This is a genomic window from Actinoallomurus sp. NPDC050550 (genome assembly GCF_040655075.1).
Lineage (GTDB): Bacteria > Actinomycetota > Actinomycetes > Streptosporangiales > Streptosporangiaceae > Actinoallomurus.
The window spans coordinates 1-52,317 of sequence record NZ_JBFAJC010000070.1; the positions used below are offsets into that span (position 1 = coordinate 1).

A 52,317-nucleotide genomic window follows, 5' to 3' on the forward strand; every position below is an offset into this window, starting at 1 on the left:
TCTGTTCGATGGCGCTCGCTCCGCGAGCGCGGGAGCGGGCGCCCAACGCGCCGTCTTCCCTCGTCGCTCTGGTCGCTTCGCTCCCGGCGCTCCTCAGTCCAGACGACGCGCGCCCGCTCATGACGCGTCCCCCTCTGTGGAGGCGAGGATCTCGGCGAGGTGGACGACGCGGACGCCGGTGCGCTGGCGGGTGAGCGAGCCGCCGATGTGCATCAGGCAGGAGTTGTCGGCGGCGCACAGCACCTCGGCGCCGGTGTCGAGGACGTTGCGCACCTTGTCGGCGCACATCGCGGCGGACACGGCCGAATTCTTGAGCGAGAACGTGCCGCCGAAGCCGCAGCACTCGTCCGCGCCGCCCAGGGGTACGAGGGTCAGCCCGCGTACCTTCGAGAGCAGGTCCAGGGGCCGGGAGCCGACGCGCAGCGACCGGAGCGAGTGGCAGGTCGGGTGGTACGTCACGGTGTGCGGGAAGTACGCCCCGACATCGGTCACCCCGAGGACGTCGACCAGGAATTCCGACAGCTCATGCACCCCGGCCGGCGGTTTCACGCCGAGGGTGGGGTACCACTCTCGGATCATCGCCGCACACGACCCGGACGGGACCACGACGGCGTCATAGCCGTCGAACACGGCGGCGAAGCGGCGGGCCAGCGGCCGGGCGTCGTCGCGGTACCCCGTGTTGAAGTGCATCTGCCCGCAGCAGGTCTGCTCGAGCGGGAAGTCGACGGTGCAGCCGAGACGCTCCAGCAGCCGGACGGTCGCCTGCCCGGTGCCGGGGAAGAGCGTGTCGTTCACGCAGGTGACGAAGAGCCCGACCCGCATGATCTCAATTTATCCCGTACACGCGGCGGGCGGTCCCGCCGAAGACGGAGTCCCGGTCGCCGTCCGGCACCGCCTCCCGGGCCAGGTCGAGGACCTGCTCGTATGACGCGGCGAGCGTGCAGACCGGCCAGTCGGAGCCGTACATCACGCGGTCGGCGCCGAAGGAGTCCAGCACGTGCCGGGCGTACGGCAGGATGTCGGCCGGTTTCCAGTCGGGGGCGGCCTCGGTGACCAGGCCGGACAGCTTCACCGTGACGTTCGGCAGCGCGGCCAGCGACGTGATCCAGGCGGCCCACGGCTCCCACACCCCGCCGGCGATGTCGGGCTTGCCGGCGTGGTCGAGGACGAAGGAGGTCCCCGGAAGGCGGCGGGCGAGCTCCAGCGCCGCGTCGGCCTGCGGCGGCCGGACCAGCAGGTCGTACACCAGACCCGCGTCCGCGACGGCCTGGACGCCGCGCAGGACGCCCGGGCGCAGCAGCCACTCCGGGTCGGGTTCGTCCTGGGCCCCGTGGCGGATGCCGGCGAGCAGCTGGCCGGACGGGCTCTCCCTCACTTCGGCGATCTGGTCGGCCACGTCGGGCGCGGTGAGGTCCACCCAGCCGACGACGCCGACGATCGGCCCCGGCTCGTCGCCGTGTTCCAGCTCGACCGGGTTGTCCGCGGTGAACAGCAGGTCGTACGTCTCGGCGACGTCCTGCAACGCCTGGACGACGATCGAGTCGCGCACGCCGTACGGCGCGGTCAGCCCGGTGTACCGGGCCGCGTCGAACCTGCCCAGGATGGGGTCGGCCCAGGGGCCGTCCATCCAGGGGTAGTCGCGCAGTCCGGTGTCCCACAGGTGGTGGTGCGCGTCCAGCAGCACCGGCTCGCTCACAGGGCCTCCCACAGCGCCTCGGGGATGTCCGTCTCGAACAACGTCGTATTGTCGTCGACCTCGGCGACGCTACGGCAGCCGACGAGGACGCTCGCGACGGCGGGGTGCCGGAGCGCGAACCGCAGCGCCGCCGCCCGCAGTGGCACCCCGTGCTCGGCGCACACCCGCTCCAGGCCGGCGACGCGGTCGAGCAGCTCCGGCGGGGCGGGTTCGTAGTTGTACGTCGTGCCGCCGGCCAGCAGCCCGGAGTTGTACGCGCCGCCGATGACGACCGAGGTGCCGCGCCGCAGGCAGGCGGGCAGCAGGTCCTCCTCCGCCGACCGGTCGAGCAGGGTGTAGCGTCCGGCGCACAGCACGACGTCCAGGTCGAGCCGCTCGACGAACCGCGTCAGCATCGCCGTCTGGTTCATCCCGGCGCCGATGGCGCGGACGACGCCCTCGTCACGCAGGGCGGCCAGCGCCGGGTACGCCGTCGCGTAGACCTCCTCCTCGTGGTCGTCCGGGTCGTGCAGGTAGAGGATGTCCACGTGGTCGACGCCAAGGCGTTTGAGCGACTCCTCCAGGGACCGGCGGATGCCGTCGGCGCTCCAGTCCCAGACCCGCTTGTACGGCGGCGGGTCGGCGAACCCCTTGTCCTCGGGCGGTTCCCCCGGCTCCAGGGGGACGAGGAGCCGACCGACCTTGGTCGACAGGACGTACTCGCCGGTCAGGGCGGTGCCGAGGAGGTGTTCGCTCCGCCCGGTGCCGTAGTGCGGCGCGGTGTCGAAGTAGCCGATGCCCCGCTCCTGCGCGCGGCGTACGGTCGCCGTGGCCTCGGCCTCGGGTACGGGGGCGTACAGCCCGCCGATCGCGGCGCCACCGAACGCCAGCGTCGTCACCTCGACCGGCGAGTTTCCAAGTCTGCGGAGTTCCATCGCTACGTCGTCACCTCGACCTGCGGGCTTCCAAGCTTGCGGCGTTCCATCGCTACTCCTGTGCCTGGCCTGACGTGATCCGGCTGATGATCAGGGCGACGAGGATGATCGCGCCGTTGAGCGCGCCGATCCACTGCGCCGGGACCCCGGCCAGCGTGAGCACGTTCTGGATCATGTAGAGCAGCAGGATGCCGGTGAAGGCGCCGAAGATCGTGCCCTTGCCGCCGTTGAGCGAGACGCCGCCGATGACCGCTGCCGCGAACACCGTGAAGATCGCGCCGTTGCCCTGGCTGGCGGCCACCGAGGCGAGCCGGCCGGTGAGCAGCAGGCCGCCGAGCGAGGCCAGCAGGCTGGCCACGACGAGGGTCCCCCACAGCACCCGGTCGACGCGGATGCCGGCGGCGCGGGCGGCGTCGGCGTTGCCGCCGATGGCGTACAGCGCCCGCCCGAACCGGGTGTAGCCGGTCACCGCGATGGCCACGGCGTACAGCACCAGGCAGATCCAGATCGACGCGGGCAGGCCCAGCCAGACGGCGTTGCCCAGGTAGATCATGGAGTTCGGCAGGTTGAAGAAGGTCTTGCCGCCGCTGATGCCGGTGAGCAGGCCGCGCAGCACGATCAGCATGCCCAGCGTGACGATGAAGCCGTTGAGACGGAACCGCACAATCAGCAGGCCGTTGACCCAGCCGATGGCGAGGCCGACGGCGAGGGTGATGGGGATCGACCACGCGCCGGACAGCCAGCCGAGGCCGTGCGTGACGCCCGGGGCGAGCACGAGCCAGGCGGCGACCCCGGGCGCGAGCCCGAACGTCGACTCCAGCGACAGGTCCATCCGACCGCAGATCAGCACCAACGCCTCGGCCAGCACGAGCAGCGAGATCTCCGACTGCTGCTGCAGCACGTTGACCAGGTTGTCCCAGTGCAGGAACACCGGATTGACGAAGTACCCGACGATGCCGATCACGATGATCGCCGGTACCAGCGCGAGGTCCCGCAGGCGCGCCAGCCGTGGCGCGGTGGTCCGGCCCGGGGCCGGCGCGGCCAAGGCCGTCTGTGTGTCAGTCACGGATGCCCTCCATCGCGGCGATCAGTTCGTGGTCGTCCCATCCCTTCGGCATCTCGGCGACGACGGCGCCCTTGAACAGGACGAACACCCGGTCGCAGGGGCGAAGGTCGTCCAGGTCGTCGGAGATGATCAGGACGCCGGTGCCGCCGGCGGCCGCCGTGGAGGCCGTTCCCAGCAGCGTCTCCTTCGCCCTGACGTCGACTCCGGCGGTGGGCTGCATCAGCACGAGCACCTTGGGGTCGTTGGCGAGCGCGCGGGCCATGACGACCTTCTGCTGGTTGCCGCCGGACAGCGCCGACACCGGCTGCTCGGGACCGGCCGCCTTGATGTCCAGGTCGTCGATGGCCTTGACGCCGAGTTCGTCGCGGCGGCGCGGTCCGACGATCCCGAAGCGGCCCAGCCGCTCGGGGACGGTGAGCGTGGCGTTCTCGGCGATGGACAGGCCGGGGACCAGGCCCTCCTTGTGCCGGTCCTGCGGGACGAAGCCGAGGCCGGCCCGCAGCGCGGCCGGCACGCTGCCCGGCCGGGGCGTCCGGCCGCCGATCTGCACCGTGCCGGAGGCGGCACGGCGCAGGCCGACGATCGACTCGCCGACCGCCATCTTCCCGGAGCCGCCGGCCCCGGCCAGTCCGACGATCTCGCCGGGGGCCACGGTCAGCGACACGTCCTCGAAGACGCCGGGGACGCCGAGCCCGGTCACGCTGAGCGCGGGCTCGACGCCGCGGGACGGCGCGGGCCGGTCGGCGCCGAGGTCGATCAGCCCGGTGGCCTCACCGGTCATCGCGGTGATGAGCGCCTGCTTGTCCAGTTCCGCGACCGGGGAGGTCACGATGTGCCGGGCGTCGCGCATCACGGTGACGGTGTCGCAGACCTCGTACACCTCGTCGAGGTGGTGGCTAATGAACAGGAACGTCACCCCGGACTCTCGCAGGGAGCGCATCCGGGAGAACAGCCGCTCGATCGCCTGGCCGTCCAGCTGGGCGGTCGGCTCGTCGAGGATGATGAACCGCGAGCCGTGCGACAGGGCCCGCGCGATCTCGACGAGCTGCCGCTGCTCGACGGTGAGGCGCTCGGCCGGCGCCTGGACGTCGACGTCGACCTCCCAGGTGTCCAGCAGCTCCCGGGCGCGGCGGCGAAGCGCACCCCAGGAGATCAGGCCGCTCCCCTGCCGGTTCAAGAAGAGATTCTCGGCGACCGACAGCGACGGGATGACCGTCAGCTTCTGGTAGACGCAGGCGACGCGCTGCCGCCACGCCTCCCGGTCGGCGAGGGCCGGCGCGGGCGACCCACCGAACTCCACCGTCCCCGAGTCCGGGGCGAGCAGGCCGGTGAGCACCGACACCAGGGTCGATTTCCCGGCGCCGTTGCGGCCGACGAGGGCGTGCACCTCGCCGTCGTTCACGGTCAGCGACACGTCGTCGAGCGCGACGGTCACGCCGAACCGCTTGTTGATCCTGTGTGCCGCCGCGACCGGCGGGACGCCGGTCGCGGCGCTGGCGGGAACGCTCATTTGATCTGGTTGCCCCAGAGCTGCGGGTCCGTCGCCTTCAACGAGCCCGGGTAGGTGCCGTCCTTGGTGACGAGCGGCGCGGGAATCTGGTCCTCCAGCAGGCCCGGTCGCGGCGCGACGATCGTCGAGTCGTGGTCGGTCTTACCCGGCGCGAACTTCTTGCCGTCGATGGCCGCCTTGACGTAGTACAGCGCGTACTTGGCGTACAGGTCGGCGGGCTGCGACACGGTCGCGTCGATCTGCCCGGCCTCCATCGCCTTCATCTCCTCCGGGATGCCGTCGTTGGAGACGATCGCGATGTGCTTCGGGTTGCCCGGCGGGAAGATCAGGCCCTTCTGCTTCAGGACGTTCAGCGTCGGGGCGAGGAACGCGCCGCCCGCCTGCATGTAGATCCCGTTCAGGTCGGGGTTGGCGGCGAGCGTGGTCTGCAGCTTGTTCGCGCCGACGTCGCCCTTCCACTCGGTGGGCAGGCCGATGACCTTGATGCCGGGGTAGTTCTGGGACATGCACTGGTTGAACGCCTCGGTGCGGTCCCGGCCGTTGATGGAGGCCAGGTCGCCTTCGAGCATCGCGACCTTGCCCTTGCCCTTCAGCGTGTCGCCGAGGAACTTGCAGGCCTTCTCGCCGTACGCGCGGTTGTCGGCGCGGACCACCATGTAGACGTCGCCCTTGTCGGGGCGGGTGTCGACGGTGACGACCGGGATCTTCTTCGCCTTGAGCTGGTCCAGCGTCGGCGCGACCGCGGCGGTGTCCTGCGGGGCGAGCACCATGCCCTTCACGCCCTGGCCGATGAGCGACTGCACGTTGGCGGTCAGCTTGGCGATGTCGTTCTCGGAGTTGGTCGTCTTCAGGTCCAGGCCGTCCTGCTTGCCGTACTGCGGGACGTACTTGATGTAGGAGTTCCAGAAGTCGGTGTCGGACCGGGGGTAGTCGACACCGACGACGCTGCCGCCGCCCGCGCCGCTGCCGCTGCTCTTGTTGCACCCGGTCAGCACCACTGCGGCCGCCGCGAACGCGGCACCCGCCGCGAGCATCGATCGCTTCATCGCGTCCTCATTTCTCTGGGCGAAGTCGCAGGCCGGCCATGCCCCCGTCGACCGCCAGCGCCGTTCCTGTCGTCGCCGACGCGAGAGGACTGGCCAGGTAGGCGATCGCCGTGGCGACCTCCTGGGCGCTGACCAGCCGCCCGCTCGGCTGACGGGCCGCCAGCGCGGCCCGTTCCGCCTCCGGATCATCGGTCGCGGCGAGCAGCCGGGAGACCCAGGGCGTGTCGGCGGTGCCCGGGTTGACGCACGTCACCCGGATCCCGTCGCGCAGGTGATCCGCCGCCATCGCCAGGGTGAGCGACTGAACGGCACCTTTGGTCGCCGAGTACAGCGCGCGCTGCGGCAGCCCGGCGGTGGCCGCGATCGAGCAGGTGTTCACGATCGCGGCATGTTCGGATCGGCGCAGGTGCGGCAGAGCCGCGCGGCTCACCCGCACCATGCCGAACACGTTGACCTCGAAGACGTTGCGCCACTCTTCGTCGGTGTTGTCCTCGACCGTGCCCTGCGCGCCGATCCCGGCGTTGTTGACCAGCACGTCCAGGCCGCCGAGGTGCTCCACCGCCTCCGTGACCGCCGCCCGGACCGACACGTCGTCCCGTACGTCGGTCTTGACGCCGTGCAACGGCTCCGGCGGGGTGGACAGGTCGAGGCAGCTCACGGTGGCGCCGCGCTCGGTCAACAGGCGCGCCGTCGCGAGCCCGATGCCGGAGGCGCCTCCCGTGACGATGGCCCTGATCCCGCTGAACTCCACAGTCACGACCTCCAGGCGGCGCCGTCGGGGTAGGCGTATTCGAGCAGACTCTCTGCCTTCATCTGCGCCGACATGCCGGGGGCCGTCGGCGCGAGATAGTGGCCGTCCCGGATGCGGACCGGGTCGGTGAAGTGCTCGTGCAGGTGATCGACGTACTCGATCACGCGGTTCTCGGTGCTCCCGCTGATCGCGAGGTAGTCGAACATCGACAGGTGCTGCACGACCTCGCACAGTCCGACGCCGCCGGCGTGCGGGCAGACCGGGACGCCGTACTTCGCGGCGAGCAGGAGGATCGCGACGTTCTCCGGCACGCCCGCGACGCGGCAGGCGTCGATCTGCAGCACGTCGATGGCCTCGGCCTGCAGCATCTGCTTGAAGATCACGCGGTTGGCCACGTGCTCCCCGGTCGCCACCCGGACGGGCGCGACGGACCGGCGCACGGCGGCGTGCCCGAGGATGTCGTCGGGGCTGGTCGGCTCCTCGATCCACCACGGGTCGTACGGCTTGAGGGCCTCGACCCACTCGATCGCCTGGCCGACGTCCCAGCGCTGGTTCGCGTCGATGGCGATGCGGACGTCGGGTCCGACGGTCTGGCGGGCCAGCTCCATGCGGCGGACGTCGTCGGTCAGGTCGCCGCCGACCTTGAGCTTGATCTGGGTGAAGCCCTCCGCGACGGCCTCGCGCGCCAGGACGACGAGCTTGTCGTCGGTATACCCGAGCCAGCCGGGCGTCGTCGTGTACGCCGGGTAGCCGGTGGCCAGCAGCGCGGCCTCCCGTTCGTCGCGTCCCGGGCGGGCCGCCGTCAGCAGGTCGACGGCCTCCTCCGGGCGGAGCGCGTCGGTGAGGTACCTCCAGTCGGCCAGGTCGACGATCTGCTCGGGCGTCATGTCCGCCAGCAGCCGCCAGACGGGCTTGCCCGCGACGCGCCCGGCGAGGTCGAACGCCGCGTTGATGATCGCGGCGGCGGCCATGTGGACCGCGCCCTTCTCCGGGCCGAGCCAGCGCAGCTGCGAGTCGTGGATCAGCCGCCGCGCGAAGCCGCCCAGGTCGGACAGGTCGATGTCGAGGCCGACGACGAGCGGCGCGTACGCCTCGATCGCCGCGACGCACACCTCCGTGCCGCGCCCGATCGTGAAGGTGAACCCGTGACCCTCGGCGCCGTCGTCCGTGCGGAGCACGGCGTACGCCGCGGAGTAGTCCGGGTCCGGATTCATGGCGTCCGAACCATCCAGCTGCCGCGAAGTCGGGAATCGAATGTCGTAGGCGTCGAGTGCGATGACCTTCATGCGAGCCTCTGCCGTTGCTGCCCGAGCCCGTCGATCTCGAGTTCCACGATGTCACCCTTGTGGAGGAAGGAGATACCCGGGCTGCCCAACGCGACTCCGGCCGGGGTCCCCGTGTTGATCACGTCTCCGGGGTCCAGGACCATGAACTGGCTGATGTACCAGATCAGGTGGTCCACCGTGAAGATCATGTTCTTGGTGTTGCCGTCCTGGCGGAGGTCGCCGTTGACCCACAGCCGCAGGCCGAGGTCCTGCGGGTCGGCGATCTCCTCGGCGGTCACCAGGTGCGGCCCGAGGGGGTTGAAGGTCTCACACGACTTGCCCTTGTCCCACGTGCCGCCGCGCTCGAGCTGGTACTCCCGCTCGGAGACGTCGTTGCTGATCGCGTACCCGGCGATGAGCGCGCGCGCCTCCGCCGGCGAGTCCAGGTAGCGGGCCTGGCCGCCCAGGATGATGGCGAGCTCGACCTCGTAGTCGGTCTTCTCGCTGCCCGGGGGGATGAGCACGTCGTCGTCCGGGCCGACGACGGTGTTCGACGCCTTCATGAAGATGATCGGCTCGGCCGGGATCTCGGCGCCCGTCTCCTCCGCGTGGTCCCGGTAGTTCAGGCCCACGCACACCACCTTGCCGGGCCGTGCCACCGGGGAACCGACCCGCTTGGTGTTCTGGATGGGCGGCAGCTCGCCCGCCGCGTACGCCGCCCTGGCGCGGTCCAGGCCCGTGGCGAGGAAGTCTCCGTCGATGTCGCGGGTCACACCGGACAGATCGAGGAGCGAGCCGTCCTCCGCCAGGACCGCGGGCCGTTCGGCGCCGACCGGTCCGACACGCAGCAGCTTCACGTAGTCGTACCCCCTGCTCGTCGGTTGGTCCGACCTCTCACCGATTCATCGGACCTCTTACCCGGACATAAGACCACTACAGGGCGCTGTGCTGGCAATACCCCGTTACACACTTGTTACTTTTGTGAAATTGGTAAGACCTCTTAACGTCCGGCAAGATGAGTTTCGCAAACCGGAGGAGGGGACGCGCGTGCCGGACGACACCGGTGGCAAGACCACCGTCACCCAGCGGGCGATCGACGAGATCAAGACGCGGATCGCCATGGGTGAATTCGTGCCCGGGCAGCGCCTGCCGACCGAGCGCGACCTCGCCGCCGACCTCGGCCTGTCGCGCAGCTCGATGCGGGAGGCGATCCGCGCCCTGACGGTCATGGGGGTACTGGAGGCCCGGCACGGGGCCGGCATCTACGTCACACAGCTGAAGCCGGGCGACCTGCTGGAGACGTTCGGTGTCGTCGCGGAGATCTCGCGCGGCGACACCCTGCTGCACCTCGTCCAGGTCCGCAAGATCCTCGAGCCCGCGGCCGCCGCCGCGGCAGCGGCGCGCATCGACGACGAAGGCCTCGCCGGCCTACGCGCCGAGATGAGGGCCATGGAGCGCGCCTCGACCGCGGAGGAGAACGTCGGGCACGACCTGGAGTTCCACCGGATCATCACCGAGGCCGCCGGCAACCCGGTGCTCGGCGCGATCCTCGGCGGGCTGAACAGCCGCACCTTCCGGGCCCGCGTCTGGCGCGGCTATCAGGAGGAGGGCGTCTTCCCGCGCACCGCTCGCGAGCACGACGCGATCTACCGTGCCCTGGTCGAGCGCGACCCCGACGGCGCCCGCGTCGCCGCAGCCGTGCACATCGGCGCGGTCGAGGAGTGGGCCCGCCGCCAGACGGACGAGGAGGAGTGAGGATGCGCATCGCGCTGCACACCCGACTCAGGCCCGGCCGCGAGGAGGAGTACGAGAAGGCCCACCGGGAGGTCCCCCCGGCCCTCGTCCAGGCGATCAAGGACGCCGGCGCGCACGAGTGGACGATCTGGCGCAGCGGGCTGGACCTGTTCCACGTCATCGACTGCGACGACTACACCGCGCTGCTCGCCGCCCTGGAGGACCTGCCGGTCAACGTCGCGTGGCAGGCCCGCATGGCCGGCTACCTCGACGTCGTCCACGACTACTCCGGCGAGGGCGCCGCCAAGGGCCTCCCCGTCGTCTGGCGCCTGGAGTAGGCCGAGCGGCGGGCCCGAGGCGAGTCGCGGGGAGCATATGCGCGGGCCCGACGCCCGCGGCGGAGAGCGTACGGGCGGGCCTGAGGCCCGTGGTGGGGGTGGCTCCACCCCAGGTTCGTGGTCGGGTCGCCGGCCGCGCTCGCGGTGTCGGCGGACCGCCCGGTCGCGACGGTCGTCGTCTACGCGCTCACCGGCGCGGCCGCCGGATGCCTGATCCGGTACGCACGGCACCGTCGCGACGTGCTGGAGCGCGTCCGCGCGGGCGCGCTCCGGCGTGCCGTCGCGCCCGCCCGCGAGGACGAGCGGGTTCTGGCCGCCTGAGCGCGTTCTACTCGCTGGGCATCATGATCCACAGGATGATGTAGATCACGAACTGCGGGCCGGGCAGCAGGCAGGACAGGATCGCCAGCAGCCGGACCGTCCACGGCCCCAGCCCGTACCGGCGACCGAGACCGGCGCAGACACCGGCGATGACACGCCCCTGACGCGGGCGATAGAGACCGTTCACTGCGATACCCCTTCGCGATGGACTACTCACCACGCTAGGCAGCGCGTCTCCCGGACACATCGCTCGCGGGATCGATCCCGCCTCGTCCCGCAGACCTACGGGTCACCCCTAAGGGTGTCGGGTGTATCAACGGACACCCCCATAGGGCACGGAGGTCCCCTATGAACGCGGTGGTGGAGCACTAGCCGGTTGCGGTGAGCAGGACGTACGGGGGCAACTTGTCGTTTGGCTCCACGTTCTCGTCTTCGACCACGAGGGTGCCGAAGTCGCCGCCGACAAGCCCGGGATCGCCGCCGCGCTCGAACATGGGGAGTTCCTGAATGCCCGTGGTCTTTCCAGCCGAATCGAAGGTGAAGACCTTGATCGGGCGCGGTTCCAGCTCGACGACGCGCACTTGGCCGCCGATGACGGTGCCGGAGCGCAGCCTGGTGAGTTGGTCGCCGGCACCGGAGAAGGTGCGCCGCCACAGCCGTTTCCCGTCCGCGGCGCGATAGGCCGTGATCTGGTCGTCGTGCTCGGTCACCACGACGAGGCCGTCGCCTCCGGCCACGCCCGCATACGCACCCGAATCGACGTGCCACAGGGGACGGCCCGTACGCGAGTCGAGCACCCGGTATCCCCGCCCCAGTCCGTTCTCGACCTCGTTCTGGAGGAGTTCATGGTCGCCGACCGGCAGCAGCGAGCCGCCGGGGAGGCGTTCGAAGCCCGGCATCGCCCGGCCGGACGACGCGTCGAGAAGGGTGCTGTAGGCGTACTGCGGATCGTACGGGGAAGGGGGGCCATCGGCGCAGGCGACGTCCAGCGGCAGGAAGGAGCCCTCCGTCCGGGCCTTGCCCACCGGGTCGCCGAAGACGCAGTCGTGCGGTGCCGCGTGCGACCACACACGCCGGCCCGACGACGCGTCGTAGGCGTCCACACCCCGGTCCTGCACGACCGCGACGAGCGGGCGCCCGGCCGGCCCGGTCAGCCCCGCGGGGACCTCTCGTTCCTCGCCCTTCGAGTCGACCTTCGGAAAGGACCGATCCGGCAGGTCGGCATGCACGCGGTGTCCCGTTCGCACATCGACGATCGTCAGCCCGCGATCACTCCAGACGACGGCGGCACGCCGACCGTCGACCCGGCCGACCGCGTCGACCCGGACGCGCCCTGGCCTGCTGATCCCCCACCAGGTCCGTCCCGTGCGGAGGTCGACCGCGCGTACTCCACCGTCGTGCCGCTCGACGAGCGCGCCCGCCGCCAGAATCGGATCCGCGGCGTCCCGGAAGCGGCGGGCCCCCGAGGACGGCACGCCGCTCACCGATCGCGGCGGCGTGCCGTGCGCGCCCGAAAGGTGCTCCCAGGGACTGAACAACCAGGTACCGGTACCGGCCAGGATCAATACCGCCGCGAAGGCGGGTACGCCGGCCGTCAGCCACCTGCTCCGGCGGGTCCGCTGAGGAGGCCGCGGGGCGTCCGTGTCCTCCCCCGCGGCCGCGAGCGGCAGGTCGGTCTCGTTCTCCATCGTCGCTCAATCCCATGCGTTCTTGCCGAAACGTCCGAGTCTGAGCATGGCGCATCCGTGACCAGGAGTCCGACACGGGTCGGTGTCCGCCATGGGATACGGACCGAACGTCGGCCCGGTTCGGCGATGGGTCAAGGGATGTCGACGGACTCGCCCGGCTGGAGGCGGCGGAACTCCTTGTCCTGGCGCTTGCCCTCGCCCGCCAGCTGGTTGTCCAGCAGGCCGAGCCCGAAGTCGTTGAGCAGGCCGTCGTGGACCGCGTACGCGCGCCTGGGCGCGACCGCCCGCAGGTACTCGATCATCTCCGGGGCCTTCATCCAGGGCGCCTGGCCGGGGACGAGGAGCGTGGGCGCCTCCAGCACGGTGAAGGCGTCACCCGGGTGGAAGACCTCCCCGTCGATGAGGAAGCCGATGTTCTCCACCGGGGGTACGTCCGGGTGGACGACCTCGTGCTTCTGTCCGGCCACGGCCACGTCGAACCCCGCGATCGTCAGCGAGTCGCCGTCCCCGACCGTACGGACGCGGTCGCCCAGATCGTCCAGGTCGCCGGCGACGGCCCGGCAGGTGTAGACGGTGAGCCGCGGGTCGTCCGTGAGGGCTTGGCGCAGCCGTTCGGCCTGGTAGTGGTCGAAGTGCTCATGGGTGATCAGCACGGCGTCCGCGCCCGCGAGCGCGTCGCCCTGCGGGGTCAGAACACCGGGGTCGATGACGAGCGTGCGGTCGTCCTTCTGCAGGCGGACACAGGAGTGCCCGAGCTTCGTCAACCTCATACTTCGATCCTGACACGGGCCGCGTCGGCTTCTCAGGCGGCCCTCCTGCCGGTTGACGATCAACCGAGCGCTTGGTAGATACAGGGAGGTCGGGGAAACGTTTCGGCGAGGAGGCCCGGACCATGCCGGTTCCCGACCAGCGAGATCCCGAAGTGACGCGCACGGTCCTGACCCGGTGGCTGTCGGAACGCCTGCCGGGCACCGGCGTGGCGATCCCCCGGCTGGAGATCCCCCGGACGACCGGATTCTCGGCCGAGACGCTGCTGTTCGACGCCGAGTGCGACGGCCGCGTGGAGCACCTGGTCGCCAAGGTGGCGCCGAGCCGCTATCAGGTCTTCCCCGATCCGCTGCCGTACGCCGCCCAGTACCGCCTGCTGCGGATCCTCGACGAACGGACCGGCATCCCGGTGCCCCCGATGCGCTGGTACGAGCCCGACGCCGGCCTGCTGGGCGCGCCCTTCTTCGTCATCGACCGGGTCGACGGCCGCGCGCCGGACGACAACCCGCCCTACCACCAGGCGGGCTGGGTCACCGAGGTGACACCCGTGCACCGAGCGCGCATGTGGACGTCCGGCCTCGACGTCCTGGCCGCCGTACACCGGCTGGATCCGGCGCCCTTCGCGTTCCTCGACCGGACGAGGTACGGAGCGGCCGGCTTAGAACAGCGGCTCGGCTACTACACCCACTACATGAGCTGGGCGTACCACGGGCCACAGCCGACCTGCGCCGAGGCGCTGCGGTGGCTGCGCGAGCACCGGCCGGACGAGCCGGACCCGCCCGTGCTGCTGTGGGGCGACGGGCGGATCGGCAACATCCTCTACGGCGACGACGGCGAACCGCGGGCCGCGCTCGACTGGGAGATCGCCACGCTCGGCGCGCCCGAGGAGGACCTCGCCTGGTACATGTACCTCGACCGGCACCACTCGGAGGGCATCGGCGTCCCGCGCCTTCCCGGCTTCGCGTCCTACGCCGCCACCGTCGCGTACTACGAGGAGCTGGCCGGCCGGAGGATGCGGCACATGGCGTACTACGAGGTCCTGTCGGCCTTCAAGTTCGCGGTGATCATGGCGCGGATCGGGCAGGCGTTCATCGACTGGGGCCTGACGCCGCCCGACAGCGACTTCCCGGTGGACAACACCGCGTCCCGGCTGCTCGCCGGGCTCCTGAACCTGCCCGTCCCCGGTCCCGCGACCGGCCCACCACCCGGAGGCCGCCGATGACGCTCTCACCACTCGACGACTACCCGGTCCACCAGGTACCCGACGTGATGCGGCACGTCGCCACCTCGGACCGCAACTTCTATGACCGGTACTACTTCAACTGCCACTCCCGCTCGGACGAGCTCATGCTCATCGTCGGGCTCGGGCAGTATCCGAACCTGGGCGTCACGGACGCGTTCGCCCTGGTCCGGCGCGGCCCGCTGCATCGCGTCGTCCGGGCCTCGCGCGAGCTCGGCGCGGACCGGATGGACACCTCGGTCGGACCGTTCCGCGTGGAGGTGCTGGAAGGGCTCAAGCGCCTGCGCGTCGTCCTCGAGCCGAACGACCATGGGCTGGCGTTCGACCTGACCTGGGAGGGGACGATCCCGGCGCAGCTGGAGCCCCCGCACTTCATCCGCGCCCACGAGCGGGTGGTGTTCGACTCGCGCCGGCTCGCGCAGACCGGCAGGTGGACCGGCGCCATCACCGTGGACGACACGACCGTGCCGGTGACCCCGGACCGCTGGTGGGGCAGCCGCGACCGGTCCTGGGGCATCCGCCCGGTCGGCGAGGCGGAGCCGCCGGGCATCCAGGCCACGGGCACGGCGAGCTTCTACTGGCTGTACGCGCCGATGCAGTTCGAGGACCACGCGATCCTGTGCATCGTGCAGGAGGACGCGCAGGGTCGCCGGGTGCTGGAGGAGGCCGTACGCGTGTGGCCGGACGACCGTGAGCCGGAGTATCTCGGCCGCCCGGAGTACCGGCCGACCTACGCTCCGGGGACACGCGTCGTCACCGAGGCGGTGATCGCGTTCGCCCCGCCGGGCGGCAAGCCGTTCGACGTGCGCGTCACCCCGCTGCTGCCGGTGCACCTGATGGTCGGCAGCGGCTACGGACTGGAACCCGACTGGCGGCACGGGATGTACCAGGGGCCTGAGCTGAAGGTGCAGGGCGTGACGTACGACCTCCGCCGCCCCGAGGACGCCGCCCGCATGTGGGGCATGGTCGACGCTGTGGCGCGGTTCGAGTACGACGGCGGCACGGGCCACGGGCTGTTCGAGAATTGGGCCCTCGGCGATCACCCGAGCTTCGCGGAGGACTGAGCTCGGGCGCTCTCGGACGAGCACTCGAATCCGCTGTCTCCAGGAATGACGAGCGACCTTTTCCGTACGATCGCGGGAAAACCTATACCGTACAGGTGAGTAGAACGGCGTGGACGCGTGCCAACTCCGCTACCAGGGGTGACGTGGCGTCGCCGACGCGGCCGTTCCGCTGGCTCGTCGGATCCCTCGCATTGCTCACGGCGCTCTTCATCGCGCTGACGGTCATGATGATCGCCGTACCGGGTTACACCCGCGACGCGGTTCTCCGGCACAGCCCCGCGCTCACCCATCGGGACCTGGACACCGCGGTGAATGTCACGATCGCCTACACGGCCGTCATGCACGTCGTGCACGTCGCCATCGCGACGTGGCTGGTCGTGAAGGCGCTGAAACGGCGCCGGTGGGCACGCATCGCGCTGACCGTCTACCTTCCGCTCGCCACCGTGGGCAGCCTCGCCTCATGGAGCGACCTGCGGTTCGCCTGGGTGGTCGTTCTCAGTGGCGTCGTGCACCTGGTGATCATCGGACTGCTCTGGCTGCCGCATTCCGTGCGGGCGTACTTCGCTCGGTGAACATCGCGCGGCGGCCACTGGTGCGACCGGGCGGTCGCCCCACCGTGGTCACGACCGCCCGGGGATCACACCTAACATCGGCTATACCGCCTGTTCCGCGAGGCGGAAGGTCACGTCTCCGTTCTCATCGACGCTCGCGTCGAGCGTCATCTCGTCGAGGATCGTCGCGGCGTCCGGCTCGAGGTAGACGCGCGCGCCCTGCTCCTCGACGATCTCGTCGCCGGCCTGCGGTCCTTCGGCCACCGCGAGGGAGAGCGTGCCCGCCTCGTCCGTCTGGTTCTGGGTGGCGATCCGCAGGCCGGTCTGCGGCGAAAGCTCGGGCTGGCTGGTGACGGTACGGATCACCTGGACCGCCGAATCGGTCAGCGTCAGCACGATCGACAGCTCCTTCTGGTCGGTTGCAGGTCAGCACGGAGCGCGGCCGCCCCATGCATGCGGCCTGCCATGCCCGACCGTCTGCGGGGCCAAACATCCCCGATCTTGCGATTTGCCGAGATGCCGGCCTAGGGAGCGAGCGCGCGTACGGCGTCCGTGACCTGGGTCTCGCTGTTCGGCAACACGGCGAGGACGGGCGTGTCCAGGCCGGCGTCGACGTACGCGCGGACGCGTTCCCGGCACTCGTCCGGCGAGCCGTGGACGAGGAGGTCGTCGACCACGTCGTCCGGAATGGCGGCGAGGGCGGCCTTGCGGTCGCCTGCGGCCCACGCCTCGTTCATCGCCGCGAGCCGTTCACCGCGGCCGAGCCACTCGTGGAAGGCCGCGTATACGGGAACCGTCAGGTACGCCGCGATCATCCGCCGGCCGAGCGCCCGCGCCTCATCGGCGTTCGACGTCGGGCAGACGAAGATCCGCGCGATCAGTTCCTTCTCCGTGCCGAACTCGGCCCGGACCTTCGGGACGTCGGACGGCGCCAGCCAGTTGGTGATCGCACCGTCGGCCTCACGGGCGGCCAGCCGGAGCATGCCGGGGCGCAGTGCGGCGAGGACGATCGGCGGCGGCGTCCGCGGCGGAGTCTCCAGCTTGAAACCGCTCACGCCGAGCGCCTCGTCGCTGACCTTCTCGCCGGCCAGGGCCCGGCGAAGGAACCGCAGCGTGTCCCGCACCCGCCGGTACGGCTCGGTGAAGGGGATGCCGTTCCAGCGCTCCACGATCACCGGCGAGGACGTCCCGATGCCGAGGACGAACCGGCCGGGGGCGAGGTCGGCGAGGGTGGCGGCCTGCTGGGCGAGCAGGCCGGGACCGCGCGTGTAGACGGGCACGATCGCCGGGCCGAGCCGCAGCCGCGGCTCCCACTGGGAGGCGAGGGCGAGCGGCGTGAACGCGTCGGTCCCGGCGGTCTCCGCCGACCACGCGTCCGTGTATCCAAGGTCCACCAGCCCTTCGACCACCTTCCGGTGCTCGGCCAGTGGCACACCCATGAGCGGAATCGTCAGTCCCCATCGAGACATGCGGAGCCTCCTCAGACGATGGTCGGGCGGACGGTCGAGCCGCCGTCGACGACGAGGGTCTGCCCGGTCAGCCAGCTCGCGGCGTCCCCGGCGAGGAAGACGACCGCCTTGGCGATGTCCTCGGGTTCGCCGAGGCGACCCAGCGGCAGGTACGCGGCGATCTTCTCCTCGTTCTCCTCCCACAGTGCCCGGGCGAGCTGCGTCTTGACCAGTCCCGGCGCGACGGCGTTGACGCGCACGGAGGGCGCGAGCTCGACGGCGAACTGCCGGGTGAGGTGGATGACCGCGGCCTTCGTGGCGTTGTAGTAGCCGATGCCGTGCTCGGTCACCATGCCGCCGACCGAGGAGATGTTGACGATCGCCCCGCCGCGCGTCGCCATGGACAGCTTCCAGACGAGCTGTGTCCACAGCACCACGGCGAACTGGTTGACCTGGACGGTCTTGTCGGCGCGGGCGGCGTCGATGTCGACCATCGGGCCGAAGTGCGGGCTGGTGCCGGCGTTGTTGACGAGGACGTCCACGCTCCCGAACTCGGCGACGGCCGCCTCGACGCAGGCCCGCGCGGCGTCCGCGTCACCGACGTGCGCGGCCTTCGGGAGGACGCCGACGCCCGGGTGAGCGGCGCGGATCTCCTTGGCGACCTCGTCCAGGGCGTCCTGCTTCCGGGAGGACAGCACGACGTTGCACCCCTCCGCGGCGAGGGCCTCCGCCGTCGCCCTGCCGATGCCGCGCGAGGCGCCGGTGATCAGGGCGGTCCTGCCCGCCAGACCGGTCTCGAGTGCCATGCTGCCGCCTTTCATGCTCACGCCTGGAGCTTTCTGACAACCGAATCAGGTTCAACTACCCTAGTCCCGGATGTTACGTTCCTGCCATGCAGATCAGCGGGAAGAACATCGTGATCACCGGTGCCGGCAGCGGAATCGGCGCGGCGCTGGCCCGCCGGTTCGCCGCCGAGGGCGCGGCTGCGCTCTGCCTCTCCGACCTCGACCTGGACGCCGTGGAGCGGGTCGCCGCCGCGCTGGACTGCCGTACGGTCGCGGTCCGCACCGACGTCGGCGACGAGGAGCAGGTGCGGGCGATGATCGGCGAAGCCGGTGAGTTCGGCCCGATCGACCTGGTCTGCTCGAACGCGGGCATCGGCACCGGTGCCGGGCTGGAGGCGACGCCGGAGCAGTGGGCGGCCTCCTGGGCGGTCAACGTCCAGGCGCACGTGTACGCCGCGCGGGCGGCGCTTCCCGGGATGCTCGAACGCGGCGAGGGCTACTTCCTCAACACCTGCTCGGCCGCCGGCCTGCTCACCCAGCCCGGCGACGCGCCGTACGCCGTGACGAAGCACGCCGCGGTGGCGTTCGCCGAGTGGCTTGCGCTGACCTACGGCGACCAGGGCATCAAGGTCAGCGCGTTGTGCCCGCAGGGCGTGCGCACCCCGCTCCTCACCGAGGCCCTCGAAGGCATGGCGGGTCAGGTCGTGGCCGCGGCGGGCGCGGTGCTCGAACCCGACGACGTCGCCGAAGCGGTCGTCGCGGGGCTCGTGGCCGAGGCGTTCCTGATCCTCCCCCATCCCGAGGTGGCCGAGTTCGAGCGCCGCAAGGCCACCGACCGTGACCGCTGGCTCGCGGGGCTGCGCCGGATGGTCGCCTCCCTCAAGAACTGAGGGCCGGATCGAACCGAGCGAGCGCCGCCCCTCACTCCCCGGCGCGGCGACGACGTCGCTCGTCAGGCGTCGGCGCGGGCCATGACGAAACGGCGGAAGCCCTCGACGACGGGCGGGCGCGTCCGGCCTTCCACCCAGGCCAGGCCGATGGTGCGGTGCGCGCCGGTGATGACGACCTCGGACACCCCGGAGACCGGCTCGCCCTGCGGCACGATGGCGACCCCGAGCCCGGCCGCGACCAGCCCGCGGAGCGTGGCGGCCTCCTCCCCCTCGAACGCGATCTCGGGCCGGATGTCCTCGCTCCGGAACAGCTCGTCGGTGATCGAGCGCAGGCCGTACCCGTGCCGCATGAGGATGAACGGCTCGTCGGCGGCCTCGGACGGGCGCACCCGCTTGCGCCCGGCGAGCCGGTGCCCGGCCGGGACCGCGAGGTGGAGGTGTTCCGTCGCGAGCGGGTGCCAGGCCAGCTCCGCCGGGCGCGGGCTGGTGATCGCGAGGTCGGCCCGCCCTTCGGCGACCGCCGCTCTGATGTGCTCGCTGCTGCCCTGGCTCAGCCGGAACGTCACGCGCGGATGCTCCCGCCGGTAGTCACGGAGCAGCTCCGGAACGAGCGCGGTGCCCTGGGTGTGCAGGAAGGCCAGTCCCACTTCGCCGCCGGCGGGGTCGGCGGCCTGCGCCAGGGCGTGACGCGCCGCCTTCTCCTCGGCGACGAGCCGCTCGGCGTGCCGGCGGAAGATCTCGCCGTACGGGCTGAGCCGGAGCGTCCGCCCCTCCCGGTCGAACAGTCGCACTCCCAGTTCGCGTTCGAGGCGGGCGATCGCCCGGGACAGCCCCGGCTGGGAGATCCGCAGCTCGGCCGCGGTCTGGGTGACGTGCCGCTGCTCGGCGACCGCGAGGAACCAGCGAACCGTTTCCAGATCCATAACCGTCGAGCATAGTTCTCAGGAGAAACTTTCATTGGACGCATCGGTTCACCCTCGCGCAGCCTGAATGGGTGCTCGTCACCTCACCTCCGGACCTGGATCTTCGACACCGCCGCGGCTCGCGCGGGCTGCGCCGGGTGAACCTCGCGCTGTTCGCGGCCGGGCTGACCACGTTCATGTCGCTGTACTCGACGCAGGCGCTGCTCCCGGAGCTGTCGCGGGTCTTCGGCGTCTCCCCCACGACGTCGAGCCTGCTGGTGTCCCTGTCGACCGGCACGCTCGCGCTCGCGGTGATCCCGGTGAGTTCGCTGTCGGAGCGCTTCGGCCGGACCCGGATCATGACGGTCTCCTCGGTGGCGGCGGCCGTACTCGGCCTGCTCCTGCCGTTCGCCCCGTCGTTCCCCGCGCTCGCGGCGATCCGCGCGGCGCAGGGCATCGCGCTCGCCGGCGTGCCGGCCGTCGCGATGGCCTACCTCGCCGATGAGGTCCACCCCGAGGCGCTCGGCGGGGCGATGGGCCGCTACATCGCCGGAAACACCGTCGGCGGCCTGCTCGGGCGGCTCGTTCCCGGTTTCACGACCGACCTGGCGGGCTGGCGGTGGGCGCTCGGCGTCACCGCCCTCGGCGCGCTGCTCCTCACCCTCGTCTTCGGGGTGCTGCTGCCGCGCTCCCGCTGCTTCCAACCCGCCCGGACCGGCCCGGGGCCCCTCATCCGGCACCTCCGCGACCCCGCGATGCGTCGGCTGTACCTGATCGCGCTGGTGCTGATGGCCGGGTTCGTCACGGTCTACAACTACCTGGGCTACCGCCTGCTCGCCGCGCCGTTCGGCCTGCCGCAGTGGGTCACCGGCCTGGTCTTCCTGATGTACCTCGCGGGCACGGTCAGCTCGCCGGCCGCCGGATCGCTCGCCGACCGGGTCGGGCGCCGCCCCGTGCTGTTCGGCGCGTTCGCCCTTGTGGCCGCCGGGCTGCTGGCGACCCTGCCGCACGCGCTGCCCGTCCTGGCCGTGGGACTGCTCGTCTTCACCGCGGGCTTCTTCGCGGCGCACTCGGTCGCCAGCGGCTGGGTCGGACGACGCGCCGCGGCAGGGAAGGCGCAGGCGTCCGCGCTGTACCTGTTCGCGTACTACGCGGGCAGCAGCCTCGGCGGTTCGGCCGGCGGCCTCGCGTACGAACACGGCCGCTGGCCGGCCACGGTCGGCTACGCCCTGGCCCTCCTGGCAGTCGCCGCCCTGACCGCCCGGCCCCTGTCCCGACCCGCCGAGCGCGGGCCCGGCTCGCCCGTCCGTTGAGCGGCGGCGGGGCGGGCGGTCGCCTGGTAGCCGGCGGCCCCTGGTGCGCGTCCGTCCAGTGAGCCGCTGCCGAAGATGGGCTCGATTCAGATGGAGCCCAGCGCCACGGCGCGGGCGATCGCCTGGTAGCCGGCGTCATTCGGATGCAGCCCGTCCATGAAGACGTATCCGGGCCGGGGGCGATCCCGCTCGGACGGGTCGGCCAAGGCGCGGTCCGCGTCGAGGACGGCGTTGTACTCGCCGCTGGTCCGGATCCAGTGGTTCACCTCGTCACGGACCTTTTCGGCCGCCGGGCTCCACATCGGGAACAGTGCGCCCTTCATCGGCGGGATGGTGACGCCGATGGCCTTGATGCCACGGGCGTGGGCGGCCCGGATGAGTGCCCGGTACCCGTCGATCAGTTGCCGCGCGGTCACCAGCGGGCTCGGCTTCAGGCAGTCGTCCTGGATCTTGGCGGCGGCGATGTCGTTGGCGCCCAGGTGAATGATCACCGATCGCACGCCGGGCCGATCGAGGACGTCCCTGCGGAATCTCGTGGTCGCCCGGTCCCCGTAGCACGCGGTGTCGCTCAGGAGCCGGTTGCCGCCGATTCCGGCGTTGATCACCGCGACGGGCCGGTGGGCCGCGGCCAGCCGTTCGGCCAGGTCGTCGGGCAGCCGGCTGTCGGCTCCGGCCGTGGATCCAACTCCGTCGACGAGGGAGTCCCCGAAGGTCACGACGGTGCCTTCGGTCGCGCCGCCTCCACCGGCCACTTCGACGCCGGTCAGGTAGTACCAGGAGGCGGTCGACCCGGAGTAGGCGCTGGAGCCGACGTCGGAAAGATGGTCGCCGGTGGCCCGGTACGACGTCTCGGTCGTGAAGCGATGGAAGGTCGCCGGCCCGGTCGGTCGGGCGAACCGCAGCGTGACGGCCAGTTTCTCCAGTGGCGCGGTAGGCAGCGCCACCGAGTCGCTGACCAGCTCACCGCCGACGCGAACAGTGCCCGACGAGCGCCCGCCGAACGTCAGCCGGCGTTGCGTGCCCGGCCACGCCAGGGCGCCTCCCGCGGAGCGCGCGATGCCGGCCCCGGTCACCTCCAGCGGCCTGGTCCCGTACAGATTGGACAGCCGGATCCGGACCTTGGAGCCGCCGGCGCTCATCCGGATCACCTGGCGCACCGATTGGTCGGCGAACCCCTCCGTCGACCAGTTGGGGCCGTTGTCCTCGGTGCCGGGGGTGGGCCGCTGCATGGCCGCACCCCAGCTCTGCACCCACGTCACGGTGGGGTGGGACGAACGGGCGGACACCGGCCGGGCCGACATCGAAGACGTGCCCGGAACCGCGTGGCAAAACCCGCCGAGCAGCAGCACCCCGGCGACACCGCCGAGCGCCGCCCTTACCGAACGGGCGGAAGGGTGGAAGGTCATGGGACAGATCCCACCGCCGAAACGACCCCGTCGACATCACGGAGATCCCCCAACCTCGGGGTATGCCCAGCCCTACCTACCGGCCGAACTCGCCGTCGTCCCCCACGCCCCTTCCGCTCGAGTAGAACACGTTATAGATTTGAGCGGTCGCTTGGTCAACTAGGAGGCCGCCGGTGGCGCAGCACCCATCCGGGAACGATCCGGCCGTGGACCGCGCAGACGGGCCGGTCAGCGTGGTCGACGGCTGGTTCACCATCGATCCGCCACGCCTGACCGGGACCCGCTGCACCGCCTGCGGCACCGTCTACTTCCCGCCGCAGACTCTGACCTGCCGCAATCCCGTCTGCGACGGCGACGAACTCGTCACGACCCCGCTCTCGGATCGGGGACGGATCTGGTCGTACGCCGACGCCCGCTACCGTCCTCCGCCGCCGTACGTCTCAGACGAGGACTTCGAGCCGTACGCCATCGCCGCCGTCGAGCTGGCGGCGGAGCGCATCGTCGTCCTCGGCCAGGTCGTGAAGGGGATCGGCGTCGACGAACTGGCCGTCGGAATGGAGGTCGAGCTCGTCGTCGAGGAGCTCGACCCGGGCCACCTCGTCTGGAAATGGCGCCCGCTCCCGGAGGAGGGCGAGTGACCGAGAACCCGAGCGAGCCCGGCGCAGCGAGTGAGGAGGGTGAGTGAGCGGCCAACACGACATCGCCGTCCTCGGGGTCGGCATGCATCCGTGGGGCAAGTGGGGGCGCGACTTCGTCGAGTACGGCCTCGCTGCGGCGCGGGACGCGTTGAAGGACGCCGGCCTCGTCTGGACGGACATCGAGTACGTCGCGGGCGCCGACACGATCCGGAACGGCTACCCCGGGTTCATCGCCGGCGCTACGTTCGCCCAGGCCCTGGGCTGGTCCGGGGCGCGCGTGTCGAGCTGCTACGCGGCCTGCGCCTCGGGTGCGCAGGCGATGAGCACGGCGCGGGCGCAGATCCTCGCCGGTCTCGTGGACGTCGCGCTGGTGGTGGGGGCCGACGCCGCACCGAAGGGGTTCTTCGCGCCCGTCGGCGGCGACCGGCCCGACGACCCGGACTGGCTGCGGTTCCGCCTGCTGGGCGCGACCAACCCGGTGTACTTCGCGCTGTACGCCCGCCGCCGGATGGCCCTGTACGGCACCACCCGGGACGACTTCGCCGCGGTGAAGGTCAAGAACGCCCGGCACGGGCTGCACAACCCGTACGCGCGGTACCGGAAGGAGGTCACCGCGGACGACGTCGCGGCGTCGCCCGTGGTCGCCGACCCGCTGCGGCTGCTGGACATCTGCGCGACCAGTGACGGCGGTGCGGCGGTCGTGCTGTCCAGCCTCGAGTACGCGCGGCGCCACGGCCACGGCACGCCCGTGCGGATCGGGGCGCTCTCCACGGTGACCCCGACGTTCCCGCACACCGTGCTCGAGCTGGCGAGCTTCGCCACCGACTCCAGCGTCGCCGTCGACCCGCCGGAACGGCCGTTCCGGGCGGCGAACGCCGCGGCGGCGTACGAGGAGGCCGGGCTGGGCCCGGAGGATCTGTCGCTCGCCGAGGTCTACGACCTGTCCACCGCGCTGGAGCTGGACTGGTACGAGGACATCGGCCTGTGCAAACCGGGCGAGGCGGAGGGGTTGCTGCGCGACGGCGCGACGGCGCTCGGCGGCCGGATCCCGGTCAACCCGAGCGGCGGGCTGGCGTCCTTCGGGGAGGCGATCCCCGCGCAGGCGATCGCCCAGATCTGCGAACTCACCTGGCAACTGCGCGGACAGGCGGGAAAACGCCAGGTGGAAGGGGCACGGGCCGGCATCGCGGTCAACCAGGGACTGTTCGGGCACGGATCGGCGATCATCGCGCGAACGTGAGTTACGTCACTCGATCCCGCCAGTAAGGCGTTGCTGACCTGGGGGGACATGCAATTGTGCGTAGAGCATGCCCCGGATCGAGCACAGCGGGTTCTTGTCGGCCACGCTACGCGTCAGTACCTTTCACTGACGCGCCAGGATTCTCTCCGCAGTCGCGTGTCCGCATGGACGCCGGGTTGCGGCCCTGACCGCGCGCCCAGTCCGCCGAAACTCGACGCGAGGTGCCGCGCAGATGCGTCCATTCCGGGAGCGCAATCCGCTGCCGATCGGCATCGCCGGCCTGGCCACCGCCGGCCTGGCGACCCTGCTCGCGTTCAACCTGCAGCAGTTCGCCGGCGGCACGACGTACTCCGCGGCGTTCGCCGAGGCGGGCGGGCTGAAGCCGGGCGAAGAGGTCCGGATCGCCGGCGTGAAGGTCGGCAAGGTGGACAGCGTCGACCTCGACGGCGACCACGTGAAGGTGAAGTTCACCAGCAGCGCGCACTTCGGAACGCAGACGCGGGCCCAGATCAAGATCAAGACCATTCTCGGCTCGCACTTCCTCGCCCTGGATCCGAAGGGACCCGGCCGGCAGCCGACGGGCGAGCAGATCCCGCTCTCGCGGACCTCGGCGCCGTACGAGGTGGTGCCCGCCCTGCAGGACGCCAGCAAGCAACTCGGTCAGATCGACACCAAGCAGCTGGCCAAGGCCATGGACACGCTGACCCAGACGATGCAGGGCTCGCCGGAGAACCTCCGGCGGACCCTGGCGGGCCTGCAGAAGATCTCCCAGGCGGTGTCCTCCCGCGACGACGAGCTGGGCCAGCTGCTCAAGCACTCCAGCAACGTCACCTCGCTGCTGGCCTCCCGCAGCGGTGACCTCGCCGTACTGGTGCAGAACGGCGGCCTTCTCCTGCAGGAGATCAACAACCGCCGGGTCGTCATCAACCAGCTGCTGACCGGCACCGTCGCCCTGTCCCAACAGATCACCGGGACGATCCAGGAGAACCAGGCCACCCTCGGCCCCACCCTCCGGAACCTCCACCAGGTCGTGCAGATCCTGCAGCGCAACCAGGGAAACCTGGACAAGGCCCTGCAGGAGATGGGCCCGTTCGGGAACGAGACGGCCGACCTGACCGGCAGCGGCCGGTGGTTCGACGTCTACGTCCAGAACCTCATCCCGCTGCCCGTCTCCATCGCGCCGCCGAGCACGCGCAACGACACCGCGCAGCAGCCGACCGGGAAGCCGTCGTCGGGCGGTACCAGCCCGTCCAAGGGCACGCCGAAGCACACCAAGTCCGCGAAGCCGTCCCCGTCCAAGAGCGGCAACCCGCTGCCCGTCATCCCCTGACCGGACCCCGGTGTTCCCACGGGGGCGGCGAGACGTCACGATCGGTACATGGATGTACGCGAACTGACGGCCGCGAAGGATCTTTACACCGCCTCCGCGCTGCTCGCGGAGATCTGGCGGCCGACCGACCCGATGCCGTTCGAGATGCTGCAGGTGACCCGCCACATCGGCGGCTATGTCGCCGGGGCGTTCCACGGCAGCACGATGATCGGCGCATGCGCGGCGTTCCCGACCGCGGACGGCGGCCTGCATTCCCACATCACCGGCGTCGCCGTCCAGGGGCGGGGCGTCGGCTTCGCGATCAAGGCGCATCAGCGCGAGTGGGCCCTCGAGCGGGGCATCATGACGATCAGCTGGACGTTCGACCCGCTCGCCCGGCGCAACGCCCACTTCAACCTGGCCAAGCTGGCCGCCCGCGCGACCGCATACCTCGAGAACTTCTACGGCGACATGCCCGATGAGCTGAACATCGGCGACCCCAGCGACCGCCTCCTCGTCGAGTGGCGGCTCGACAGCCCGGAGGTGGCGGCGGCGGTCGCCGGCACATCGGCGACACGGCCCGAGCCCGGGGACGACACGGTGATCACGCTGGCCGAGGACGCGCTGGGCCGCCCCGAGCGCCGCGACCCGGCCGGCGCCACCACCGTGGCGGTCGGGACGCCGGCCGACATCACGACCGTGCGAGCGGTCTGCCAGGACGCCGCCGGGGAGTGGCGCCAGGCCCAGCGCGCGGCGCTCGGCGGTGCGCTGGCCGGGGGATTCCACGTCACCGGCTTCACTCGAGCCGGCTACTACCTGCTGGAGTGCGCGCGATGAAACTGTCCGGGGTCGAGCTCAGGCGGATCCGGATGCCGCTGGTGACGCCGTTCCGCACGTCGTTCGGCACGGACGTCGACCGGGAGGTCCTGCTCGTCCGGGTGTTCGGGGACGAGGCGGAGGGGTGGGGCGAGTGCGTCGCCTCCGCCGAGCCGCTGTACTCCGCCGAGTACGTGGACGGGGCCGAGCAGGTGATCCGCGACCACCTGCTCCCCCGGCTGCCCGCCGACGTCACCGCCCGCGCACTCGGCGCGGCGTTCGCGCCGGTCCGGGGGCATCCGATGGCGAAGGCCGCGGTGGAGATGGCGGTGCTCGACGCCGAGCTGCGCGTCTCGGGCCTGTCGTACGCGGCGTACCTGGGGGCGACGCGGACGCGGGTGCCGGCGGGCGTGTCCGTCGGGATCATGGACTCGATCCCCGAGCTGCTGGACGCGGTCGACGCCTATCTCCAGGAGGGCTACGTACGGATCAAGCTGAAGATCGAACCGGGGTGGGACCTCGAGCCGGTGCGCGCGGTGCGGGAGCGGTTCGGCGACATCCCGCTGCAGGTCGACGCGAACGCCGCGTACACCCGCACGGACCTGCGGCACCTCGCCGCGCTGGACCCCTTCGACCTGCTGCTGATCGAGCAGCCGCTGCCGGAGGAGGACCTGCTCGGGCACGCGCGGCTCGCGGAGGGCCTCACGACTCCGATCTGCCTCGACGAGTCGATCGTCTCCGCCCGGTCCGCCGCCGACGCCATCACGCTCGGCGCGTGCTCGATCGTCAACGTGAAGGCCGGCCGCGTCGGCGGCTACCTGGAGGCGCGGCGGATCCACGACGTGTGCGTCGCCCACGGCCTTCCGGTGTGGTGCGGCGGAATGCTCGAGACCGGCCTGGGCCGCGCCGCCAACCTCGCCTTCGCGGCGCTGCCCGGCTGCACGCTGCCCGGGGACGTCTCCGCGTCGGACCGGTACTACACGCAGGACGTCACGGAGCCGTTCGTGCTGCGGGACGGAATGATGCGGGTCCCGGACGGCGCGGGTCTCGGCGTCGATCCGCTCCCGGACGTCCTCGACGACCTCACCGAGTCCTCGGAAACCGTGGATCTCCGGGCTAACTGAGCGTCACGGTCCACACGCGGAGACGGCTGGGCCATCCGAACTTCAGGGTCCACACGCGGACACTGCCGTCCTCGCCCCGGGTCACGGCGAACGATCGGCCGACCAGGCCCGTACGCGCCGTCGACCAGGGCCGGTCAGTCCCGTACGGGTAGGTCGTAACAGCGCCGCACGCTGGAGTCGACGCGGGAGATGTCCGTGCCGTAGATGTGCAGGGAGATCGCGGTGCCGTCGCCGGAGTTGCGGACCCGGTGGATGTCGCCGGGCGGCGCGAAGCCGCTGACCTCGCCGACGTGGTTGTCGTTGACCCCGACGCGGACCAGGTGGTCGTCCCGCTGGACGTAGAGCTCCTCATGCTCCACGCCCTGCAGCACGCCGAAGACGCACCAGGTCACGTGGTCGTGGATCTGGGTGACCTGCCCGGGCCGCCACACGAGCCCCACCAGGGAGAACCCGCCGCCGGGCTCGACGTAGAGCGTGTGGCTGACGTACCGGTCAGGGTCGCCGATCCGCTCCTCGGCGGTCAGCACGTCCGGCGTGGGCATGTGCCGCCGCAGCTCGGCGGCGACGAGCCGCGCGGTCTCCCGCCAGTCCGCGTGGAGGTCCACGACGGAACGCACGCCCGTGACCAGATCCTCCAGGCCGGGCCGTACGGTGCTGAGCACGAGTGTCATAGCGAACCTCCTTCGTCCCCTCCAGGGTGCCGGGCGGGTCACTCATCGGTCCAATGCCAATCGTCGGCCTGTTCCATAGAAACCGTCGATATATTGGCCTCATGCTGGACGTTTCCCGGCTTCGCGTGCTCGTCGCAGTGGCCCGTACGGGCTCGGTGACGGCCGCCGCGAAGGAGCTGCACTACTCCCAGCCGTCGGTCAGCCATCACCTCGCGCGGCTGGAGGCCGAAACCGGCGCCAAGCTCGTGCAGCGGGTCGGGCGCGGCATCCGCCTCACCGACGCGGGCCGCACGCTCGCCGAGCGCGGCGCGGAGATCCTCGGGCGACTCGACGCGGCCGAGGCCGAGCTGTCCGCCCACGTCGGCCTGACCCAGGGCCGGGTCCGGCTGGCCGCCTTCCCGTCGGCGCTCGGCACCTTCGTGCCGCGGGCCGCGTCACTGCTGGCCGAGCGCCATCCCGGCCTGCGCGTCAGCCTCACCGAGGCCGAGCCGCCGGAGGCCGTCCGCATGCTCCGCGCCGGCTACGTCGACGTCGCGGTGATCTTCCGGTACGACACCGGCGCCGAGGAGGGCGACATCCACCTCCGGCGGTTGCTGGACGAGCCCAGCCACCTGGTCACGGCGGAGGACTCGGGCTCCGACCTGGCGGCGTACACGGACGCGGAGTGGATCGCCGGCTGCGACCGCTGCCGCCGCCATCTCCTCGAGATGTGCGAACGCGCCGGGTTCAGCCCGCGGGTCTCCTTCACCACCGACGACTTCGTCGCCGTCCAGGCCCTCGTCGCGGCCGGTCTCGGCGTGACGGCACTGCCCGCCCTAGCCCTGGAAGCCGCCCGCAACCCGGCCGTACGCACGGTCGCGCTGCCCGACTCGACCCGGTACGTCCTTGCCGCGACGTACGGCGAGCCGCCCCAGCCTCCCGCCACCGCAGCCCTCCTCGACGCGCTGATCGAGAGCACCGGCGCTCACTCCCTCGCGGGCACCGGCAACTCGTAGCTGCCGACCCACGCGACCGGCCCGTCGATCCAGACGGGACGATTCGTTCGTTATATTGAACGTATGGTTCATCAAGAGAAGCCCCGTATGGAGCCCCAGACGGCCGTTTACCTGGAGGACACCTACCTCACGGCGGTCACCGCGCACGTCGCGGCGACGGGCAGCACCGCCGACGGCGAGGCATGGGTCGCCGTACGGGAGAACATCTTCCATCCGCAGGGAGGCGGGCAGCCCGCCGACCGCGGCCGGCTCGGCGAGTGCGAGGTCGCCCCGGCGCGTGACCCCGAGACGGGTCTCGTCGTGCTGCACTCCCGCGACGATCGGGGGCGCACGCTGGACGCCCTCGCCGAAGGCGACATCGTGGAGGCTCTCGTCGACGCCGATCTGCGGCTGCTGCACGCGGCGCTCCACACGGCCGGTCACCTCATCGAGGCGGCCGGGCGGGCCGAGGGATGGGTCCTCGCCGGCAACATCCACTTCCCCGGCCAGGCACGCATCGAGTTCACCCTGGCCGAGACGGCCGCGAGCCTGGCCGACCCGGAGGATCGAGAGAAGGCCGCCGACCGACTGCGGGCACGGGTCGCGACGGCGATCGCCGAGGATCTCCCCGTCACCGCCGAACACGACGCCGAAGGCCGGCGCATCGTGCGGCTTGGCGATCTGCACGCCGCACCCTGCGGCGGGACGCACGTACGGAGCCTCGCCGACCTCGCGGACGTTACGATCACGGCCGTGAAGATGAAGAAGGGCCGCGTCCGGGTCTCCTACACCGCCTCCCACGGGCCGTTGAAGTGACCGGAACCGATCCTGCGCACCGGTCCGAGCGCCGGGCCACCAGCAGCGCGGCGGCCGCGGCCGGAGCCCAGATCCAGCGCCGCCGCCGACAGCGCGGGATGAGCCAGGCCGAGCTGGCCCGCCGCACCGGATTGAGCAAGGCCACGCTGTCGCAACTGGAGGCCGGTGCCGGCAACCCCACGATCGACACCCTCGACGCGATCGCCGTCGCCCTGAGCATCCCGCTCACCGACCTGCTGACCCGCGACGCCGCCCCGGAGACCCTGCACCTTCCCGCGACCGCCCCGAACGACGAGGGGCCCACGCGCGAACTGCTGCGCAGGATCAGCGGCGGTCACAGCCTCGAGCTGTGGCGGCTCCGCCTCCCCGCGCACACCTCCATCGACGGCGTTCCCCACGCGCCAGGCACGGTCGAACACCTGCTCGTCGCGTCCGGACGCCTCGACGCCGGTCCCGCCGACGACCCCCGCTCGCTCAGCACCGGTGACCTGCTGGCCTTCGCCGGAGACGCCCCCCACTCCTACCGCACCGGCGACGTACCAGCGGACGTCACCGTCGTCATCGCCTCACCGGCCATCGGCTGATCAACGAGGATTTCCGACGATATTGCCGAGCGTGACTGTTCGATTGCAGTTAGTATCCACTGCCATGCCCTCAAGCAAGCATGAAGCGATCTGCGAGATGTTCCGCAGTCGCCCGGCACTGGCCGCGGAGATCGTCGGTCGCTCGCTCGGCGTTTCGCTTCCGCGATACCGAGAGGCCCGGATCCGTTCTGAGAACGTCACGGACGATCGGCTCGCCGAGCTGCGTGCGGACGCGGTGATCGAGTACTGGGAGAAGAAGAGGAACTTCGCGTTAATCGTCGAGGTCCAGGGCGACGAGGACAAGGACAAGCTCTACAGCTGGCCGTTCTATCTGATGGGCCTGCGCTATCGCTTGAGGTGTCCGGTCAAGCTGCTCGTCGTCTGCCCGGTTCCCGCCGTGGCCAGGTGGGCCTCGCGTCCGATCGATCTCGATCACCCGGGGATGATGCTGACGCCGATCGTTCTCGGCCCGGATCAGATCCCGCAGGTGATCGAGCCTGACGATGCCGCCCGGACCCCCGAACTCGCCGTGCTCTCCGCAATGGCGCACGGCGGCCGGCCGGACGGAGCCAAGACCCTCGAGTCGCTGGTCGACGCTTACGGAGCGCTCGATCCCGATCACCGGGCGCTCTATCATGATGTCGTATCCGCAATGCTTCCGCAGGCCGCCCGGCACCACCTGGAGACGCTGATGAAGCTCAAGAACTACGAGTACCAGAGCGACTTCGCCCGCCACTACTTCGACAACGGCAAGGTCGAAGAGGCGGCCAAGGCCGTCCTGATGGTGCTGTCTGGCCGTGGCATCTGCGTCTCACCTGAGATCCGTGCTCGCGTAACCGGATGCACGGATCTCGCCCAGCTCGAGGTGTGGTTGCAGCGTGCGGTCGTCATCTCGGCCGCCGCGGAGCTCTTCGACTGAGCCCATCGCTTCTGCGCCGTCCCGCCGACAGGGATTGTTCCCTGCGCAGTGCCGGCCGCATGACGTGGGGACCGCTGCGAGCGGTCAGCCGAGTCGTTTCACCCGCTCGATGACCTCCGGGGAGATCTCGTTGTTGCGGGTGACATAGGTGATCATGGACCGCAGGTCATCGTCGCTGAAGTCCGCCATGACCTTCTCGTACAACTCGGCCACGGGCATGAACCTGCGGCCGAGCTCCATGATGGGGCCTTCCTCCAGTGCCTCGACGATGACCCGGCGGCGGTCCTTGTCGTCCCGGCGACGCCGCACCATCCCGGCCCTCTCGAGCCGGTCGATCACGGCGGTGATCGCGCCGCCGGTGGTGAGGAACATCGCGTCGGCGAGCTGTCCCGGGGTCATCGGGCCGCGCAGCTGCAGCAGGTTGATGCACTGCATGTCGGTGACGTTGATGCCCGATCTACTGGCGATCGCGTTGTGCAGCAGCACCGTCCACATGGTGCTCACCCGGGCCTGGTGACTCAGCTCCGCGATGAGCTCCGCACGCTCGGACGACGCCATCGACCCCCACTTTCGATCCCGGAGACGCTCTGAAGACGAGCTTCTCCAACCATCGTATCCAGCACCCGGCAAGGAGGTTCCCCGGTGCGCGTCTCAGGCGCGACGGTGTCACGTGCGGGCGGCGGCCTGTTCGGCGATCTGTTTGGCCCAGCGGTAGTCGGCCTTGCCGGCGGGCGAGCGGCGCATCTCCTCGACGAAGGCGTACGTTCGCGGGACCTTGTAGCCGGACAGTACGCCGCGGCAGTGGGCGTCGAGTTCGTCGACGGTCGGGGACTGCTCGTACGGTTGGACGACGGCGGCGACGCGGCTGCCGAACCGATCGTCGGGGATGCCGGTGACCAGGGCGTCGAAGACGGCGGGGTGCCGTTTCAGCACCGCCTCGATCTCCTCGGGGAAGACCTTCTCGCCGCCGGTGTTGATGCACTGCGAGCCTCGGCCGTAGACCGCGATGGCGCCGTCGGCCTCGACGGTCGCGATGTCGCCGGTCAGCAACCAGCGCTCCCCCTCGACCTCGACGAACGTCTTCGCCGTCTTCTCCGGGTCGTTGTAGTAGCCGAAGGCGATGTGCCCGCTCTTGGCGACCTGTCCGAGCACGCCGGATCCGGGCTGGACCTCCTTCAGCGCGTCGTCCAGGACCCGTAGCCGCGCGTTGTTCGCTCGGTAGCGCATCCCCGACTCCGGGGAGGATCCGTCCACGGCGGAGGCGGTGAAGCCCGACTCTGAGGAGCCGAAGTTGTCGAGGATCGCGACGTTCGGCATGAGCTCCTGCAGGCGGTCGCGGACCGCGCCGGACAGGATCGCGCCGGTCGAGCTGAACACGGCGAGGGAGCTCAGGTCGTGCGATCCGGCGGCGAGGGCGTCGGCGAGCGGCCGGGCCATCGCGTCGCCGGTGATGTTGATGGTGAGGACCTTCTCGGCCTCGATGGCCCGCAGCACCTCGGCCGCGTCGAACCGTCGGGTGTAGACGATCGTCGCGCCCATCCACCAGCCGATGAACGTGGCCATCTGCGCCGCGCCGTGCATGAGCGGCGCGGCGGGCATCATCACCAGTGGCCCGGAGGATTGGGCGGCCTCGATCACCGACTCGGGTGTCTCGCGCGGGTCGCCGTACGGGTTGCCGCCGCCGAACGCCATGAACAGGTCCGTGCTCCGCCACATGACGCCCTTGGGCATGCCGGTCGTGCCGCCGGTGTAGATGATGTAGACGTCCTCGCCGGACCGCTTGTCGAACCCGCGCGTCGCCGGGCTCCCCGCCAGGGCGTCGGGGTAGGCGACCGCGTGCGGGGACGTGCCACCGGCGACGATCCGGTGCTGCAGCGCGGGAACCCGGGCCGCGGCGGCCGCCACGCGGTCCTCGAACTCCGCGTCGTACACCAGCGCCACGAGGTCGGCGTCGTCGTAGAGGTACTCCAGCTCGGCCTCGACGTACCGGTAGTTGACGTTGACCGGCACGGCGCGGATCTTCAGCGCGGCCAGCAGGGCCGTGACGTACTCGAGGCCGTTGTACAGCTGGATCCCGACGTGCCGCCCGGCGGTGACGCCCGCGTCCCGCAGGTGGTGCGCCAGCCGGTTCGCGTCGGCGTCCAGCTCGGCGTAGGTGCGGCGCCGCGTATCGCCTGCCGAGTCGAAAACGACGACGGCGGTCCGCTCCCCGATCGCGTCCGCGAGGCCTTCGAACAGGTCGGCGTGGTTGAACTCCATCACAACCTCCGGGGCCGGCCCGGGCCGGCGGTCTTCAGGGTTTGTCGGAGCCGACGACCCACATCGCGTAGAACTGCGCGCCGCCGCCGTACGCGTGACCGAGGGCCTTGCGCGCGCCCTCGACCTGGTGCTCGCCGGCCAGCCCGCGTACCTGCAGGGCCGCCTCGGCGAAGCGGATGAGCCCGGACGCGCCGATCGGGTTGGACGACAGCACGCCGCCCGAGGCGTTCCAGGGGATGTCGCCGTCGAGGGCGGTCGCGCCGCTCTCGGTGAGCTTCCAGCCCTCGCCCTCGCCGCAGAAGCCGAGGTTCTCGAGCCACATCGGCTCGTACCAGGAGAACGGGACGTACGTCTCGGCGCAGTCCAGTTCCCGGCGAGGGTCGGTGATGCCCGCCTGCCGGTACACGTCGGCGGCGCAGTCCTTGCCCGCCTGCGGGTTCACGGTGTCTCGGCCGGCGAAGAAGATCGGCTCGGAGCGCATGGCCGTGCCGTGCACCCAGGCGGGCGGGTTCGGGGCCCGCTTGGCCGCGTCCTCGGAGGCCAGGACCATCGCCGCAGCGCCATCACTGGACGGGCAGGTCTCCAGGTAGCGGATCGGCTCCCACAGCATCGGCGTCATCTCGACCATCTCCCGCGAGATGGTGGGGATGCGCAGGTGGGCGAAGGGGTTCTTCAGCGCGTTCTGCCGGTCCTTGACCGCGACGAGCGTGCCGATGTGGTCGGGCGCGCCGGTGCGCCGCATGTACGCGCGGATGTGCGGGGCGAAGTAGCCGCCGGCGCCCACGACGATCGTCGGGGACAGCGGCGGGTGCGTGGACAGCGCCCAGGTCGCGTTCGACTCGGACTGCTTCTCCCACGCCACGACGAGCACGCGGTCGTGCACGCCGCCCTGGACGAGGCTCGCCGCGACGTTCGCCGTCGATCCGCCGACCGACCCGGCCGTGTGCACCCGCATCATCGGCTTGCCCCGCGCGCCGAGCGCGTCCGCGAGGTACGCCTCGGGCATCATCACGCCCTCGAACAGGTCGGGCGCCTTGCCGATGACGACCGCGTCGATGTCCTTGAACGTCAGCCCGGCGTCCTCCAGGGCCCGCAGCGCCGCCTCGCGTACGAGGCCCGCGATGGACACGTCGGTGCGCTTGGTGCGGTACTTGGTCTGGCCGACGCCGATGACCGCGCAGGGGTTGCCCATCGTTCAGCCCTCCAGGACGCAGACGAGGTTGTGCTGCAGGCACGGCCCGGACGACGCGTGCCCGAGCGTGCGGCGCGCCTCGCCGCGGTGGATCCACGACGCCGCCTCGCCGACGCGGATGAGACCGGTGGCCATCACCGGGTTCGCGGCGAGCGGCCCGCCGGACGGGTTGACGCGGACGTCGTCGGCCAGGCCGATCGCCTCGCGCAGGATCAGCTCCTCGTGGCTGAACTGCGCGTGCAGCTCGGCCACCTCGACGTCCCGTACGCCCGCCTTCTCGGCCGCCAGCGCGGCCGACTCCGAACGGCTGAGATCGCGGGCACCGAGAGAGTGGGCCTCGATCCGATGGTCGATGCCGCGGATCCAGGCCGGGTTGTCGCACAGCTCGCGGGCGCGGTCCCCGGCCGCCAGCACGACCGCGGCGGCGCCGTCGGTGATCGGCGCGCAGTCGTACGGGCGCAGCGGCGCGACCTCATAGCCCTCGTCGCCCGGGTCGGGCAGGTCCAGGGCGTACGGGTTGGCGCGCCCGTCGGCCCGGGACCGGGCGGCCACGGCGCGCAGGTCGTCCTCCTTGTGCCCTGCGTCGAGGAACGCGCGGGCCTGCAGCGCGGCGAGGGACACCTGGTCGGGGCCGAGCGGCGCCAGATAGTACGGGTCGAGCTGGAGCGTCATGATTTCGCGCAGCGAGCCCTGCGAGGACTTGCCGAACCCGTACACCAGCGCGGTGTCGACGTCGCCGTGCTGCAGGCGGACCCACGCCTCGTACAGCGCCCACGCGCCGTCCATCTCGACGTGGCTCTCCGAGATCGGCGGCCAGGCCCCGACCGTGTCCAGCGCGGACACGAACGAGAACGGCGCCCCGGCGAGGTAGTCCAGCGAGCCGGAGCAGGTGAACCCGAAGCGGTTCTGCCCGGTGGTCTGCTTGACCTCGGTGATGACCGGCGCGAGCAGCTCGATCTCGGTCAGCCCGGCGTCCTCGCCGGCGTGCTTGGTCTGCGCGAAGGCGACGACCGCCACATCTGTGTTCATCATGGTCGCAGCGTGGACATTCCGGTCTTCCGACCGGTGATGCAACGCCGCCACCTCCCTCGTTTGTCGGTGGTGGTCGTTAGCGTGCAGGTGTGCGATTTCGGCTCGCTCCGACCGCCGCCCAGGAGACGGCTTTGTTGGAGCACTGTTCGCACGCCCGTTTTGTGTGGAATCTGGCCGTCGAACAACACCTGTACTGGAGACCCGGGCGAGCGAGCGCACCTGGTTATCGGGAGCAGTGCCGCCAGCTGACGGAGGCCAGGAGTGAGTCCGCCTGGTTGCGCTCTGGATCGCAGACGGTGCAGCAGCAAGCGCTGCGGGACTTCTCCCAGGCCACGAGTAACTTCTTCAACGGAACTCATCGGCGACCAACGTGGCGCAAACGAGGCCGACATGAGGGGTTCCGGATCGTCGGGCAACGAGGCAACCAGTGGGATGTACGCCGGGTCTCGCGCAAGGTGGGCCAGGTCTGGGTACCGAAGGTCGGCTGGGTCCCGTTCCGCTGGTCCCGTCCTATCCCCGTGGATGCGAAGTCTTATCGCATCACTCAAGACCGGAGTGGCCGCTGGCATGTCGCATTCGCCGTCATACCCGAAGCCATCAACCGGCCCACGACGGATGAGGCCGTCGGTATCGACCGGGGAGTGGCCGTCTCGGCAGCCTTGTCTACCGGGGAGTTGCTGTCGGCACCGGGTCTGTCCCGAAAGGAAGCTAAACGGCTGAAGAGACTGCAGCGCAAGCTCGCCCGAGCCCAGCGCGGTTCGAATCGGCGTACTCGCATCAAGTTCGCAATCGCACGGCTTAAAGCCCGTGAGACAGATCGCCGTAAGGACTGGGCCGAAAAGATTTCGACCGAACTGGCCCGCCGATTCTCGTTGGTCGGCGTGGAGGATCTGAAGATCAAAAACATGGTTCGGTCGGCGCGCGGCACGGTCGACGAACCGGGTAGAAACGTGCGGGCAAAGGCCGGGCTCAACCGTTCGATCCACGCGGCCGGTTGGGGTCTGCTGGTGACCCGCTTGGAGCAAAAGGCACCCGGCCGGGTGACCAAGGTCGATCCCGCGTTCACGTCCCAGATCTGCAACGCCTGCGGGCATCGCGCAGCGAAAAATCGTGAGAGCCAAGCGATCTTTCGCTGTCGCGCCTGTGGGCATACAGACCACGCGGATGTGAACGCGGCCAGAAACATCCGAGACATCGCCGTCGGGCGGACGGTGACTGCGCGGGGAGGCATCGGGAACGCCCAGCCTGCGAACCGCGAACCCCAACCCGTTCCGCCCCTCATATCGAGGGGCAACGGGTTGAAATCCTGCGCGCCGCCAGGCGCCGGAGGGCGTCAAAGGTAGTCCTTGATCGCGTCGAAGGGGACGTCCGGCTCGCCGGTCGGCTCGAACCACTTGACGTTCTCCATGGTCCGGCCCCACTCCTCGCGCGGCTTCCAGGCGGCCTTGACGCGCATGCCCATCCGCACCTGGTCGGCGGGAATGCCCGCCACCAGCGCGAGCAGAGAGATGTCGGCGCCGTCCAGGAGGATGTACGCCGACACGAACGGCACCTCGGGGGCGCGCGGGTCCGGGATGTTGTTCACCGCGAACGTCGTGACCGTGCCGGTGCCGGGCACCTCCACCTCCTCGGTGGTGGGCACGCCGTCGACCGGGCACAGCCCCTTCATCGGCACGTAGACCTTGCCGCACACGCCGCACCGGTGGCCGAGGAACCGGCCCTCGGAGACGCCGGTGAGGAACCTCGTCAGCGCCCGGCCCGCGTTCAGGCGGTACTCCGCCCGGCTCGTCGCCATGATCATCGTGACGTCGGGCCGGAACGACTCGATGTCCTTGATCGAGCCGGTCCGCTCGGCCCGCCATTTCGGCCGGACGCGCATCCCCGTACGAAGGGACTTCGGCGGGTCGGCGCCCGGCTCGAACACGCCCACGTCAAGAGCGTGGAGGACGGCGGTGTCGGCGCCGTCGGGCCGGACCAGCGCCCAGGCGAACGGCCGGTCCAGCGGGTGGACGGCGCGCGGGTGCGACACCCACGACCAGGACGTCACCGTGCCGCCGGGCCCGACCTCGACGTACTCGTCGGTGACCGCCTCACCGTCGGCGTCGTACTCGGCGGGCGGGAACAGCACCCCGCCGGACGCCGTGCGGACCCCGACAAGGCGGCCGTCGCGCAGCTCGGTGAGGAAGCGGCCGATCACCGGGCCCACCGACCGGGTGTACCCGCCGGGGAACTCCAGGGCGTGATCCGCGACCAGCGGCTCCGGGTCCTCTGCGCTCATGGTCGCGCTCCTCTCCTCACTCGCTCCCCGGCCGGCTCGTCCTTCACCGGCCACGTGCTTGTCTCCAGCCCCCTGTCGGGGGCCCACCCCTGGCCGCACTCGCTCGTCGACTCGCCGCTCCGGTCAGATCGCACTCTCGCGGTCCTTCCAGTACGGGTCCCGCAGCTTGCGTTTGAGGAGCTTGCCGTTGGGCTCGCGGGGCATCCGCTCGATGAAGTCGAACGACTTGGGCCACTTCATGCGGGCCAGCCGGCCGTCGAGGGAGGCGAGGATCTCCTCGGCCAGTTCGGGGCCGGGCGCCACGCCCTCGGCGGGCTCGACGACGGCCTTGATCTGCTCACCCCACTCGTCGTCCGGGATGCCGAACACGGCGACGTCGGCGACCTTGGAGTGGATGAGGATCTCGTTCTCGATCTCGGCCGGGTAGATGTTGGCGCCACCCGAGATGATCATGTCGGCCTTGCGGTCGGACAGGAACAGGAAGCCGTCCTCGGTGAGGTAGCCGATGTCGCCGACGGTGAAGTAGTCCTTGAGCTGATTGGCCTTCGTCTTCTCCGGGTCGCCCTTGTACTCGAAGGAGACGCCCGCCATCTTCATGTAGATCGTGCCGGGGGTGCCGGGCGGCACCGCGTTGCCGTCGTCGTCGACGATCAGCAGCTCGCTGATCGGCCAGGCCTTGCCGACCGTTCCCGGGTGCGCACGCCAGTCCTGGGGGCTCGCGATCGTGCCGCCGCCCTCGGTGGCCGCGTAGTACTCCCAGATGCAGTCGCCCCACCAGTCGAGCATCGCCTGCTTCAGCGGGACCGGGCAGGGCGCGGCGGCGTGGATCGCCCACCTCATCGACGAGACGTCGTATCGCTTGCGCACGTCCTCCGGCAGGGAGACGAGGCGCTTGAAGTGGGTCGGCACCATGTGCGTGTTCGTGACGCGGTACCGCTCGATGAGGCGCAGCGCCTCCTCGGCGTCCCACCGGTCCATGTAGACGAGCGTGTGGCCCATGTGCAGCGCCGACCCGCCGAACTGGGTGACCGCCGTATGGTAGTTCGGCGAGGTGACCAGGTGGGCGTTGGGCGGGCCGGGTGTGAAGCCGAAGAACGTCAGCAGGAACGTCATCAGCTCGGCGCTGTCGTCCGCGTCGATCCCGGCCAGCTTCCGGCGCACGCCCTTCGGCCGTCCCGTGGTCCCCGACGTGTAGTGCATGGTCGCGCCGTTGGTGCGGTCCTCCGGGAGCGTGTCCGGCTGCCCGGCGACCAGCTCGTCGAAGTCCCGGAAGCCCGGCACCTCACCGAACGCGAACCGCCGCCGCGGGTCGAGCCCCGCCTCGTCCGCTCCCCGCGCGCCCTCGGCCTCGTACCGCTCGTGCACGAAGAACGCCTTGGCCTCGCTGTCGGCGACGATGTAGCCGATCTCCGGGCCGGTCAGGTGCCAGTTGACCGGCGTGTAGTACCAGCCCGCCTGCAGGGCGGCGAGGTAGAGGACCAGGCCGTCGACGCCGTTGGGGACCAGGCCGCAGATGCCGTCGCCCGGCTGCAGCCCGAGGGCGCGCAGGCCGTGCACGACGCGGTTGCAGCGGGCGAGCAGATCCTCGGCGCGGTACTCGGTCCCGTCCGTGTCCACGCACGCGATCCAGTCCGGATCGGTACGCGCCAGCCGCCAAAAGCCCAACGAGCCCATCGGTTCTCCCTGTACGTCTCGGCACCGGTCGTACGGAGGTGTCCCGCACGCAGTAGATCACGTTCTCGTTTTGGTCGGCAAGACCTGTTGAGATGCGAGGAGCATCACTAGAATCCGTTCTTGTTTTGGTGTCGCGTGACGTCGTACGCGACCGCGAGCAGGGAGGACGGCAATGGCGGAACGGCTGCCCATCAGCACCCCGCACTGCACGGTCGAGCGCGACGGACACGTCGTGACCGTGACCATGAACCGGCCCGAGGCCCGCAACGCCCTCAGCACCGACATGCTCGTCGGCATGGCCGACGCGTGGGCCTACGTCTCCGATACCCGGGAGGTCCGGGTCGCCATCCTCACCGGCGCCGAGGGCCAGTTCTGCGCCGGCGCGGATCTGAAGGCCATGGGCCGGCCGTCGGAGGACGAGCGGGTACGGCAGCGCGCCACCGAGATCGAGAACTTCCACTGGAAGGGCCTGCTGCGCGACTCCCAGCCGAAGAAGCCGCTGATCAGCGCGATCGAGGGGTACGCCGTGGCCGGCGGCACCGAGCTGCTCGTCGGCACCGACATCCGCGTCGTCGCCGAGGGCGCCACGTTGGGGCTGTACGAGGCGAAGCGCGGCCTGTTCCCGATGGGCGGCAGCGCCATTCGCCTCCCCCGCCAGATCCCGTACGCCTTCGCGATGGACATCCTGCTCACCGGCCGGTCCGTCAGTCCGGAGGAGGCACTGCGGATGGGCCTGATCAACCGCATCGTCCCGGACGGCCAGGCGTTGAAGACCGCCCGCGAGATCGCCGACGAGATCGCCTCCTGCGGCCCCCTGGCCGTCCGGGCGATCCTGGAGACCTACCGTAAGACCCAGCACCTGCCGGAGGACGAGGCCCTGGCGGTCTCCGACGAGCTCGGCTGGCCGGTGATCGGCTCGAACGACGCCAAGGAAGGCGCCCGAGCGTTCAAGGAGAAACGTCCCGCCGTTTTCAGAGGCGAGTAGTCGTGGCTTCCGGAGCGAGTGGCCCTGAGCTCGGCGAGCGCGCCGAGTAGCCGACCTTCCAGCGACGGAGACGGAACCGTCCGACGCGCGCTCCCGTCACATCCTGCGACTGATACGACGTATCACCACAGATGGGATGGCGATGGGCGGCTTCAACCGCAGTGTGGGGACGGTCGCCGCGGCGGTGGCCGTGGCCGTCGTGGCGGCCGGCTGCAACGACGAGACCGGGCCGCCGGGGGCGAAGACCACTCGGGCCTCGGGCCTGGCCGTGGCACAGGCCGACGGCTCGCCCCTCCGCACCCACTACATGTCGTGGCCCGGCAAGTCGTTCAAGGTCGACCTCATGGCCCTCGACCGCATCACGCCGGCCCGCGTGGTCGCCCGCTTCCGCGTGACCGCGGGACCGGGATCGGGAGTCGGGCCGACCGCGTGGGCCGCGCCGACGCATCCCGGGGACCACGCGCCGAGCGGAGCCCTCCTGCTCGACCTGGATCACGCGACCGAGCATCCGGTGCTGCGCACGCAGGCCGGCGGCTGCCTGTGCACGGAGTTGACCGACGTCCAGGCCGGACGGCCCGTCGACGTGGACGCCGCCTTCGACGTCCCGCCGGGCAGCGGCACCGCGCTGACGGTGGTGTTCCCCAACACGCCGCCCTTCCTCCGCGTCCCCGTCACCGCGCACGCCCCGTACCTGCTCCACCAGCGGCAGGGCGACACCGCCCTGAACCCGCTGACGACGCCCACCGCCGCCCCGGAGACCTACCCGCTCATCAACACGGTCCGGCACGGCGACGAGACCGACGCGACCGGCGGCGGCAAGACGAGCATCCGCCTGTCCGCCGACGTCGTGTTCGCGACGAACAAGGCGACGCTGACCTCGAAGGCACAGACTCTGCTCAAGCAGGTCGCCAACAAGATCGAGACATCGCCCGGCAAGACCGTCGCGGTCGACGGCTACGCGGACAACACCGGAACCGACGCGGTCAACCGCCCGCTCTCACAGAAGCGCGCGGAGAACGTCCGGGCCGCACTGCGGAAGCTCGTGAAACGCCAGGGCATCCAGTACTCGGCCACGGGCCACGGATCGGCCGACCCGATCGCGGACAACGGCAAGGCCGAGGGCCGCGCTCTGAACCGCCGGGTGAGCGTCACCTTCGCGGCGCAGGCGGAGCCACGACAGGACAACCGGCCGGTGCCCACCGCGAGCGCCGACCCGGCCGGGCAATCCGACCCGCGACCGGTCGTCCTGGTGCACGCGACCAAGTCACCGATCCCGCTGCTGCCGTGGCCGAAGTCGATGACCTTCGCCGTCACCGGCCTCATGCGCGAGCCGAACGGCTTCGCGGTGCTCACGTGGACACTCCACAACGTCAACAAGCACCCGATCCCGACCGCGTTCGCCACGAACCTGGCCGACATCTTCCGTAACCCCGGACCGGGCCGGATCACGCTGACCGCCGGCCCGTACGAGTACAAGAACGTCACGGACAGCAGGCAACAGGCGATCTTCCCTGGCTACTCCATTCGCCAGGGCGGCTTCACCGTACGCGGCCAGGGCACCCTCATCGGCTGGAACCTCTTCCGGCTCCCGCTGGGGTGGCGCGGCGCGACCGTGAGCGTCCCCGGCTTCCCGACGCTGAACAACGTCCCGGTGCAACAGGCTCCGTAGAGCACGATCCCCCGGTGCCCACTGCGAGGTGGGCACCGGGGCTCGCCGGGCTGTCCGGAGGACCGGAGGTGCTGGCCGCGCTACGGCGGTACTACGAGACCTGGCAGCGCCGGCTCGCCGACGACGGACTCGACCCGGCCACGGCCACCCTCGTCCGCCTCGCCGTCGACGGCTGGTGGATGGCACGGCTGCTGAACCTGGCACCGCCCGCCGATGACCTCCACCGCGAGATCCGGGCGCGACTGACGGCGATGATCGAGGAGGGCGCATGATGCCGTACCTGCTGCTGGGAATCGCGATCGTCGCGGAGGTCGCCGCGACGCTGTCACTGCGCGCCTCCGAAAGCTTCTCGCGCCTCGGGCCGTCGGTGATCGTGGTGGCCGGCTACCTCATCTCCTTCGTCCTGCTGGCCAAGGTGCTGACCCGGCTGCACGTCGGGCCGGTGTACGCGATCTGGTCCGCGCTGGGCACGGTGGGCGCGTTCGTAGGCGGAGTGCTGCTGTTCGACGAGCGGGTCCGGCCGGCCACGGTCATCGGAGCGGCGATCGTCGTCGCCGGAGTCATCGTGATGAACCTCGGCGGCGGAGCGAGCCACGGATGAACCGCCTCCTGGCCGCCACGAAGATCGCCATGCTGCTCACCGATTTCTGTTGACGCTTCGCAGTGGACGAGGCACACTAAGCGACAAGGTCGCCGCTTTGCGGAGCGGTTGGAAGTGGGCCCGGGAAGTTCCCGCTGGACGGTGGGGTCCCGGGCTTGCGTCTTTCATGGAGCGATCAGAAAGATCGTCGTCACGGGTGCTGTCTGCTCGACGTACGAGCCATTCCCACATCTCGCGGCAACCACCGAGCCAGCGATCACGTCCGGAATCCATAGCAGGGGCTCTTCCGGGCCAGGGGCATGATGCACCCACACATCGCAGACAAAGCCGTCGCGGGCACGAAGCACATCGATCAGGTGCATGTCCTTGCGATTCTGTTTCGGCGCTCGCGCCTCCAGCGTCACCTGACCGACGCCCATCCCCGCGAGTTCAAGGATTAGGCGCTCCATACATTTACGACGCCGGCGCTCCGAGGGTTCACTCGGATGACAGGACCGCACGACGACGACATGAAGTACCTCAATGCGGGCAATCGTGTCGACCAGCAGGCGAACGGACCTTCGATTCGGCTGCTCAACATGCCAGGTCACGCCGGTCAACGCAGGTGATTACATAAAGTGACCGTTTAATGGCTTTTCTTGGAGGGACAACCTCGTCGAAACGGTTCTCGGGGGCCTTCTGGAGGAGGCATCACAGATGGCCACGCAGATATGGCGGCGTTGGCGGCGGCCGGCGGCGGAGACCACCGCCCCGGCGGTGAGCGACACCCGGCGACGACGGTGGAACACCACGCGGATCCGGCGGATGCAGCGGCACGACGGGCTCAGCGCGTTCGTGTGGCTGGTGGCGTGGACGGTCACGCTCGTCCTGCTCTTCGGCATCGCGCTCACGTGGGGCGGCGCCAACCCGCACAACAACATCGTCCATGCGGTGCTGCGGGTCGGCACCTGGCTGTCGACCCCGTTCCACGACGTGTTCCGCAACGCGGACGCTCGTAAGGAGCTGACGGAGAACTGGTTGTTCGCCGCCGGTGTCTACGTCGTCGTCGGCCGCGTCCTCGCCTGGCTCCTCCGCTGGTGAGACCCTCGATGGCGAAATCTGACGGATATGTGTCAGCTTTGGCCAAAATCACTGGCTTGCGGTGATCCGACGCTGTTAGCTTCCCGGCCATGACCGTCACAGATGACTTCATCAACGCGTTGCCCAAGGTCGAACTTCACGTTCATCTGGTCGGTTCCGCGTCCGTGCCCACTGTGCTCGAACTGGCCCGGCGGCACACCGGGCACCGGGTGCCGACCGACGAGGCGGCCCTGCGGGATTTCTTTGAGTTCCGCGACTTCCCGCACTTCGCCGAGGTCTACTTCGCGGTCAACGGCCTCGTGCGGGAGCCGGAGGACGTCGCGACGCTGGTCACCGGTGTAGCCCGGGACCTGGCGGCACAGAACGTCCGCTACGTGGAGCTGACCGTCACGCCGTACTCCCACGTGTCGGTCGGCATGACGAGGCCGGCGGTGACCGAGGCCCTCGACATCGCCGCCCGGGAGGTCGCGGACCGGATCGAGGTCGCCTATGTCTTCGACATCCCCGGCGAGTTCGGGGACGACGCGGACCGCGCCACCCTCGACCACGCGCTGAACCACCCGCCGGAGAAGCTGGTCGGCTTCGGCATCGGCGGCGTCGAGCAGGACCGCCTCTCGCACCAGCAGTCGATCCGGGACGCGTTCCGCGCCGCGGTCGCGGCGGAGCTGCACAGCGTGCCGCACGCCGGGGAGATGACCGGGCCGGAGACGATCTGGGAGGCGATCCGGGAGCTGAAGGCGGAGCGGATCGGGCACGGGATCAGCTGTCTCGACGACCCGGAGCTCGTCGCGTACCTGCGGGAGACGCAGCTGCCGCTGGAGGTGTGCCCGACCTCGAACGTCTGCACCAAGCAGGTGCCGGACATCGCCGCGCACCCGCTCCCCCGGATGCTCGCCGAGGGCCTGTACGTGACGCTGAACAGCGACGACCCGCCGATGTTCGGCACGACGCTGACCAACGAGTACCGCGTCGCGGCGCGGGACCTGGGGCTCGGCCGCAAGGAGCTCGCCGACCTGGCCCGCAACGGCGTCCGCGCCTCCTTCCTGGACGAGGACCGCAAGCGGGCCATCCTCGCCGAGATCGACGCGGTCGAGCCGGCCTGAGAATCCGCCACCCGCGCGAGGAGCCGGCCTGAGCCCCGCGCGAGGAGCCGGCCTGAGCCCCGCGCGAGGAGCCGGCCTGAGCCCCGCGCGAGGAGCCGGCCTGAGCCCGCAGGAAAATCCCAGCGCCACACGGAGATCCGGCGCGCGGACGGCCGGACCCGTTCGCGCGCCGGAGGTTCCGCTCAGGACTCGGTGAGGGTGTTCAGGCGCTCCATCGTCTCGACGTACTCCTCGATGAGGTCGTAGATGACCTGGGAGGCGGTCTTGACCTGGTTCATCGAGCCGACGATCTGGCCGACGGGGAAGGTCGTCAGCTCGCCCGCGCCGGCGCGGTTGATCCGGCGGAGGGCGTCGGAGATGAGCATGAACTGCATGGGCATCGGCAGGGTGCCGGGTGACTCGGGGGACTCCCACGCGTCGGTCCAGGCGGTCTTGAGCATCCGGGCGGGCTTGCCGGTCCAGGACCGGGAGCGCACGGTGTCGCGGGAGGTCGCGGCGAGGAGCCTGTCGCGGGAGGCCTCGGGGGTGTCGGCCTCGTCGACGGTGAGCCAGATCGAGCCGGTCCACGCGCCTTCGGCGCCGAGCGCGAGCCCGGCGGCGAGCTGACGGCCGCGGCCGATGCCGCCCGCGGCGAGCACGATTGTCTCCGGGCCGACCGCGTCGACGACCTCGGGGATGAGGACCATCGTGGAGACGTCGCCGGTGTGGCCGCCGGCCTCGGTGCCCTGGGCGACGATGATGTCGACGCCGACCTCGACCTGTTTGCGGGCGTGGCGGGCGTTGCTGGCCAGGCCCGCGACCTTCACGCCGTGCTGGTGCGCCTGCTCGACGACGTCCGCCGGGGGCGGGCCGAGCGCGTTGGCCAGGAGGGCGATGGGGTGCTTGAGCGCCACCTCGACCTGGGGTCGGGCGGTGGCGTCGGTCCAGCCGAGGAGGTAGTGGCCGGCGCCCTCCTCGGTGAGGGGGTCGACGCCGTGACGCTCCAGCAGGTCGTTGACGAACTTCCGATGACCCTCGGGGATCATGGCCTGGAGCTTGCCGAGCAGCTCACCGGCGTCGCCGAGGTCCGCGCCTTCGTACTTGGCGGGCATGACGACGTCGACTCCGTACGGCTTGCCGCCGACGTGGTCGTCGATCCAGTTGAGCTCGGTCTCCAGCTGTTCGGGCGTGAAGTAGAGCGCGCCGAGGACGCCCATGCCGCCGGCGCGGCTGACCGCGGCGACGACGTCGCGGCAGTGGCTGAAAGCGAAGATCGGATACTCGATGCCGAAGAGTTCTGTTACCCGTGTCCGCACAGTCCCGACCATAAGAGCCGAACCACGAAACTGCAACACGTTCTAGTTCACTTTCTCACTCGTCTCACCGGCTCGTACCCGGCCGAAGCTGGAACCTGTAGCAGCCACTCCTCCCCGAAAGACCGAACTGGGGGTGTTGACTGCCGTATGACCGATTGTTAGCTTGCCCGCTCGGGGCTCTCACGCTGGGAGCGGCGCCCGGAGGCCAGCGCGGATGACCGATCCGTACGGATCAGCCAAGGGAACGGCCGCCCCGCCGGTGTCGGCACGGCCGCCGGTCGGGGAACCGTGGCCGCCTGCCCTCGTGGACCGGAAACCTCTCCTGGCCCGCGCCCGCGACCACCTCACCGCCGGGGGCAGCGTCGTCCTGACCGGTCCGACCGGGATCGGCAAGTCGACCCTGCTGACCACACTCGTCGTCGAGTTCACCGACCACCGGGTGCTGCGCTGCTCACTGTCGGAGACCGAACGGCACCTGCCCTTCCTCGGCCTGATCGATCTGCTGGCCGAGACCGGCGACGACCTCCTCGAGTCGCTCCCGAAGCACCAGCGCGCCGTACTGGAGTCGGCCCTGCTGCGCGGTGACGACCCGGTCGGCGAGCGCGACGTCCTCGGCCTGCGCGTCGCCGTGCTCGCGGCCTTCCGCAACCTCTGCGCCGCCGGGCCGGTGCTCCTCGTCGTCGATGACGCGCAGTGGCTGGACGCGCCGAGCGCGGAGCTGCTGGCGTTCATCGCCCGGCGGGCCGGCGGGCTCCCGCTGCGGGCGCTCGCGGGCCTGCGCACGAGCCCCGGCGACCCGCAGGACCCGCTGGAACTGTGCCCGCCGCCCGCGCTGACGCTGCCCGTACCCCCGATGACCGTCGCGGAGGTCGGCGGGCTGCTCGGCGGCCTCGGGCTGCCGCGCGCCGTTCTGGCAAAGGTGCACCGGGCCAGCGACGGCAACCCGTTCTTCGCCCTTGAGCTGGGCCGCGCCCTGGCCGACCACGGCGAACCGCTGGACCCGGCGGCGCCGCTGCCGGTACCCGACGGACTGCGCACGCTCATGCTGGGACGCCTGTTCGCCCTGTCCTCCGGCGCGCGGCACACGCTGCTCATCGCCTGTGCGGCGGCCCGGCCGACACTGGCCCTGCTGCGTGCCGCGGGCCGCCCCGAGGCGGCCGCGGACATCGCCGAGGCGCTGCACGCCGGCATCGTCGCGCCCGGCGAGGTGGTCCGGTTCACGCACCCGCTGCTGTCGGCGGTGCTGTACGCCGAGTCGCCCGAGCGGGACCGGCTCGCCGCCCACGCCGCTCTCGCCGACGCGGTCACCGATCCGGTCGAGCGCGCGCGTCATCTCGCGGCGGTCGCCCCGGGACGGGACGCGCAGGTCGCCGAGACGCTGAGCGAGGCCGCCACCGCCGCCCGCCGGCGCGGGGCCCGCGCCGCCGCCGCGCAGCTCGGCCTGCTGTCCGCCGAGCGCACCACCAAGCCGGAGGCCGAACCGGAGCTGCGGCTCACCGCCGCCGAGGACGCCCTCGCCGCCGGGGAGTTCGCGATGGCACGGGGCATCGCGGAGGACGTCCTGGCGGAGGCGGCCCTGCCGGCCGAGCGGGTGCGGGCGTGGATCGTGCTGCTGGACTCCTGCGGGCAGGCCCTCGCCGAGCTCGACGACGTGTTCCCGCGCGCGCTCGCCGACGCGCGCGACGACCCGGCGCTGCTCGCCCCGCTGCACTACCGTCTGGCCTGGCGGGCCTGGCTCGTCAAGGGCTCGGCGCCGCGCGCCCGCCAGGAGGCGGCGACGGCCGCGCGCCTGGCGGCGGACGCGGGCGACCGCAACACCGAGCTGCTGGCCCTGACCAGCCAGGCCCTCGCGGAGTTCCACATCGGGTCGCCGGAGGCGGAGCGGACCATGGCGCGGGCGCTGGCCGGACCCCAGGATCCGGCGATCAGGCTCGGCCACAACGGCCCCGTCTACCTGCGGTACCGGCATCATCTGCTGCACGACCGGCTGGAGGAGGCACGCGGCGAACTGCGCTCGCTCACCTACGCGGTGCGCCAGCGCGGCGCGGTGGAGAGCCTGTTCATGTGCCTGTACGGGTCGGCTCAGGTCGAGATGGCGCGCGGCCGCTGCGACCGCGCCCTGGACCTGGCCTACCAGTGCCTGCGGCTGGCCGAGGACAGCGAGCTCAGCCAGGGACCCGCCTGGTGCGCCGTGGCGTTCGCGGAGGCGGCGGGCGGCTCGCTCGATCGCGGCCTGGCCGCCGCCGAACGCGGCGTCGGGCACAGCGAGGACGACGGCGACCTGCTGTTCCTACCGACGACGCTGCACGCCCTCGGGCACATCCGGCTGCTGCGCGGCGACGCGACCGGAGCGGTCGACGCCCTCCGCCGGGTGCGCCGCCTGGAGGCCGCGCAGGGGCTGGCCGAGCCCGCCCTGCGGCGCTGGCACGCCGACCTCGCCGAGGCCCTGACCGCGATCGGGGCGATCGCGGAGGCCGAGGATCTGATCGAGGAGACCAGGCGGGACGCCGTACGGCTCGGCCGGCGGAGCGTCCTGGCCACCCTGGACCGGGCCGCCGCCGTCGTCACGGCGGCGCGAGGCGACGTCGAGGTGGCGCTCCACTGCATGGAACGGGCCGTCGCCGCCCTCACCGCGCTGCCCTATCCCATCGAGGAGGGCCGGGCCCGGCTGGAGCTCGGCCGCCTGTACCTGCGCGCCGGGAACGCGGCCGCCGCGCGGGAGGCGTTGCACGGCGCACGGCGGGTGCTGCTGCGTGCCAAGGCCGCGCCGTGGATCGCCGCGGTCACCTCGGAGCTGGACCGGATCGACCTGGGCACTCCGCCCGCGACCGGGGACGGCGATCCGCTGCGGGCGCTGTCGGGCATGGAGCGCCGGGTCGCGACGCTGGTCGCCGAGGGCGCGACGAACCGGGAGATCGCCGCCCGGCTGTTCGTGAGCATCAAGACGGTCGAGGCCGCGCTCACCAGGTCGTACCGCAAGTTGGGGGTGCGCTCCCGAGTCGGACTGACCCGAATCATCGCCGTGCCGCGTCCGGAGGACCGGACGGCGTAGGGATTTCCCTATCCCTCCGTTGAGGGGCTTTTCAGCGTTCGTTCGGATACGGACACTCTGCCCAAGGTCCCCCGGACCCGGGAGGCCGATCCACGGTCCCCCGACCCCGGGAGACCGAGCCCCTGTCCCTTCCGCCTGCCCGCGATGGCGCGGGCCCACCCCCTTTGGCGAAAGGATTCTCCGCCAATGTCCAAACGACGCATCGCGACGGTGTCGGCCACGGCCGTCCTCGCCGTCGCGGGCGGACTGCTGTCGGCGCCCGTCGCCGGCGCCGCCCCGTCCCAGCTTCCCGCCAAATCCCCTGCCAAACCGCAGCCTGCCGGGCACTCGGCGTTCACGAAGAACGACTTCACCCTGAACCCGTCCCCCAGCACCCGCAAGCAGGTCGTCGCCGAGGCCCGCAAGGCCCTCGCCGCGCACCCGGGCACCGCCCACGTGAAGTCGGGTGACGCCTTCACGCCGCGCACGGTCGTGGTCGCCAAGAACGGCGCCGCCGATGTCCGCTTCGACCGGACGTTCCAGGGCCTGCCGGTCTACGGCGGCGACCTCATCGTCCACCTCAAGCCCGGCGGGGCCTACCGCGGGCTGAACACCGCCACCCCGGCCGCGGCCGTGTCGACGACGCCCCACGTCGCCGCCGCCTCCGCCGCGCGTACGTCGCGCGGGCAGCTGGCGGGCACGGTCTCCAAGGTCGGCACGCCGCACCTCGCGGTGTGGGCCACGGGCCGGTCCTCCCAGCTGGTCTGGGAGACCGTCGTACGCGGCGTGCGCGCCGACCGTACGCCGAGCGTGCTGCACGTGCTGGTGGACGCGGTCAAAGGCAAGGTCGTCACCAAGCGGGACGAGATCGACACCTTCCTGTCGCCGGCCCAGCAGCGCGCCGCCGAAGCCCACGCGAAGGCCGCGCCGAACGGCGGCGTCTCGGCTCTCACCGCCGGCACCGGAAACTCGATCTACAGCGGCACCGTGCCGATCGACCTCACCCAGTCCGGCAGCACGTGGTCGATGAAGGACCCCTCGCACGGCAACGGGTACACCACGAATCTGAACCACGCGACGAGCGGCACCGGGACGACCTTCAGCAACTCCACCGGGACGTTCGGCAACGGCACGAACAGCGACGCGGCCTCGGCCGGCGTCGACGCGCACTACGGCGCGGCGGAGACGTTCGACTACTACAAGAACGTCCAGGGCCGTAACGGCATCTTCGGCGACGGCAACGGCGTGCCCTCGCGGACCCACTACGGGAACGCCTACGTCAACGCCTTCTGGGACGGCGCCCAGATGACGTACGGCGACGGCTCCGGCAACTCCCGTCCCCTCGTCGAGATCGACGTCGCCGGCCACGAGATGAGCCACGGCGTCAGCGGCGCTCTCACCGGTTGGGACGAGACCGGCGAGACCGGCGGCATGAACGAGGGCACCAGCGACATCTTCGGCACCATGGTGGAGTTCTACGCGAACAACGCCAAGGACACGCCCGACTACACGATGGGCGAGCTGATCAACATCAACGGCGACAACAAGCCGCTGCGCTACATGTACCAGCCCTCGCTCGACGGCGCCTCGCCGGACTGCTACACGAGCAGCAACGGCTCGCTGGACCCGCACTACTCGCTCGGCCCACTGAGCCACTGGTTCTTCCTGCTGGCCGTCGGCAGCGGTAACCACGGGTACGGCAACAGCCCGACGTGCAACAGCTCGACCGTCACCGGCATCGGCAACGACAAGGCCGGCAAGATCTGGTACAAGGCGCTCGCGTCGTACGCCAACAGCAGCGAGAACTACGCCCAGGCCCGCACCGACTCGCTGAAGGCCGCCGCGGACCTGTACGGCACGCACTGCACCGAGTACAACACCGTGAACGCCGCCTGGGCGGCGGTCAGCGTCACCGGCAGCGACCCGGTCCCCGGCACCTGCCCCGGCCAGCCCGGCGCCCCGACGGTGACCAACCCCGGCAACCAGACCAGCACGGTCGGCACCGCGGCCAGCCTGCAGATCCAGGCCAGTGACCCGAACGGTCAGACGCTGACCTACAGCGCGACGGGCCTGCCCGCCGGGCTGTCGATCAACTCCTCGACCGGCCTGATCTCCGGCACGCCCACCACCGCGGGGACCTCCTCGGTCACCGTGACGGCGAAGAACACCTCCAACCTGACCGGCACCACGTCGTTCACGTGGACGGTGAACTCGGTCGGCGGCGGCTGCTCCTCCTCGGGTAACAAGGTGAGCAACGGTGGCTTCGAGTCCGGCACCACGCCGTGGACGACGACCTCCGGCGTCGTCTCCTCCAACGGCAACGGCGAGACC

At 70.9% G+C, this 52,317-nt stretch carries 52 protein-coding genes; 26 read left to right on the forward strand and 26 right to left on the reverse strand.

Annotated elements, in window-relative coordinates; genetic code table 11:
• Positions 1 to 117: 117 nt before the first annotated feature.
• From AB0I04_RS48525 to AB0I04_RS48565, 9 genes are read right to left on the reverse strand one after another with little or no spacing between them, the layout of a single operon-like run.
• Positions 118 to 822 (reverse strand): (Fe-S)-binding protein, encoded by a 705-nt coding sequence (locus AB0I04_RS48525; RefSeq protein WP_360901379.1) that lies wholly within the window; start codon positions 820 to 822, stop codon positions 118 to 120.
• A 4-nt stretch (positions 823 to 826) separates the two neighbouring features.
• The gene (locus tag AB0I04_RS48530; RefSeq protein WP_360901382.1) at positions 827 to 1,696 is read right to left on the reverse strand and encodes an amidohydrolase family protein; all 870 of its coding nucleotides are present in this window, start codon (positions 1,694 to 1,696) and stop codon (positions 827 to 829) included.
• Positions 1,693 to 2,610 (reverse strand): aldo/keto reductase, encoded by a 918-nt coding sequence (locus tag AB0I04_RS48535; RefSeq protein ID WP_360901385.1) that lies wholly within the window; start codon positions 2,608 to 2,610, stop codon positions 1,693 to 1,695. The genes AB0I04_RS48530 and AB0I04_RS48535 overlap by 4 nt, the downstream gene beginning before the upstream one ends.
• Before the next feature lie 52 nt (positions 2,611 to 2,662).
• On the reverse strand, positions 2,663 to 3,676 hold the full coding sequence (locus AB0I04_RS48540) for an ABC transporter permease (protein WP_360901388.1): 1,014 nt from the start codon (positions 3,674 to 3,676) through the stop codon (positions 2,663 to 2,665).
• Positions 3,669 to 5,186, reverse strand: a complete 1,518-nt coding sequence (locus tag AB0I04_RS48545) for a sugar ABC transporter ATP-binding protein (RefSeq protein WP_360901391.1) — start codon at positions 5,184 to 5,186, stop codon at positions 3,669 to 3,671. The genes AB0I04_RS48540 and AB0I04_RS48545 overlap by 8 nt, the downstream gene beginning before the upstream one ends.
• A complete protein-coding gene (locus AB0I04_RS48550) occupies positions 5,183 to 6,232 on the reverse strand; it encodes a sugar ABC transporter substrate-binding protein (RefSeq protein ID WP_360901394.1) in 1,050 nt (349 codons plus the stop codon). The genes AB0I04_RS48545 and AB0I04_RS48550 overlap by 4 nt, the downstream gene beginning before the upstream one ends.
• A 7-nt stretch (positions 6,233 to 6,239) precedes the next feature.
• Positions 6,240 to 6,989 (reverse strand): SDR family oxidoreductase, encoded by a 750-nt coding sequence (locus tag AB0I04_RS48555; protein WP_360901397.1) that lies wholly within the window; start codon positions 6,987 to 6,989, stop codon positions 6,240 to 6,242.
• Positions 6,986 to 8,269 carry an enolase C-terminal domain-like protein gene (locus AB0I04_RS48560; protein WP_360901400.1) on the reverse strand — a complete coding sequence of 428 codons (1,284 nt, stop codon included), beginning with the start codon at positions 8,267 to 8,269 and terminating at the stop codon, positions 6,986 to 6,988. Before AB0I04_RS48560 ends, AB0I04_RS48555 begins: the two co-directional genes overlap by 4 nt.
• Positions 8,266 to 9,105 carry a fumarylacetoacetate hydrolase family protein gene (locus tag AB0I04_RS48565; RefSeq protein WP_360901403.1) on the reverse strand — a complete coding sequence of 280 codons (840 nt, stop codon included), beginning with the start codon at positions 9,103 to 9,105 and terminating at the stop codon, positions 8,266 to 8,268. Before AB0I04_RS48565 ends, AB0I04_RS48560 begins: the two co-directional genes overlap by 4 nt.
• 190 nt (positions 9,106 to 9,295) lie before the next feature.
• Between AB0I04_RS48565 and AB0I04_RS48570 the strand changes: the two genes are divergently transcribed.
• The 3 genes from AB0I04_RS48570 (at position 9,296) to AB0I04_RS48580 (ending at position 10,641) form a co-directional block, all read left to right on the forward strand.
• Positions 9,296 to 10,003: a FadR/GntR family transcriptional regulator gene (locus AB0I04_RS48570; RefSeq protein ID WP_360901406.1), complete on the forward strand. Its 708-nt coding sequence runs from the start codon at positions 9,296 to 9,298 to the stop codon at positions 10,001 to 10,003.
• Positions 10,004 to 10,005: 2 nt separating this feature from the next.
• Positions 10,006 to 10,320, forward strand: coding sequence for an L-rhamnose mutarotase (locus tag AB0I04_RS48575; protein ID WP_360901409.1), 315 nt, complete (start codon positions 10,006 to 10,008; stop codon positions 10,318 to 10,320).
• 117 nt (positions 10,321 to 10,437) lie between these two features.
• Complete coding sequence (locus tag AB0I04_RS48580; protein ID WP_360901412.1) at positions 10,438 to 10,641, forward strand: hypothetical protein; 204 nt, start codon at positions 10,438 to 10,440, stop codon at positions 10,639 to 10,641.
• A 7-nt stretch (positions 10,642 to 10,648) separates the two neighbouring features.
• On the opposite strand, the gene AB0I04_RS48585 is transcribed toward AB0I04_RS48580, so the two are convergent.
• The 3 genes from AB0I04_RS48585 to AB0I04_RS48595 all read right to left on the reverse strand — a co-directional run bounded on the left by AB0I04_RS48585 (position 10,649) and on the right by AB0I04_RS48595 (position 13,099).
• Entirely contained in the window at positions 10,649 to 10,828 is a 180-nt protein-coding gene (locus AB0I04_RS48585; RefSeq protein ID WP_360901415.1) for a PspC domain-containing protein, read from the reverse strand.
• A 181-nt stretch (positions 10,829 to 11,009) separates the two neighbouring features.
• A complete protein-coding gene (locus AB0I04_RS48590; RefSeq protein ID WP_360901418.1) occupies positions 11,010 to 12,329 on the reverse strand; it encodes a PQQ-binding-like beta-propeller repeat protein in 1,320 nt (439 codons plus the stop codon).
• A gap of 131 nt (positions 12,330 to 12,460) precedes the next feature.
• The gene (locus tag AB0I04_RS48595; RefSeq protein ID WP_360901421.1) at positions 12,461 to 13,099 is read right to left on the reverse strand and encodes an MBL fold metallo-hydrolase; all 639 of its coding nucleotides are present in this window, start codon (positions 13,097 to 13,099) and stop codon (positions 12,461 to 12,463) included.
• 122 nt (positions 13,100 to 13,221) lie between these two features.
• On the opposite strand from AB0I04_RS48595, the gene AB0I04_RS48600 reads away from it, so the two are divergent.
• From AB0I04_RS48600 to AB0I04_RS48610, 3 genes are all read left to right on the forward strand, one after another.
• Positions 13,222 to 14,319, forward strand: coding sequence for a phosphotransferase family protein (locus AB0I04_RS48600; RefSeq protein ID WP_360901424.1), 1,098 nt, complete (start codon positions 13,222 to 13,224; stop codon positions 14,317 to 14,319).
• Positions 14,316 to 15,401 (forward strand): hypothetical protein, encoded by a 1,086-nt coding sequence (locus AB0I04_RS48605; protein ID WP_360901427.1) that lies wholly within the window; start codon positions 14,316 to 14,318, stop codon positions 15,399 to 15,401. Before AB0I04_RS48600 ends, AB0I04_RS48605 begins: the two co-directional genes overlap by 4 nt.
• A 95-nt stretch (positions 15,402 to 15,496) precedes the next feature.
• Entirely contained in the window at positions 15,497 to 15,973 is a 477-nt protein-coding gene (locus tag AB0I04_RS48610) for a hypothetical protein (RefSeq protein WP_360901430.1), read from the forward strand.
• An 81-nt stretch (positions 15,974 to 16,054) separates the two neighbouring features.
• On the opposite strand, the gene AB0I04_RS48615 is transcribed toward AB0I04_RS48610, so the two are convergent.
• From AB0I04_RS48615 to AB0I04_RS48625, 3 genes are all read right to left on the reverse strand, one after another.
• A complete protein-coding gene (locus AB0I04_RS48615; protein ID WP_360901433.1) occupies positions 16,055 to 16,348 on the reverse strand; it encodes an iron-sulfur cluster biosynthesis family protein in 294 nt (97 codons plus the stop codon).
• A gap of 128 nt (positions 16,349 to 16,476) precedes the next feature.
• A complete protein-coding gene (locus tag AB0I04_RS48620; RefSeq protein ID WP_360901436.1) occupies positions 16,477 to 17,421 on the reverse strand; it encodes an LLM class F420-dependent oxidoreductase in 945 nt (314 codons plus the stop codon).
• Positions 17,422 to 17,432: 11 nt separating this feature from the next.
• The gene (locus AB0I04_RS48625) at positions 17,433 to 18,206 is read right to left on the reverse strand and encodes an SDR family oxidoreductase (protein WP_360901439.1); all 774 of its coding nucleotides are present in this window, start codon (positions 18,204 to 18,206) and stop codon (positions 17,433 to 17,435) included.
• Positions 18,207 to 18,292: 86 nt separating this feature from the next.
• Here AB0I04_RS48625 and AB0I04_RS48630 point away from each other — a divergent pair, with 86 nt between their 5' ends.
• Entirely contained in the window at positions 18,293 to 19,075 is a 783-nt protein-coding gene (locus tag AB0I04_RS48630; RefSeq protein ID WP_360901443.1) for an SDR family oxidoreductase, read from the forward strand.
• A gap of 62 nt (positions 19,076 to 19,137) precedes the next feature.
• Here the strand turns inward: AB0I04_RS48630 and AB0I04_RS48635 are convergent, their stop codons facing one another.
• Positions 19,138 to 19,998, reverse strand: coding sequence for a LysR family transcriptional regulator (locus tag AB0I04_RS48635; protein WP_360901446.1), 861 nt, complete (start codon positions 19,996 to 19,998; stop codon positions 19,138 to 19,140).
• Positions 19,999 to 20,069: 71 nt separating this feature from the next.
• Here AB0I04_RS48635 and AB0I04_RS48640 point away from each other — a divergent pair, with 71 nt between their 5' ends.
• Positions 20,070 to 21,290 (forward strand): MFS transporter, encoded by a 1,221-nt coding sequence (locus AB0I04_RS48640; protein ID WP_360901449.1) that lies wholly within the window; start codon positions 20,070 to 20,072, stop codon positions 21,288 to 21,290.
• An 86-nt stretch (positions 21,291 to 21,376) separates the two neighbouring features.
• On the opposite strand, the gene AB0I04_RS48645 is transcribed toward AB0I04_RS48640, so the two are convergent.
• Positions 21,377 to 22,696, reverse strand: coding sequence for an SGNH/GDSL hydrolase family protein (locus tag AB0I04_RS48645; RefSeq protein ID WP_360901452.1), 1,320 nt, complete (start codon positions 22,694 to 22,696; stop codon positions 21,377 to 21,379).
• Between the two features lie 206 nt (positions 22,697 to 22,902).
• Here AB0I04_RS48645 and AB0I04_RS48650 point away from each other — a divergent pair, with 206 nt between their 5' ends.
• From AB0I04_RS48650 to menC, 5 genes are all read left to right on the forward strand, one after another.
• A complete protein-coding gene (locus AB0I04_RS48650) occupies positions 22,903 to 23,334 on the forward strand; it encodes a zinc ribbon domain-containing protein (RefSeq protein WP_360901455.1) in 432 nt (143 codons plus the stop codon).
• 43 nt (positions 23,335 to 23,377) lie between these two features.
• A complete protein-coding gene (locus tag AB0I04_RS48655; protein ID WP_360901458.1) occupies positions 23,378 to 24,574 on the forward strand; it encodes a lipid-transfer protein in 1,197 nt (398 codons plus the stop codon).
• A gap of 232 nt (positions 24,575 to 24,806) precedes the next feature.
• Complete coding sequence (locus AB0I04_RS48660; RefSeq protein ID WP_360901461.1) at positions 24,807 to 25,904, forward strand: MlaD family protein; 1,098 nt, start codon at positions 24,807 to 24,809, stop codon at positions 25,902 to 25,904.
• A 48-nt stretch (positions 25,905 to 25,952) separates the two neighbouring features.
• Complete coding sequence (locus AB0I04_RS48665) at positions 25,953 to 26,720, forward strand: GNAT family N-acetyltransferase (RefSeq protein ID WP_360901464.1); 768 nt, start codon at positions 25,953 to 25,955, stop codon at positions 26,718 to 26,720.
• Positions 26,717 to 27,823: an o-succinylbenzoate synthase gene (menC, locus tag AB0I04_RS48670; RefSeq protein WP_360901467.1), complete on the forward strand. Its 1,107-nt coding sequence runs from the start codon at positions 26,717 to 26,719 to the stop codon at positions 27,821 to 27,823. The genes AB0I04_RS48665 and menC overlap by 4 nt, the downstream gene beginning before the upstream one ends.
• Positions 27,824 to 27,957: 134 nt before the next feature.
• Here menC and AB0I04_RS48675 read toward each other — a convergent pair whose 3' ends face one another.
• The gene (locus AB0I04_RS48675) at positions 27,958 to 28,494 is read right to left on the reverse strand and encodes a cysteine dioxygenase family protein (RefSeq protein ID WP_360901470.1); all 537 of its coding nucleotides are present in this window, start codon (positions 28,492 to 28,494) and stop codon (positions 27,958 to 27,960) included.
• Between the two features lie 101 nt (positions 28,495 to 28,595).
• On the opposite strand from AB0I04_RS48675, the gene AB0I04_RS48680 reads away from it, so the two are divergent.
• The 4 genes from AB0I04_RS48680 (at position 28,596) to AB0I04_RS48695 (ending at position 31,787) form a co-directional block, all read left to right on the forward strand.
• Positions 28,596 to 29,489 carry a LysR family transcriptional regulator gene (locus tag AB0I04_RS48680; RefSeq protein ID WP_360901473.1) on the forward strand — a complete coding sequence of 298 codons (894 nt, stop codon included), beginning with the start codon at positions 28,596 to 28,598 and terminating at the stop codon, positions 29,487 to 29,489.
• 87 nt (positions 29,490 to 29,576) lie between these two features.
• Positions 29,577 to 30,284, forward strand: a complete 708-nt coding sequence (locus AB0I04_RS48685) for a hypothetical protein (protein ID WP_360901476.1) — start codon at positions 29,577 to 29,579, stop codon at positions 30,282 to 30,284.
• Positions 30,281 to 30,868: an XRE family transcriptional regulator gene (locus AB0I04_RS48690; protein ID WP_360901479.1), complete on the forward strand. Its 588-nt coding sequence runs from the start codon at positions 30,281 to 30,283 to the stop codon at positions 30,866 to 30,868. Before AB0I04_RS48685 ends, AB0I04_RS48690 begins: the two co-directional genes overlap by 4 nt.
• 31 nt (positions 30,869 to 30,899) lie before the next feature.
• Positions 30,900 to 31,787, forward strand: coding sequence for a hypothetical protein (locus tag AB0I04_RS48695; RefSeq protein ID WP_360901482.1), 888 nt, complete (start codon positions 30,900 to 30,902; stop codon positions 31,785 to 31,787).
• 84 nt (positions 31,788 to 31,871) lie between these two features.
• Here the strand turns inward: AB0I04_RS48695 and AB0I04_RS48700 are convergent, their stop codons facing one another.
• From AB0I04_RS48700 to AB0I04_RS48715, 4 genes are all read right to left on the reverse strand, one after another.
• Complete coding sequence (locus tag AB0I04_RS48700; RefSeq protein WP_360901485.1) at positions 31,872 to 32,345, reverse strand: MarR family transcriptional regulator; 474 nt, start codon at positions 32,343 to 32,345, stop codon at positions 31,872 to 31,874.
• Between the two features lie 108 nt (positions 32,346 to 32,453).
• Positions 32,454 to 34,046, reverse strand: coding sequence for an acyl-CoA synthetase (locus AB0I04_RS48705; protein ID WP_360901488.1), 1,593 nt, complete (start codon positions 34,044 to 34,046; stop codon positions 32,454 to 32,456).
• 34 nt (positions 34,047 to 34,080) lie between these two features.
• Positions 34,081 to 35,238, reverse strand: a complete 1,158-nt coding sequence (locus AB0I04_RS48710; RefSeq protein ID WP_360901491.1) for a thiolase domain-containing protein — start codon at positions 35,236 to 35,238, stop codon at positions 34,081 to 34,083.
• Between the two features lie 3 nt (positions 35,239 to 35,241).
• Complete coding sequence (locus AB0I04_RS48715) at positions 35,242 to 36,267, reverse strand: thiolase domain-containing protein (protein ID WP_360901532.1); 1,026 nt, start codon at positions 36,265 to 36,267, stop codon at positions 35,242 to 35,244.
• Positions 36,268 to 36,359: 92 nt separating this feature from the next.
• Between AB0I04_RS48715 and AB0I04_RS48720 the strand changes: the two genes are divergently transcribed.
• Positions 36,360 to 37,613, forward strand: a complete 1,254-nt coding sequence (locus AB0I04_RS48720) for a transposase (RefSeq protein ID WP_360901494.1) — start codon at positions 36,360 to 36,362, stop codon at positions 37,611 to 37,613.
• Here the strand turns inward: AB0I04_RS48720 and AB0I04_RS48725 are convergent.
• Positions 37,604 to 38,548 (reverse strand): OB-fold domain-containing protein, encoded by a 945-nt coding sequence (locus AB0I04_RS48725; RefSeq protein ID WP_360901497.1) that lies wholly within the window; start codon positions 38,546 to 38,548, stop codon positions 37,604 to 37,606. The genes AB0I04_RS48720 and AB0I04_RS48725 overlap by 10 nt on opposite strands.
• A 123-nt stretch (positions 38,549 to 38,671) precedes the next feature.
• On the reverse strand, positions 38,672 to 40,222 hold the full coding sequence (locus AB0I04_RS48730) for an acyl-CoA synthetase (RefSeq protein WP_360901500.1): 1,551 nt from the start codon (positions 40,220 to 40,222) through the stop codon (positions 38,672 to 38,674).
• A 172-nt stretch (positions 40,223 to 40,394) separates the two neighbouring features.
• Here AB0I04_RS48730 and AB0I04_RS48735 point away from each other — a divergent pair, with 172 nt between their 5' ends.
• The 4 genes from AB0I04_RS48735 to AB0I04_RS48750 all read left to right on the forward strand — a co-directional run bounded on the left by AB0I04_RS48735 (position 40,395) and on the right by AB0I04_RS48750 (position 43,477).
• Positions 40,395 to 41,207, forward strand: a complete 813-nt coding sequence (locus AB0I04_RS48735) for a crotonase/enoyl-CoA hydratase family protein (RefSeq protein WP_360901503.1) — start codon at positions 40,395 to 40,397, stop codon at positions 41,205 to 41,207.
• Positions 41,208 to 41,343: 136 nt separating this feature from the next.
• The gene (locus AB0I04_RS48740; RefSeq protein ID WP_360901506.1) at positions 41,344 to 42,876 is read left to right on the forward strand and encodes an OmpA family protein; all 1,533 of its coding nucleotides are present in this window, start codon (positions 41,344 to 41,346) and stop codon (positions 42,874 to 42,876) included.
• Positions 42,877 to 42,890: 14 nt separating this feature from the next.
• Positions 42,891 to 43,148, forward strand: coding sequence for a hypothetical protein (locus AB0I04_RS48745; RefSeq protein ID WP_360901509.1), 258 nt, complete (start codon positions 42,891 to 42,893; stop codon positions 43,146 to 43,148).
• The gene (locus AB0I04_RS48750; RefSeq protein WP_360901512.1) at positions 43,145 to 43,477 is read left to right on the forward strand and encodes a multidrug efflux SMR transporter; all 333 of its coding nucleotides are present in this window, start codon (positions 43,145 to 43,147) and stop codon (positions 43,475 to 43,477) included. Before AB0I04_RS48745 ends, AB0I04_RS48750 begins: the two co-directional genes overlap by 4 nt.
• 164 nt (positions 43,478 to 43,641) lie before the next feature.
• On the opposite strand, the gene AB0I04_RS48755 is transcribed toward AB0I04_RS48750, so the two are convergent.
• Positions 43,642 to 44,076 (reverse strand): hypothetical protein, encoded by a 435-nt coding sequence (locus tag AB0I04_RS48755; protein WP_360901515.1) that lies wholly within the window; start codon positions 44,074 to 44,076, stop codon positions 43,642 to 43,644.
• Between the two features lie 97 nt (positions 44,077 to 44,173).
• Between AB0I04_RS48755 and AB0I04_RS48760 the strand changes: the two genes are divergently transcribed.
• Both AB0I04_RS48760 and add read left to right on the forward strand, forming a co-directional pair.
• Positions 44,174 to 44,557, forward strand: coding sequence for a hypothetical protein (locus AB0I04_RS48760; RefSeq protein ID WP_360901518.1), 384 nt, complete (start codon positions 44,174 to 44,176; stop codon positions 44,555 to 44,557).
• 89 nt (positions 44,558 to 44,646) lie between these two features.
• On the forward strand, positions 44,647 to 45,660 hold the full coding sequence (gene add / locus AB0I04_RS48765) for an adenosine deaminase (protein WP_360901521.1): 1,014 nt from the start codon (positions 44,647 to 44,649) through the stop codon (positions 45,658 to 45,660).
• 182 nt (positions 45,661 to 45,842) lie between these two features.
• On the opposite strand, the gene AB0I04_RS48770 is transcribed toward add, so the two are convergent.
• Entirely contained in the window at positions 45,843 to 46,955 is a 1,113-nt protein-coding gene (locus AB0I04_RS48770) for a nitronate monooxygenase family protein (RefSeq protein ID WP_360901524.1), read from the reverse strand.
• Positions 46,956 to 47,259: 304 nt separating this feature from the next.
• On the opposite strand from AB0I04_RS48770, the gene AB0I04_RS48775 reads away from it, so the two are divergent.
• On the forward strand, positions 47,260 to 50,007 hold the full coding sequence (locus AB0I04_RS48775) for an AAA family ATPase (RefSeq protein ID WP_360901526.1): 2,748 nt from the start codon (positions 47,260 to 47,262) through the stop codon (positions 50,005 to 50,007).
• A 186-nt stretch (positions 50,008 to 50,193) separates the two neighbouring features.
• The coding region (locus tag AB0I04_RS48780; RefSeq protein WP_360901529.1) for a M4 family metallopeptidase at positions 50,194 to 52,317 on the forward strand (2,124 nt) is incomplete at its 3' end.

What these genes read in the sequence shown, in the direction of transcription:
- AB0I04_RS48725 (WP_360901497.1), bottom strand. Translation starts at nt 38,548, where the DNA reads ATGAGCGCAGAGGACCCGGAGCCGCTGGTCGCGGATCACGCCCTGGAG.
- AB0I04_RS48750 (WP_360901512.1), top strand. Translation starts at nt 43,145, where the DNA reads ATGATGCCGTACCTGCTGCTGGGAATCGCGATCGTCGCGGAGGTCGCC.
- AB0I04_RS48665 (WP_360901464.1), top strand. Translation starts at nt 25,953, where the DNA reads ATGGATGTACGCGAACTGACGGCCGCGAAGGATCTTTACACCGCCTCC.
- AB0I04_RS48545 (WP_360901391.1), bottom strand. Translation starts at nt 5,186, where the DNA reads ATGAGCGTTCCCGCCAGCGCCGCGACCGGCGTCCCGCCGGTCGCGGCG.
- AB0I04_RS48560 (WP_360901400.1), bottom strand. Translation starts at nt 8,269, where the DNA reads ATGAAGGTCATCGCACTCGACGCCTACGACATTCGATTCCCGACTTCG.
- AB0I04_RS48645 (WP_360901452.1), bottom strand. Translation starts at nt 22,696, where the DNA reads ATGACCTTCCACCCTTCCGCCCGTTCGGTAAGGGCGGCGCTCGGCGGT.
- AB0I04_RS48575 (WP_360901409.1), top strand. Translation starts at nt 10,006, where the DNA reads ATGCGCATCGCGCTGCACACCCGACTCAGGCCCGGCCGCGAGGAGGAG.
- AB0I04_RS48700 (WP_360901485.1), bottom strand. Translation starts at nt 32,345, where the DNA reads ATGGCGTCGTCCGAGCGTGCGGAGCTCATCGCGGAGCTGAGTCACCAG.
- AB0I04_RS48625 (WP_360901439.1), bottom strand. Translation starts at nt 18,206, where the DNA reads ATGGCACTCGAGACCGGTCTGGCGGGCAGGACCGCCCTGATCACCGGC.
- AB0I04_RS48595 (WP_360901421.1), bottom strand. Translation starts at nt 13,099, where the DNA reads ATGAGGTTGACGAAGCTCGGGCACTCCTGTGTCCGCCTGCAGAAGGAC.
- AB0I04_RS48590 (WP_360901418.1), bottom strand. Translation starts at nt 12,329, where the DNA reads ATGGAGAACGAGACCGACCTGCCGCTCGCGGCCGCGGGGGAGGACACG.
- AB0I04_RS48710 (WP_360901491.1), bottom strand. Translation starts at nt 35,238, where the DNA reads ATGGGCAACCCCTGCGCGGTCATCGGCGTCGGCCAGACCAAGTACCGC.
- AB0I04_RS48525 (WP_360901379.1), bottom strand. Translation starts at nt 822, where the DNA reads ATGCGGGTCGGGCTCTTCGTCACCTGCGTGAACGACACGCTCTTCCCC.
- AB0I04_RS48680 (WP_360901473.1), top strand. Translation starts at nt 28,596, where the DNA reads ATGCTGGACGTTTCCCGGCTTCGCGTGCTCGTCGCAGTGGCCCGTACG.
- AB0I04_RS48550 (WP_360901394.1), bottom strand. Translation starts at nt 6,232, where the DNA reads ATGAAGCGATCGATGCTCGCGGCGGGTGCCGCGTTCGCGGCGGCCGCA.
- add (WP_360901521.1), top strand. Translation starts at nt 44,647, where the DNA reads ATGACCGTCACAGATGACTTCATCAACGCGTTGCCCAAGGTCGAACTT.
- AB0I04_RS48715 (WP_360901532.1), bottom strand. Translation starts at nt 36,267, where the DNA reads ATGAACACAGATGTGGCGGTCGTCGCCTTCGCGCAGACCAAGCACGCC.
- AB0I04_RS48760 (WP_360901518.1), top strand. Translation starts at nt 44,174, where the DNA reads ATGGCCACGCAGATATGGCGGCGTTGGCGGCGGCCGGCGGCGGAGACC.
- AB0I04_RS48735 (WP_360901503.1), top strand. Translation starts at nt 40,395, where the DNA reads ATGGCGGAACGGCTGCCCATCAGCACCCCGCACTGCACGGTCGAGCGC.
- AB0I04_RS48660 (WP_360901461.1), top strand. Translation starts at nt 24,807, where the DNA reads ATGCGTCCATTCCGGGAGCGCAATCCGCTGCCGATCGGCATCGCCGGC.
- AB0I04_RS48730 (WP_360901500.1), bottom strand. Translation starts at nt 40,222, where the DNA reads ATGGGCTCGTTGGGCTTTTGGCGGCTGGCGCGTACCGATCCGGACTGG.
- AB0I04_RS48605 (WP_360901427.1), top strand. Translation starts at nt 14,316, where the DNA reads ATGACGCTCTCACCACTCGACGACTACCCGGTCCACCAGGTACCCGAC.
- AB0I04_RS48685 (WP_360901476.1), top strand. Translation starts at nt 29,577, where the DNA reads ATGGAGCCCCAGACGGCCGTTTACCTGGAGGACACCTACCTCACGGCG.
- menC (WP_360901467.1), top strand. Translation starts at nt 26,717, where the DNA reads ATGAAACTGTCCGGGGTCGAGCTCAGGCGGATCCGGATGCCGCTGGTG.
- AB0I04_RS48740 (WP_360901506.1), top strand. Translation starts at nt 41,344, where the DNA reads ATGGCGATGGGCGGCTTCAACCGCAGTGTGGGGACGGTCGCCGCGGCG.
- AB0I04_RS48675 (WP_360901470.1), bottom strand. Translation starts at nt 28,494, where the DNA reads ATGACACTCGTGCTCAGCACCGTACGGCCCGGCCTGGAGGATCTGGTC.
- AB0I04_RS48600 (WP_360901424.1), top strand. Translation starts at nt 13,222, where the DNA reads ATGCCGGTTCCCGACCAGCGAGATCCCGAAGTGACGCGCACGGTCCTG.
- AB0I04_RS48705 (WP_360901488.1), bottom strand. Translation starts at nt 34,046, where the DNA reads ATGGAGTTCAACCACGCCGACCTGTTCGAAGGCCTCGCGGACGCGATC.
- AB0I04_RS48620 (WP_360901436.1), bottom strand. Translation starts at nt 17,421, where the DNA reads ATGTCTCGATGGGGACTGACGATTCCGCTCATGGGTGTGCCACTGGCC.
- AB0I04_RS48630 (WP_360901443.1), top strand. Translation starts at nt 18,293, where the DNA reads ATGCAGATCAGCGGGAAGAACATCGTGATCACCGGTGCCGGCAGCGGA.
- AB0I04_RS48535 (WP_360901385.1), bottom strand. Translation starts at nt 2,610, where the DNA reads ATGGAACTCCGCAGACTTGGAAACTCGCCGGTCGAGGTGACGACGCTG.
- AB0I04_RS48635 (WP_360901446.1), bottom strand. Translation starts at nt 19,998, where the DNA reads ATGGATCTGGAAACGGTTCGCTGGTTCCTCGCGGTCGCCGAGCAGCGG.